Here is a 55,962-nt window from a genome sequence, read left to right as displayed (position 1 = left end):
GCGACAGTGGCGGGTGGTAGAGCAGCACGCAGTGGCTCACCGCGCTGCCACGGCCGACCCGGCCACGCAGCTGGTGCAACTGGGCCAGGCCCAGGCGCTCGGGGTTCTCGATGATCATCAGGCTGGCATTGGGCACGTCGACGCCGACCTCGATCACCGTAGTGGCCACCAGCAGTTGCAGGTCGCCGGCCTTGAACTCGGCCATCACCGCGGCCTTTTCCGCAGGCTTCATGCGCCCGTGGATCAGGCCCACGCGCAGCTCGCCCAGGGCGCTGCCCAGCTCCTCGAAGGTGCTCTCGGCGGCCTGGCAGGTGAGTTCCTCGGATTCTTCGATCAGGGTGCACACCCAATAGGCCTGGCGGCCTTCGGCGCAGGCGGCGCGGACCCGCTCGACCACCTCGAAGCGACGGCTGTCGGCGACCAGCACGGTGTTCACCGGGGTGCGCCCGGGCGGCAGCTCGTCGAGGATCGAGGTGTCCAGGTCGGCATAGGCGCTCATGGCCAGGGTGCGCGGGATCGGCGTGGCGGTCATGATCAGCTGGTGCGGGCACAGCTGGCCCATGACGCCCTTCTTGCGCAGGGCCAGGCGCTGCTGAACGCCGAAGCGGTGCTGTTCGTCGATGATCGCCAGGGCCAAGTGCTTGAACTGCACCTCGTCCTGGAACAGCGCGTGGGTGCCGACCACCATGGGCGCGCCATTGGCGATCTGCTCCAGGGCGCTGGCGCGGGCCTTGCCCTTGAGCTTGCCGGCCAGCCAGGCGACCTCGATGCCCAATGGCTCGAGCCAGCGCTTGAAGGTGATGAAATGCTGCTCGGCGAGGATCTCGGTGGGCGCCATCAACGCCACCTGGTAGCCGGCCTCCAGGGCCTGCAGCGCCGCCAGGGCGGCGACCACGGTCTTGCCGGCGCCGACGTCGCCCTGCACCAGGCGCATCATCGGCTCCGCCTGGCTGAGGTCGTAGGCGATCTCGTTGCCGACGCGCTGCTGGGCGCCGGTCGGGCTGAAACCGAGGTTGGCCAGGTACTGCGCCGGCAGGCGGCTGGCCTTGGGCAATACCGGCGCACGCAGGCTGCGCAGGCTCTCGCGCAGGCGTTGCTGCGAGAGCTGGTGGGTCAGCAGCTCTTCGAAGGCCAGACGATGCTGGGCCCAGTGATGGCCCTCGGCGAGTTCCTCGAGGTCGGCGTCGGCCGGCGGGTTATGCAGGTAGCGGATGGCGTCGCTGAGCGGCGCCAGCTGGTAGTCGCGGGCCAGTTCGTCGGGCAGCCAGTCGGGCAGGCTGCGCGGACCGAGCAGGCCGAGGCTCTGCTGGCACAGCAGGCGCAGGCGCTGTTGGGTCAGGCCTTCGGTGGTCGGGTAGATCGGTGTCAGCGTCTGTTCGACTGGCGGCGGTGCTTCGTCGCCGTTCAGCGCCCGGTATTCCGGGTGGTAGATCTCCAGCCCCGAGGCGCCGGGGCGGGCTTCACCATAGCAGCGCAGGTGGGTGCCACGCTTGAGACCCTCCTTCTGCGCATTGCTGAAATGGTAGAAGCGCAGGCTCAGCGTGCCGCTGCCGTCGCCCAGGCGCACCACCAGGCTGCGGCGCTTGCCCATGGTCACGTCGGCCCCGCTGACCACGCCCTCGATCACCGCGTCCTGGCCCGGACGCAGCTGGCCGATGGGCACCACGCGGGTGCGGTCCTGGTAGCGCAGCGGCAGGTGGAACAGCAGGTCCTGCAGGCTCTCCAGGCCGACCTTGGCGAGTTTTTCCGCCATGGCGTCGCCTACGCCCTTGAGCGTGGTGACCGGGACGTTCGACAGCTCGGTCATGGGTTCAGGCCGGTTGTTCCACCGGCGGCTTGGCCACCGAGCAGAGGCGGATCGAGTCGGCGAGGATCTCGATGGCCTTCGGCCGCGGGAAGCTGGCGCGCCAGGCGATGGCCACGGTACGGAACGGTGCGGGCGCAGTCAGCGGACGGACTTCGATGACGCCCGGCGCGTAATGATGGCTGTGCACCGCCGACAGCGGCAGGATCGACACGCCCAGGCCCGAGGCGACCATGTGGCGGATGGTTTCCAGCGAGCTGGACTCGACCGTGGTGTGCTTGGAGCCCTCGCCGCCCTTGTTCAGCGTCGGGCAGGCTTCGAGCACCTGGTCGCGGAAGCAGTGGCCCTCACCGAGCAGCAGCAGGCTCTTGTCGTTGAGCATGGCGGTGTCGATGGTGTCCTTGGCGGTCCACGGGTGGTCGGCCGGCATCAAGGCGCAGAACGGCTCGTCGTACAGCGGCAGGGTCAGCACGTCGGCCTCGTTGAACGGCAGGGCGATGATCACCGCGTCCAGTTCGCCGTTGCGCAGCTTTTCGCGCAGCACGTGGGTGAAGTTCTCTTCGATGTACAGCGGCATCTGCGGCGCCACGCGGTGCAGCTGCGGGATCAGGTGCGGGAATAGATAGGGGCCGACGGTGTAGATGGCGCCGACCTTGAGTGGCGCGGTCAGCTGGTTCTTGCCGGCCTGGGCCAGCTCGCGGATACCTTGGGCCTGCTCCAGTACCTTCTGCGCCTGGGCGACGATGCTCTCGCCGACCGGCGTGAGGCGTACCGCGCTCTTGCTGCGCTCGAAGATCAGCACGCCGAGTTCGTCCTCGAGCTTCTTCACGCCCACCGACAGGGTCGGCTGGCTGACGTGGCAACGCTCGGCCGCGTGGCCGAAGTGCTGCTCTTGCGCGAGGGTGACGATATAGCGAAGTTCGGTGAGGGTCATAACGTGCGTCCATGAAGTTGCGGCCCCAGCATAGCGGCTGCAATTGATAGACGCACGTTATCAGACTTGCCGTTTTGTGACAGAAACAAAAAACGTCAACGTCGGTCCAGCGAGTAGACGAACGGCGCGACGACTTCGATCGTGCCATTGTTCAGCAACTCCGCCGGAGGCTTGGGCACCGTGCCGGCACGGCGGATCATCTCCAGCGTGGCCCGGTCCAGCGCCGCGCTGCCTGAACCACCGGCCAGCGCGTACGAGACCACCTTGCCTTCGGCGTCGACCACGAAGCGCAGGCGGTTGATGCCCTGCAGCCCACGACGGCGAGCGTCCTCGGGGTACTTCTTGTACTTGGCCAGGTGGCGCAGCAGGTCGCTCTGCCAGCTCGGCAGGGCGTTGCTGTTGGACGCGATGCTCGGCTGCGGCGCCGCCGACTTCTGCGGTGGCGTGTTGCTCGGCGGGGTGTCCGCGACGTCGTCCTTGGCCGGTGGCTCGTCCTTCGGCGGCTCGAGCTTCTTCTCGGGCTTGGGCGGCTGTGGCTTGGCCTTGGGCTTGGGTGGCTTGGGGATGGCGATCTTCGGCTTCGGCGCCTCTGCCAGCTTCGGCAGCGGCGGTTCCTCGACCGGCGTCGGCGGCTTCGGGGCGGCCTTGGGTGGTGGCGGCGGCGCGGGCTCGGGCAGCGGTGCCAGCTCGACCATCATCGCTGCCGGCGGCAACTCGAGGGCCTGGGGCACCGACCAGTTGAGCGTCAGCAGCACGGCGACCGCGTGCACACCCAGCACGATCGCCAGGCTGCCACCGTAGCGCGCCATGTTTGAGCGCGTTTTCGTCATTTCTTGGCTGCCGTCTCGAGTCCGACCAGGCCGACCTTGAGGTAGCCGGCGGCGCGCATCGTGTTCATCACTTCCATCAGGTCGCCGTAATCGACGCCCTTGTCAGCCTGGAAGAAGATGGTGGTTTCCTTGTCGCCCTTGGTCTTGGCGTCGAGCATGGCGCCAAGCTGGTCGCGCTGGGCCACCTCGTCGTCGCCGAGGTAGAGCTTCTTGTCGGCCTTGACGCTGACGAACACCGGCTTCTCGGGCCTCGGCGCGGGCTTCGCGGTCGAGGCGGGCAGGTCGACCTTGATGTCGACCGTGGCCAGGGGCGCCGCGACCATGAAGATGATCAGCAGCACCAGCATCACGTCGATGAACGGCGTGACGTTGATTTCGTGGTTCTCGGCGAGGTCGTCGCCACCTTCGTTGAGATGCAGGCCCATGGCTTACCCCACTTTCACCATGTGCGGGGCGGCGCGCTCGCTGCCCTGGTGGTCCAGATCGCGGCTGACCAGCAGCAGCACCTGGGCGGAGGCGTCGGACACCTGTGCCTTGTAGCCGGCGATGGAGCGGGCGAAGACGTTGTAGATGACCACGGCCGGGATCGCGGCGACCAGGCCCAGGGCGGTGGCCAGCAGGGCTTCGGCGATGCCCGGGGCGACCACGGCGAGGTTGGTGGTCTGGGTCTTGGCGATGCCGATGAAGCTGTTCATGATGCCCCACACGGTGCCGAACAGACCGACGAAGGGTGCGGTGGAACCGATGGTGGCCAGCACGCCGGTGCCGCTGCTCATGGTCCGGCCACTGGCGGCTACCAGGCGCTCCAGGCGGAAGCTGACGCGTTCCTTGATGCCTTCCTTCTCGCGGGCGTTGGCCGACAGGCGCATCTCTTCGAGGGCGTCATGCACCAGGGTGTGGGCCAGGGTGCCTTCCTTGTTCGACACCTCGCTGGCCTCTTTCAGGCTTACCGAGCGCTTCAGGGCGGCGATCTCGCCACGCAGGCGGCGCTTGGCGCCCATCAGCTCGAAGCCCTTGGCGATCCAGATGGTCCAGGTGATGATCGAGGCGATGGCCAGGCCGATCATCACGGCCTTCACCACCACGTCGGCGTTCTTGTACATGCCCCACGGGGACAGGTCGTGGGCCATGCCCAGCGAGGTGTCTTCGACCATCGCCTGCACGTTCTCGTCGGCTGGAACCTGACCATCCACCGGAGCATTTGCGTCAGCAGGCGCGGCGATCGGCGCGGCAACCGGTGCCTGGCCTTCGGCGGCTGGCGTGGCCGGGGCGGCGGCAGCGGCGGGTGCCGGGGTAGCGGCGACAGGCTCATCGGCCATGGCTGCCGGGGCCAGTACCAGGCTGAACATCAGCGCGGCAATGGCGCGCCAGGCGCGCGACGGGGTTGGCGAAGCGGAAGGTTGAGTACGTGTCATGCTGGCCGGACCTGATGAAGAGAAATGGGTTGAGTTCTTCAAGGCCTCGAAGCAGGCCGAGAACAGACAGGGTCGCCATTATTGCAAGTAATTCTTGTTAACAAAAGTAATACTGTTGCTTTTTTTGACCTTGGTATAGCCGTTTATCGCGCTAACCCGATAGCCTGTGCCTTTCGCATTAGGAGGTTTGGTATGTCAGACGTTTCAGCTTTGATCGTGGGTTGCGGTGATGTAGGCAGCCGCCTGGCCCGCCAACTGCTTGCTCAAGGCTGGCAGGTCAGCGGCTTGCGCCGTTCGGTCGATCAGCTGCCCGAAGGGGTTCGGCCGATCGCCGCCGATCTGGCCGAGCCGCAGATACCGAGCGCCTGGCCTGAGCAGGGGCCTGATTACCTGGTGTATTGCGTGGCGGCCAGCCAGCACGATGAAGCCGGCTACCAGGCGGCCTATGTCGAAGGTTTGCGCCATGTGCTGGGATGGCTGGCGGCGAAAGGGCAGCGGCCGCGACGCCTGGTGTTCGTGTCCAGTAGCAGCGTGTATGCGCAGCAGGACGGTGAATGGATTGCCGAAGCGGCATCCACGCAGCCCGAGGGCTATTCCGGCAAGGTGATGCTCGAGGCCGAGCGACTGGCGCTGGACAGCGGCATTCCCGCGACGATCGTGCGCCTGACCGGCATCTATGGCCCGGGGCGCGAGTGGTTGCTGAGTCAGGTGCGCCAGGGTTATCGCGTGGCCGAGGAGCCACCGTTGTACGGCAATCGCATCCATGCCGAGGATGCCGCAGGCCTGATGGCGCACCTGTTGCGGGCCGATGCCCGGGGTGTTGCCCTGGATGACTGCTATATCGGCGTGGATGACGACCCGGCGCCGCTGGCCGAGGTGGTGGCCTGGTTGCGTGAGTACCTGGGCGTTACCCAGTGGTCGGATGAGCAGCGGGTGCGGCGTACCGGCAGCAAGCGTTGCAGCAATGCGCGGGCGCGGGCGTTGGGATGGGTGCCGCAGTACCCGAGCTATAAAGAGGGGTATGCGGCCATTCTCGAGGGAAGAAACTAACCTTCAAGGCTTGATGCGCCCCCCCCTGTAGGAGCGGCCTTGCGCCGCGAAAGGGCCGCGCAGCGGCCCCGGCAACTCTGAGATCCTGGGGCTGCTTCGCAGCCCTTTCGCGGCACAAGGCCGCTCCTACAGAGGGCGTGCGTGCTTCAGTCTTTCTCCAGCACCCACTGCCGCGCACCGGCGGCCAGTTGCGGCATTTCATCCGGCTGGGCGCGGTTCACCGCCTGGAAGATTTCCAGGGTGTCGCCGTCGCGCTTGAAGATCCACGGCGCGCCACGCTGGTTGCGCTCCAGCCACAGGCTGTCGTTGCCATCGCCCATGGTCGCGCAGTCACCCGCCAGGCACAGGGCGAAGCGGTCGGGGCCGGGCAGGCCGGTGACGTTGCCGGTGTCGCTGAAGCGCACCACGGCGCCCTTGCCTTGGCCTTCGACGATCTTCCAGTCGCCGCCCAGGTATTGCTGGTACAGCGCCTTCTCGAAGCTGCCGCCCAGCGGTGTGTTCTGTGGGCCTTCGCTGCGCACGAAGGTCTGCTGGTGACCGGACGGGTCAATTGCCAGCAACTCGTCGCCGTCGAGCTTGAGCTGTTCGACCAGGCCACCTTCGAAGCTGACCTGCCAGTCCTTCTCGTTGGCGCTCAGGCGCCCGTCGGCAGCCTCGAAGCCGTTGCTGAAGCTGGCCTGCTGGTTCTTGACGTCGATCTTCCACTCGAACACCGGGCCCTGGGCGTCGAGGGCCTGGCGCAGGCTGGTGCCTTTGCGGGCGGCGTCGATGGCGGCCTGGTTGATCCAGGTGCCGTTGAAGTCTTCGGGTTTGTGGCTGGCGCAGCCGCCCAGGAGCAGGGCTGCCAGCGCGAGAGGCAATGCGTGGCGCATGGAGGAAACCTTGGGGCAGGAGAGGGTGGTGACGGGCGTGGCGCCCGTCACCGGGGGTATTACTCGAGGACCAGGATGGCGTCCATCTCGACCTGGGCACCCTTCGGCAGAGCAGCTACGCCGATGGCGGCGCGGGCCGGGTAAGGCTGTTCGAAGTAACGGCCCATGATTTCGTTGACCTTGGCGAAGTGGCTCAGGTCGGTGAGGAAGATGTTCAGCTTGACGATGTCCTTGAACGAACCGCCAGCGGCTTCGGCCACCGACTTCAGGTTCTCGAACACCTGGACGGTCTGGGCCTCGAAGCCTTCGACCAGTTCCATGGTCTTCGGATCGAGCGGGATCTGGCCCGACATGTACACGGTGTTGCCAGCCTTGATCGCTTGCGAGTAGGTGCCGATGGCGGCAGGGGCCTTGTCGCTGGTGATGACGGTCTTGCTCATGATGACTCCTTGCGGTTGGCGGACTACGCACGCATCCGGGTGATGCGGACCACGCCGGTCAAGGTGCGCAGCTTCTTGATCACGCGGGCCAGGTGCACGCGGTCGTGCACGCTGACCACCAGTTGGACCACGCTGATACGGCCGTCGCGTTCGTCCATGCTGATTTTCTCGATGTTGCCGTCGGCGGCGTTGACGCTGCTGGCCAGCAGCGCGATCAGGCCGCGCTGGTGTTCCAGTTCGACGCGCAGTTCGACGTTGAACTCGCCGGTGATGTCCTTGGCCCAGGAGAGCTGCAGGCACTTCTCCGGGTTGTGGCGGACTTCACTGATATTGCGGCAGTCTTCCAGGTGCACGACCATGCCCTTGCCGGCCGACAGATGGCCAACGATCGGATCGCCGGGGATCGGGGTGCAGCACTTGGCGTAGCTGAGCACCAGGCCCTCGGTGCCGCGGATCGCCAGCGGGCCTTCCGGCGCCGGCAGTTGCTCGCCTTCGGCGGACAGCAGGCGGCGGGCGACCACGTAGGCCATGCGGTTGCCCAGGCCGATGTCCTCGAGCAGGTCCTCGAGCAGTTCCAGGCGGTACTCGGCAAGGATCGACTGGATGCGTTCCTGGGGGATCTTTTCCAGGCTGCTGTCGAAGCCGGTCAGCACCTTGTTCAGCAGGCGCTCGCCGAGGCTGATGGACTCGGAGCGGCGCTGTTGCTTGAGGGCGTGGCGGATGTGCGTGCGCGCCTTGCCGGTGACCACGAAGTTGAGCCAGGCCGGGTTCGGCCGGGCGCCCGGGGCGCTGACGATCTCGACGGTGGAGCCGCTCTGCAGCGGTTCGGACAACGGCGCCAGGCGGCGGTTGATACGGCAGGCGATGCAGCTGTTGCCGACGTCGGTGTGCACCGCGTAGGCGAAGTCGACGGCGGTGGAGCCCTTGGGCAGCTCCATGATCCGGCCTTTGGGGGTGAAGACGTAGACCTCGTCCGGGAACAGGTCGATCTTCACGCTCTCGATGAATTCCAGCGAGTTGCCGGCGCGCTGCTGCAGCTCGAGGATGCCCTTGACCCACTGACGGGCGCGGGCGTGGCTGCCCTTGGGCTGCTCTTCCTCGTTGGACTTGTACAGCCAGTGCGCGGCGATGCCGTTGTTGGCCATCTCTTCCATTTCGCGGGTGCGGATCTGGATCTCGATGGGCACGCCGTGCATGCCGAACAGCGTGGTGTGCAACGACTGGTAGCCGTTTGCCTTGGGGATCGCGATGTAGTCCTTGAACCGGCCCGGCAGCGGCTTGTACAGGTTGTGCACGGCGCCGAGCACGCGGTAGCAGGTGTCGACCTTGTCGACGATGATGCGGAAGGCGTACACGTCCATGATCTCGGTGAAGGCGCGGCGCTTGCCGCGCATCTTCTTGTAGATGCCATAGAGGTGTTTCTGCCGGCCGCTGACCTCGCCCTGGATGCCGTCGGCGGCCAGGCAGTTGGCCAGCGAGGTCTCGATCTTGGCGACGATTTCCTTGCGGTTGCCCCGCGCGCTCTTGACTGCCCGGTGGATCAGCGACGAGCGCATCGGGTGCATGGCCTTGAAGCCAAGGTCCTCGAACTCGACGCGCACGGTGTGCATCCCCAGGCGATTGGCGATGGGGGCGTAGATCTCGAGGGTTTCCTTGGCGATGCGCCGGCGTTTTTCGCCGGACAGCACTTCCAGAGTACGCATGTTGTGCAGGCGGTCGGCCAGCTTGACCAGGATCACGCGGATATCGCGGGCCATGGCCATGGCCATCTTCTGGAAGTTCTCGGCCTGTGCCTCGGCCTTGGTCTCGAAGTTCATCTGGGTCAGCTTGCTGACCCCGTCGACCAGCTCGGCGACGGTCTCGCCGAATTGCTGGCTCAAGGCTTCCTTGGCGATGCCGGTGTCTTCGATCACGTCGTGCAGCATGGCCGCCATCAGGCTTTGATGGTCCATGTGCATGTCGGCGAGGATGCTGGCGACCGCCAGCGGATGGGTCACGTAGGGCTCGCCGCTGCGGCGGCGCTGGCCATCGTGGGCCTGTTCGGCGTAGAAGTAGGCCCGACGAACCAGGTTGACCTGTTCGGGGCCCAGGTAAGTCGACAGCCGTTCGGCGAGGGCTTCTATACCCGGCATGGTTTCACCTCTTGCTGAAGAAGAGGGCCTTGCGCCGCACGGTGTCGACTGGGCATCAATCAGACGGCCTCGTTGTTCTCGTCCTCGAACGCGGCGAATACCGGATCCTCGGTGACGATCTCTTCGGCGGCGATGAACTCTGGAGTGACGATGCCTTCGGCGATTTCACGCAGGGCGACGACGGTTGGCTTGTCGTTTTCCCACGCAACGCGTGGCTCTTTGCCGCCGGTAGCCAGCTGGCGGGCGCGCTTGGTCGAGAGCATGACCAGCTCAAAGCGGTTATCCACGTGTTCCAGGCAGTCTTCAACAGTTACGCGGGCCATGGTCTTCCTCAGTAGCAAATGCGGTAGGCGTGCGCCCAGAATGGGCAGGCGGACTCGATAGTTTAAAAAATCACCAGCCAATAGGGAAGGGCTGTTTTGTCGGGTGTGCCTGTGGCGCTTCTATCGCGGGGCAAGCCCGCTCCCACCAATGTGTTCCCGAAACGGGCAGCGTGGGAGCGGGCTTGCCCCGCGATAGGGCCGATCCAGACAACTGGAGCCCACCGCCGATGCCCGACAATAGCCTGCCGTCCATCGCCGACACAACCGCCCCTGACGCGTTAACGCAACATTGCGTCGCGCAGGCGCGGGGTCAGCTCCTCGAACAGCGTCTGTACCGAGCGCAGGGCGCGGCAATCGGGTCGGGTCAGCAACCACAACTGGGTGTCGCAGCCGGGCAGCGGGCCGCTCAGCGCCTCGACGCCGGGCAGGTCGTGGACCATGTAGTCGGGCAGTGCCGCCACGCCCAGGCCGGTGGTCACCAGTTGCGCGATGGTCGACATGCCGCTGCACTGGTAGCGCGGAATCAGCCCCGGGTGATGCTGGTTGCGCCAGACCACCGTGGCGTGGTCCTGCATGGAGTCGTCGGGGGCAATCCAGGGCACGCTGGCGGCGGACTCCTGCAGGCGCTCGCGCAGCGCCGGCAGGCCGCAGACCACGTAGGAGGTCGAGCCCAGGCAGCGGCCCACGAGGTGTTCCGGCGGCGTGTTGGTCAGGCGCAGGGCGATGTCGGCATCGCGACGGCTGAGGTTGGCAAAGGTGTTGGAGGTGCCCATTTCCAGCGACAGCGCCGGGTAGTTGGGCATGAACTCGGCCAGTGCCGGCAGCAGCAGGCTGTGCAGCACCGCCTCGGTGCAGGTCAGGCGCACGGTGCCGCTGACCACCTGCTCGCCGCTGGTCAGGGCGATGCGCGCTGCGTCCAGCGCCTGTTCGGCGCGCTCGGCCTGCTCGGCCAGGGCCTGGGCGGTGTCGGTGGGCAGGTAGCCCTTGCGGCTCTTGACGAACAGCGCGGTGCCCAGCGCCGACTCCAGTCGGCGGATCGAACGGAAGACCGTGGAAACGTCGACCTTGAGCAGTTCGGCGGCCTTGGCCAGGGAGCGGCCGCGCTCCAGTGCCAGGACCAGGGCGAGGTCCGCATGGTTGATCTGATATTGCATCGATGCACGCTCTGCTTGCCGAAATGCCAATGTCTGTTGCGTTGGGGCCATTTTATAGTGAAACGGCCCCCGGGAATCAATGCAGCCGGTCGGCGATCAGCCCCCAACGATGGGCCAGTGAAAAGAACAACAGCAGCACCATCGTCGCCTTACGAGGCGTCATCCGCAGTTCCCCACATCGCCGCTCCGAATCAAAGGATGTACAGCCATGACGTCGGTCTCCCCGTGCGCCAGTTCTTCCCGCGAGATGAATGAGTTCCTGGATGCCCATCCGGATACCCAGTACGTCGACTTGCTGATCTCCGACATGAACGGGGTGGTGCGCGGCAAGCGCATCGAGCGCGCCAGCCTGCACAAGGTGTACGAGAAGGGCATCAACCTGCCGGCCTCGCTGTTCGCCCTGGACATCAACGGCTCGACCGTCGAAAGCACGGGCCTGGGCCTGGATATCGGCGACGCCGACCGCATCTGTTTCCCGATTCCCGGCACGCTCTGCGACGAGCCGTGGCAGAAGCGTCCGACCGCGCAGTTGCTGATGACCATGCACGAGCTGGACGGCGCGCCGTTCTTCGCCGACCCGCGCGAGGTGCTGCGCCAGGTGGTGAGCCGGTTCGACGACCTGGGCCTGGATATCTGCGCCGCGTTCGAGCTGGAGTTCTACCTGATCGACCAGGACAACCTCAACGGCCGTCCGCAGCCGCCGCGCTCGCCGATTTCGGGCAAGCGCCCGCAGTCGACCCAGGTGTACCTGATCGATGACCTCGACGAGTACGCCGACTGCCTGCAGGACATGCTCGAAGCCGCCAAGGAGCAGGGCCTGCCCGCCGACGCCATCGTCAAGGAAAGCGCCCCGGCGCAGTTCGAGGTCAACCTGCACCACGTCGCCGATCCTTTGAAGGCCTGCGACTACGCGATCCTGCTCAAGCGCCTGATCAAGAACGTCGCCTACGACCATGAGATGGACTCGACCTTCATGGCCAAGCCCTACCCGGGTCAGGCCGGCAACGGCCTGCACGTGCACATCTCGCTGCTGGACAAGAAGACCGGCAAGAACATCTTCGCTCACGACGACCCGCTGCAGAGCGAGACCCTGCGCCATGCCATCGGCGGCGTGCTGGAGACCATGCCGGCGTCGATGGCGTTCCTGTGCCCGAACATCAACTCCTACCGCCGTTTCGGCGCCCAGTTCTACGTGCCCAACGCGCCGAGCTGGGGCCTGGACAACCGCACCGTGGCGGTCCGCGTGCCGACCGACAGCAGCGAGAACGTGCGCATCGAGCACCGCGTGGCCGGTGCCGACGCCAACCCGTACCTGATGCTCGCGGCGATCCTTGCCGGCATCCACCATGGCCTGACCAACAAGGTCGAGCCGGACGCGCCGATCGAAGGCAACTCGTACGAACAGCTGGAACAGAGCCTGCCTAACAACCTGCGCGACGCCCTTCGCGCGCTGGACGACAGCGAAGTCCTCAACCAATACATCAGCCCGGACTACATCGACATCTTCGTGGCCTGCAAGGAGAGCGAGCTGGCCGAGTTCGAAGTGTCGATCTCCGACCTCGAGTACAACTGGTACCTGCACACGGTGTAAGCCCATGAGCGCATTTGCGGTCCCCTTGATCGGTGTCAGCGCCTGCCGTCAGCAGGTGGGGAAGAACTCGTCGCACACGGTGGGCGACAAGTATGTCGAGGCCGCGGGCTTTGCCGGGCTGCCGCTGATCCTGCCGGCGCGTGATGGCGGCAGCGACACCCAGGCGCTGCTGGCCCGGCTCGATGGCATTCTTTTTACCGGTTCGCCTTCAAATGTCGAGCCGCATCATTACAATGGCGCCCCCAGCGCGGAAGGTACCCGGCACGATCTTGCACGTGATCGCCTGACCTTGCCGCTGCTGCAGGCGGCCATTGCCGCCGGTGTGCCGGTGTTGTGCATCTGCCGTGGCTTCCAGGAACTAAACGTGGCCCTTGGCGGCAGCCTGCACCAGCGCGTGCAGGAACTGCCCGGCTACCTGGACCACCGCGAACCTGAGGACGCACCCCTGGAGGTGCAATACGGCCCTCGTCATCCCGTCGCGGTCACCGCGGGCGGGTTGTTCGAGCGCCTGGGCCTGGCTGCGCAGTTCGAGGTCAACTCGCTGCACAGCCAGGGCATCGACCGCCTGGCCCCGGGCCTGCGTGTCGAGGCACGGGCCCCGGATGGCCTGATCGAAGCGGTGTCGATGCCTGATGCGCCGGGCTTTGTAGTCGGCGTGCAGTGGCACCCTGAATGGCGTTTCGCCGAAAACCCGGTCTCGCTGCGCCTGTTCGAGGCGTTCCGCGAGGCTTGCATTGCCCATGCTGCTCGGGAGGGTGTGCGTCAGGAAACACGCTGACGTTAGCCGAAGGTCCAGGATGACCGTGCCCCCACCACGAGCTTTCAATGAGTGAAAGCGGGCCCTCTACGGCGGGCCTGTGAGAACAATTCCAATAGTTACGGCACAGACTCATGAATGAATACACAGAAGCCGGACGCCCACCCGACGCGGCGTCCGACTCGGGCAACACCCAGCGCAGCAAGGGCCTGGCCAAGGGCCGCCTCGGCCTGTTGGCCAGCGTCGTGCTGGGCATTTCCACCATCGCCCCGGTTTATACCCTGACCGGCGCGCTCGGCCCGACCGTGCGCGAAGTCGGCGCCCACCTGCCGGCGGTGTTCATCGTCGGCTTCCTGCCGATGCTGCTGGTAGCCCTGGGCTACCGCGAGCTGAACTCGGCCGAGCCCGACAGCGGCACCTCCTTCACCTGGTCGGCCCGGGCCTTCGGTCCGATGATCGGCTGGATCGGCGGCTGGGGGCTGGTGGTCGCCACCACCATTGTGCTGTCCAACCTGGCGGGCGTGGCGGTGGACTTCTTCTACCTGTTCCTGGCCCAGATCACCGGCAACCAGGAGCTGGCGGCGCTGGCGGACAACCTGTTGGTCAACGTTATCACCTGTTGCGTGTTCATCGCCCTGGCGGTGTGGATCTGCTGTCGCGGCATGGCCACTACCATGACCGTGCAGTACGGCCTGGTGGCCTTGCAGCTGCTGGTGCTGATCGGCTTCGCCTTCGCCGCCTTCGGCGAGACCACGGCGCCGCCACCGCTGGCATTCGATCTTGCCTGGTTCAACCCGTTCGGCGTCGAGTCGTTCTCGGCGTTCGCCGCGGGCCTGTCGTTGTCGATCTTCATCTTCTGGGGTTGGGATGTGTGCCTGACCGTCAGCGAGGAGTCGATCGGCAGTGAGGAAGTGCCGGGCAAGGCCGCCACCTGGACGGTGTTGCTGATCCTTGGCCTGTACCTGCTCACCGCCATCGCCACCCTGCAGTTCGCCGGGATCAGCGAGGATGGCCTGGGCCTGGGCAACCCGCGCATCCAGGAGAACGTGTTCGCCCACCTGGCCGGCCCGGTCATGGGGCCGCTGGCGATCCTGATGTCGATCGCGGTGCTGGCCAGCACCGCCGCCTCGCTGCAGTCGACCTTCGTCTCGCCGGCGCGCACCCTGCTCGCCATGGGTTACTACGGCGCCGTGCCGCAGCGCTTCGCCACGGTCTGCCCGCGTTCGCAGACGCCGCGCTACGCGACCATCTGTGCCGGTATCGCCGCGGGCCTGTTCTACGTGACCATGCGTACCTTGAGCGAGAACGTGCTGGCGGACACCATCACCGCTCTGGGCATGATGATCTGCTTCTATTACTCGCTGACCGCGTTCGCTTGCGTGTGGTACTTCCGCCGCAGCCTGTTCGACAGCGTGCGCCACTTCTTCATGCGCGGCGTCTGCCCGCTGGTGGGTGGGGTGATCCTGTCGGTGATCTTCGTGCGCACGGCGATCGACAGCGCTTCGCCGGACTTCGGCAGCGGCTCGCATGTGGGCGGTTTGGGCTTGGTATTCGTGATCGCGGCGATCATCTCGGCACTGGGGATCGTGCTGATGATGCTGTCGCGGTTGCGGGCGCCGGCGTATTTCCTGGGGGCGACCCTGCGTCAGCAGGCGACCATTCAGTTGCAGGAATGAAGCTGGGGGCGCTCTGCGCCCCTTTCGCGGCACAAGGCCGCTCCTACAGGTACAGCGCAGTTTCAGATTCTGCACCGTACCTGTAGGAGCGGCCTTGTGTCGCGATAGGGCCTCGCAGAGGCCCCGGCGGTCTTCAGCCGATCAGCTGCTTGAGCAACTCACCATGCCGCGCCTGCTGTTTCTTCAGCAACAGGCGATTCGAGGCGAACACCGCCTTCAATTCCTCCAGCGCCACGCCGAAGTCGTCATTGATGATGACGTACTCATACTCGTCGTAGTGCACCATCTCGCTGACCGCTTCCTTCATACGTCCGGCAATGATCTCCTCACTGTCCTGCCCACGACCATCCAGCCTTTGACGCAAGGCCTCCTGGCTTGGCGGCAGGATGAAGATCGAACGCGCCTCGGGCATCAGCTTGCGCACCTGCTGGGCACCTTGCCAGTCGATTTCCAGGATCAGGTCGTAGCCCTGGTCGAGGGTTTCCTGCAGGGCGCTGCGCGACGTGCCGTAGAAGTTGCCGAACACCTCGGCGTGCTCGAGGAAGTCGCCTTGGGCGATCAACGCCTTGAACTCCTCGTGGACGACGAAGTGGTAGTTCACCCCGTGTTCCTCGCCCGGGCGCATGGCGCGGGTGGTGTGGGAGACCGAGACGCGCACGTTGGCGTCGTCCTTGATCAGGGCCGTGACCAGGCTGGTCTTGCCGGCGCCGGACGGGGCCGAAACGATGTAGAGGGTGCCGCTGCTGTGATTCATGGTAGGGGTGGCCTTACTCGATATTCTGTACTTGTTCACGCATCTGTTCGATCAGCACCTTCAGGTTGACCGCCGCCTGCGTGCTGCGCGGGTCGAATGCCTTGGAGCCGAGGGTGTTGGCTTCGCGGTTGAGCTCCTGCATCAGGAAGTCCAGGCGCCGGCCGGCGGCGCCGCCGGACTTGAGCACCCGGCGCACCTCGGTGACGTGGGTGCTGAGGCGATCCAGCTCCTCGGCAACGTCGCTCTTCTGCGCCAGCAGGACCATTTCCTGCTCCAGGCGCTGCGGGTCGAGCTCGGCCTTCATATCGCCGAAGCGATCGAGGACCTTCTGTCGTTGCGCGGCCAGCATCTGCGGCACCAGGGTGCGCAGGGTGGCGACTTCGCCGGCCATGCTGTCCAGGCGCTCGTTGATCAGTCGGGCCAGTTCGGTACCTTCGCGCTCACGGCCCGCCTTGAGTTCGGCCAGCGCCTCGTCGAACAGAGCGATGGCTTCGGCGTTGAGCGCCTGCGGATCGCTGGCGTCGGCCACCAGCACGCCTGGCCAAGCCAGCACTTCCAGCGGGTTGAGCGGCGCCGGCTGCTTGATCAGGCCGGCGACGGTCTCGGCGGCGGCGACCAGTTGCGCGGCGCGCTCACGGTCGACCTGCAGCGGCTTGCCGGCGTTGTCCTCGCTCAGGCGCAGGGTGCACTCGACCTTGCCACGGGAAATGCCCTGGCGCAGGCCCTCGCGTACCGCGCCTTCGAGGTCGCGCAGCGCTTCGGGCAGGCGCAGGTGGGGTTCCAGATAGCGGTGGTTGACCGAACGCAGCTCCCAGACCAGGGTGCCTTGGCTGCCAGCGCGCTCGACACGAGCAAAAGCGGTCATGCTATGCACCATGGGGAGTACCTCGCGTATTCAGGTGAACGGGGAGCCTGTCGGCTGCAAGGCGCAGGATTGTAGCGCAGTGCGGCCCGGGCGCCCAATCCACCCATGCTACCGACCCTCCTCGGGCCTGTCGGAAAAGGCGACAGGCTGCGCGGGTACGACGACAGGCGTGCCTTCGGCGGGCGGCGGGCTCTATAATGCTCGGCAGATTCAAAGTCCCGGTACAGGTATCCCAGATGAAACGTCCAAGTGGTCGCGCCGCCGATCAGCTCCGCTCGATCCGCATTACCCGCAACTACACCAAGCACGCCGAGGGATCGGTACTGGTCGAGTTCGGTGACACCAAGGTCATCTGCACGGTCAGCGTCGAGAATGGTGTTCCCCGCTTCCTCAAAGGTCAGGGCCAAGGCTGGCTCACCGCCGAATACGGCATGCTGCCGCGTTCGACCGGCGAGCGTAACCAGCGCGAGGCCAGCCGCGGCAAGCAAGGTGGCCGCACCCTCGAAATCCAGCGCCTGATCGGCCGCTCCCTGCGCGCCGCGCTGGACATGAGCAAGCTCGGCGACATCACCCTGTACGTCGACTGCGACGTGATCCAGGCCGACGGCGGTACCCGCACCGCCTCGATCACCGGCGCCATGGTCGCCCTGTGCGACGCCCTGGCGGTGATCAAGAAGCGTGGCGGCCTCAAGGGCGGCAACCCGCTCAAGCACATGATCGCCGCGGTGTCGGTGGGCATGTACCAGGGCGAGGCCGTGCTCGACCTCGACTACCTCGAGGACTCCGCCGCCGAGACCGACCTGAACGTGGTCATGACCAGTGCCGGTGGCTTCATCGAAGTGCAGGGCACCGCCGAGGGCGCGCCGTTCCAGCCAGAGGACTTCAACGCCATGCTGGCGCTGGCGCAGAAGGGCATGACCGAGATCTTCGAACTGCAGCAGGCCGCGCTGGCCGACTGACGACACGCCAGGAAGGTGCGCAACATGAGCGATGTGGACTTGCCGATCACCCCACCCAGTGCCGAAGTCCGGCAGTGGGCGATGTTCTGCCACCTGTCCGCGCTGCTGGGCCTGGTGATGCCCCTTGGGCATCTGCTTGGCCCGTTGGTGTTGTGGCACCTCAAGCGCGAGCAGGATCCGTTCATCGATGCCCAGGGCAAGGAGGCGCTGAACTTCCAGATCAGCGTGACCCTCGCCGGGTTTGTCTGCTTCCTGCTGATGTTCGTGTTCATCGGCATCGTGCTGTTCGCCGCGCTGATGGTGGCGGTGCTGATCCTGATCATCCTGGCGGCGGTCAGGGCCAACGAAGGGAAGCCGTATCGCTATCCCTGGATCTGGCGACCAATCAGATAGGCACAAAAAAGCCGACCCATGGGTCGGCTTTTTTCTGCGCGCCATCCTCAGATGGTCAGCGTCCAATCGTAGTCCACGATCAGCGGCGCATGCTGTGAGAAGCGCGGCTGGCGTGGCAGACGGGCGTTGCGCACGAAGCGGCGCAGGCCTGGGGTGAGGATCTGGTAGTCGAACCGGTAACCCAGGTTGAGCATCTCGGCCTGCTCGTTGTCCGGCCACCAGCTGTACTGGTCGCCTTCGCGGCTGACTTCGCGCAGGGCGTCGACATAACCCATGTCGCCGACGATGGCGTCCATCCAGGCGCGTTCCGGCGGCAGGAAGCCGACCGACTGCTGGCTGTCGCGCCAGTTCTTGATGTCGAGCTTCTGCTGCGCCACGTAGAACGAGCCGCAGTAGATGTATTCGCGACGCTTGCGACGCTGCTTGTCCAGGTACTTGGCGAAGTCGTCCATCAACTTGAACTTCTGGTTCAAGTCTTCGTCGCCGTGCATGCCCGAAGGCAGCAGCAGGCTGGCAATACTGACTTTGTCGAAATCTGCTTGCAGATAACGCCCGTAGCGGTCGGCTGTCTCGAAGCCCAGGCCGGTGATGACTGCCTTGGGCTGCATGCGCGAGTACAGTGCCACGCCACCTTGGGTGGGCACCTCCGCGTCGCAGGCGTAAAGGAAATAGCCATCGAGCTGGAAAGCTGGGTCGTCGAGTTCAAAGGCCGAGGCGCGGGTATCCTGAAGGCAGATGACGTCGGCATTCTGGGCTTGCAGCCAGCTGAGCAATCCACGCTCGGCCGCAGCCTGAATGCCATTTACGTTCACACTGATGATCCGCATAAATGGCCCCAAAAATCTCGTGCGTGTATGATACCCGAGCTCAACACATTTAGCTAAATCCGTGGTGTCCGGGACCTTTCATGCAGCCGTATCAGCGCGACTTCATCCGTTTTGCCATCGATCGCGGCGTTCTGCGCTTCGGTGAGTTCACCTTGAAATCGGGGCGTACCAGCCCGTACTTCTTCAATGCCGGCCTGTTCAACACAGGTTCCGCGCTGGCCCAGCTGGGGCGTTGCTACGCGGCGGCCATCGTCGACAGCAAGATCCCCTTCGACGTGCTGTTCGGCCCGGCCTACAAGGGCATTCCCCTGGCGGCGGCCACCGCCGTGGCCCTGGCCGAGCAGCACCAGCTCGACGTGCCGTGGTGCTTCAACCGCAAAGAGGCCAAGGATCACGGCGAGGGCGGCAGCCTGGTCGGTGCCCCGCTGGCCGGTGACGTGCTGATCATCGACGACGTGATCACCGCCGGCACGGCCATCCGCGAGGTCATGCAGATCATCAACGCCCAGCAGGCCAAGGCCGCCGGCGTGCTGATCGCGCTGAACCGCGAAGAGCGCGGCAATGGCGAGCTGTCGGCGATCCAGGAAGTCGAGCGCGACTTCGGTATCCCGGTGGTCAGCATCGTCTCGCTGACCCAGGTGCTGGAATTCCTGGCTGACGATCCGCAGCTCAAGCAGCACCTGCCGGCGGTCGAGGCGTACCGCGCGCAGTACGGGATCTGATTCCGGCTTGTAAATGAAAAAGGGCGACCCGTGAGGTCGCCCTTTTTTGTGCTGTGTTTGCTGGCCTCATCGCGGGGCAAGCCCGCTCCCACGTCGGCGTTTGAGGGCCTTGTGGGAGCGGGCTTGCCCCGCGATGGGGTCAGGAGCCGATCAGCGTGGCTTGCGGTTGGTGATCAGGGTGCCCACGCCACTGTCGGTGAAGATCTCCAGCAGCACGGCATTCGGCACGCGACCGTCGATGATGTGCGAGCTGTTGACGCCGCCCTGGACTGCGTCCAGCGCGCATTTGATCTTCGGCAGCATGCCGCCGTAGATGGTGCCGTCGGCGATCAGCTCGTTGACCTGCTCGGTGGTCAGCCCGGTGAGGACCTCGCCCTGCTTGTCCATCAGGCCGGCGATGTTGGTCAGCAGCATCAGCTTCTCGGCCTTCAGCGCCTCGGCCACCTTGCCGGCCACCAGGTCGGCGTTGATGTTGTAGGACTCGCCGTTGGCGCCCACGCCGATCGGCGCGATCACCGGAATGAAGTCACCCTTGACCAGCATGTTCAGCAGGTCGGTGTTGACGCTCACGACCTCGCCGACATGGCCGATGTCGATGATTTCCGGGGTGGTCATCTCCGGAGTCTGGCGGGTGACGGTCAGCTTCTTGGCGCGGATCAGTTCCGCGTCCTTGCCGGTCAGGCCGATGGCGCTGCCACCGTGGCGGTTGATCAGGTTGACGATGTCCTTGTTCACCTGGCCGCCCAGGACCATCTCCACCACGTCCATGGTCGCCGCGTCGGTGACACGCATGCCGTCGATGAAGTGGCTGTCGATCGACAGGCGCTTGAGCAGGTCGCCGATCTGCGGCCCGCCACCGTGCACCACCACCGGGTTGATGCCCACGGCCTTCATCAGCACGATGTCACGGGCGAAGCCGGTCTTGAGCTCCTCGCTCTCCATCGCGTTGCCGCCGTACTTGATCACCAGGGTCTTGCCGACGAAGCGGCGGATGTAAGGCAGTGCTTCGGACAAAACCTCGGCTACATGGGAAGCGGCATCGCGATCGAGGGTCATGCAGGGCTCCAGGTAAGGAACGTAAAGTCGTCAGAACGGCAGTTGCAGGCCGGGTTGGACCCGCAGCAACTGCGTGCGGAATACAGCCTTGATTCGGTCGAGCTCTGCCGCGCTGTCGGCCTCGAAGCGCAGCACCAGCACCGGCGTGGTGTTGGAGGCACGGACCAGGCCCCAGCCGTGGGGATAGTCGACCCGCACACCGTCGATGGTGGTCAGGTTGGCTTCGCCCCAGTCGGCGTCGCGTTGCAGTGCATCAATGATGCTGAATTTACCCTCGTCGGTCACATCAATGTTGATTTCCGGCGTGGAAATATCATTGGGGAACGCGGCGAACAGGCTTTCGGCGTCCTGCCCGGCCTTGCTGAGGATCTCCAGCAGGCGCGCGGCGCTGTAGATGCCATCGTCGAAACCGTACCAGCGTTCCTTGATGAAGATGTGTCCGCTCATCTCGCCGGCCAGCAGCGAGCCGGTCTGCTTCATCTTCTTCTTGATCAGCGAGTGGCCGGTCTTCCACATCAGCGCACGGCCACCGTGCTGCTCGATCAGCGGGGTCAGGCGGCGGGTGCACTTGACGTCGAAGATGATCTCGGCGCCTGGATTGCGCGACAGCACGTCCTGGGCGAACAGCATCAGCAGGCGGTCGGGGTAGACGATGCTGCCGGTGTTGGTCACCACGCCGACACGGTCGCCGTCGCCGTCGAAGGCCAGGCCAATGTCGGCACCGGTCTCCTTCACCTTGGCGATCAGGTCTTCCAGGTTCTCGGGCTTGCCCGGGTCCGGGTGATGGTTGGGGAAGTTGCCGTCGACCTCGCAGAACAGCGGGATGACGTCGCAGCCCAGGGCCTCGATCAGTTGCGGGGCGACCACGCCGGCGGCGCCGTTGCCGCAGTCGACCACCACCTTCAGGCGCTTGGCCAGCTTGACGTCGGCGGTGATCTGCTGGAAGTAGCGATCAAGGATCTCGACCTTTTCCACACGGCCTTCGCCGCGGGTCAGGTCGTTGGTCTTCAGGCGCGTCAGTAGGGCTTGGATCTGTTCGTTGGCCAGGGTGTCGCCGGCGATGACGATCTTGAAACCGTTGTAATCCGACGGGTTGTGGCTGCCGGTGAGCATCACCCCCGACTTGCCGGCCAGCACATTGGCCGCGTAGTACAGCGCTGGAGTAGGTACCAGGCCGACATCGCTGACCTGGCAACCGGCGTCGGCCAGCCCCTTGATCAGTTGCTCGACCAGCATCGGGCCGGACAGGCGGCCATCACGGCCGACCGAAATCTGTGGCTCGCCCTGGGCGAGGGTTTGGGCGCCGATGGCGCGACCGATCCAGTAGGCGGTCTCGGCATGCAGGGTCTTGCCGACCACGCCGCGGATGTCATAGGCGCGGAAGATGCTGTCGGGCAGTGCGGGGACCAGCTGGGCCATGTCGTTCATCTCTGGGGACTCCATAAGTCAAAGGCTTCTGGGCAAGCGCAAACTGAACGCTTGGACGGCGGTTTCGCCAGAGAGTTCGCCATCCATGGCCCGAGCGGTCTGCTGTCGGCTCAGCGGGTGCCGGAGTGACCGAAGCCGCCGGCACCGCGCTGGGTTTCGTCGAACTGCTCGACGATGTCGAAGTGCGCCTGCACCACTGGCACCAGGATCAGCTGGGCGATGCGCTCGCCGACGGTGATGGTGAACGGGGTGTTGCCGCGGTTCCAGCAGGAGACCATCAGCTCGCCCTGGTAGTCCGAGTCGATCAGGCCGACCAGGTTGCCCAGCACGATGCCGTGCTTATGGCCCAGGCCCGAGCGCGGCAGGATCATGGCCGCCAGGCCCGGGTCGCCGATGTACACCGACAGGCCGGTGGGAATCAGCAGGGTCTGGCCCGGCTCGAGGACGGTGTCCTGCTTGAGCAGGGCGCGCAGGTCCAGGCCGGCGGAGCCGGGGGTGGCGTACTGTGGCAGGGGAAATTCGGTGCCCAGGCGTGGGTCGAGGATCTTGGCTTGAAGAGCGTGCATGTAACTTATTGAACCTGGTTGAGCCGTTCGGCGATGAAGGCAACCAGCTGGCGGGCAATCTTGCCCTTGCTGGTCTGCGCGAAGAGGGTCTGGTGCTGCTGGCGGTCGATCACGGTCAGGGCATTCTCCTCGCTGTTGAAGCCGATGCTGGGGTTGGCCACATCATTGGCGACGATCAGGTCGAGGTTCTTGTCCTTGAGCTTGCGCGTGGCGTAGTCGAGCAGGTGCTCGGTCTCGGCGGCGAAGCCCACGCTGAACGGGCGATCAGGCCGGCCGGCAATGGTCGCAAGGATATCGGGATTGCGCACCATCTGCAGCAGCATGCCGTCGCCTGTGGTGGGATCCTTCTTGAGCTTCTGTGGAGCGACGACCTCTGGACGGTAGTCCGCGACCGCGGCCGAGGCGATGAACAGGTCGCAGGGCATGGCCGCCTCGCAGGCCGCGAGCATGTCCCGCGCGCTGACCACGTCGATGCGGCTGACCCGGTCGGGCGTCTGCAGGTGCACGGGGCCGGTGACGAGGGTCACCCGGGCCCCGGCTTCGGCGGCGGCCTCGGCCAGGGCGAAGCCCATCTTCCCTGAACTATGGTTGGTGATGTAGCGCACCGGGTCGATGTTCTCTTGGGTCGGCCCGGCGGTGATCAGCACGTGCTTGCCGGTCAGGGCCTGGCGCTTGAAGCTCTCGGCGGCGCACCAGGCCAAGTCCGTGGCTTCGAGCATGCGGCCCAGGCCGACGTCGCCACAGGCCTGGCTGCCAGAAGCCGGGCCGAACACCTGGATGCCGCGACTTTTGAGCAGCTCGAGGTTGGCCTGGGTGGCCGGGTCGCGCCACATGGCCTGGTTCATCGCCGGGGCGACGGCCACGGTGGCGTCGGTGGCCAGTACCAGGGTGGTCAGCAGGTCGTCGGCCATGCCCTGGGCCATACGCGCCATCAGGTCGGCGGTGGCCGGGGCGATCAGCACCAGGTCGGCCCACTTGGCCAGCTCGATATGGCCCATGGCCGCTTCGGCGGCGGGGTCGAGCAGGTCCATGTGCACCGGGTGGCCGGACAGCGCCTGCAGCGTGAGCGGGGTGATGAACTCGGCGCCACCACGGGTCATGACCACGCGCACTTGCGCGCCGTGTTCCAGGAGTCGGCGAATCAGCTCGGCGCTCTTGTAGGCGGCGATGCCGCCACCCACGCCGAGAACGATGCGCTTGCGATACAACCGCTGCATAGGCCTTGCCTTATTCCAGTGAAAGCGGGCGGCGACGATAGCTGCCTGCGGCAGATCGTCGCATTTTCGAAGCGAACTAGATTAACACAGCGCCCAAATGGGCCGTAGTGGCAGGCGAGGAGGGGAAATGAACATCAGGGAGTGGCCGGCTGAGGAGCGGCCGAGGGAAAAACTGTTGCAGCGCGGGGCGTCGATCCTTTCGGACGCGGAATTGCTGGCCGTGCTGCTGGGCTCGGGGGTTGCCGGGCGCAATGTGCTCGATCTCGCCCGTGGCCTGCTGGCAAAGTTCGGCGGGCTTCGGCAGTTTCTCGAGGCGGACCGGACCAAGGTGCTGCGCGAGCCAGGCCTGGGGCCGGTGCGGTATGCGCAGTTGCAGGCATTGCTGGAGATCGGCAGGCGCTATCTGGACGAACACATCGAGCGTGCGTCGGTTCTGGAGAACCCGGCTTCTGTGAGGCGTTATCTCAAGTCCATGCTGCGGCACGAGTGCAGCGAGGTGTTCGGCTGCCTGTTTCTGGATACCAAGCACCGACCGTTGGCGTTCGAGATTCTGTTCCGCGGCACCATCGACCGCGCGAGCATCTATCCCCGCGAGGTCGTGCGCCGGTCCTTGCTGCACAACGCGGCGGCGCTGATCCTCTGTCATAACCATCCGTCGGGCAATTGCGAGCCGAGCCAGGATGACGTGCATCTGACGTTGATGCTCAAGCGCTCGCTGGCGCTAATCGATGTGCGGGTGATGGACCATGTCATCGTCGGCGATGGCGAGCCGTTGTCGATGCTCGAGCATGGGTGGTTGGCAGGTTAGTCATCGCGGGGCAAGTCGCATCGGTGCACCGCCGCTCCCACGAGCCCTTGTCGATTCGTGGGAGTGGCGGTGCGCCGATGCGACTTGGCAGCGATGCGGCCTCAACGGCTGACGGAGACCTTGCTGAAATCCTGCCGCCCGAACGGGCTCACCTGATAACCCTCGACCCCTTTGTGCAGCAGCGCCGCCGCCGTCGGATGCGCCAGTGGCAGCCACAGCGCCTGCTGCTGGATCAGCGTCTGCGCCTGCTGGTACAGGCGGCTGCGCACGCTCTGGTCGTTGGTGGTGCGCCCGGCATTGATCAACTGGTCCAGGCGACTGTCGCAGAAGCGTGCGAAGTTGGTCCCGGACTTGACCGCCGCGCAGGCAAATTGCGGGCTGAGGAAGTTGTCCGGGTCGCCGTTGTCGCCGGCCCAGCCCATGAACAGCAGGTCATGCTCGCCGGCCTTGGCGCGGCGGATCAGCTCGCCCCATTCGATGGTGCGGATCTCGGCCTTGATGCCGACCTTGGCCAGGTCCGCCTGGAGCATCTGCGCGCCGAGGCTGGGGTTGGGGTTGAGCAGGCTGCCCGCCGGTCGGGTCCAGATCGTGGTTTCGAAGCCCTTGGCCAGGCCAGCCTTGGCCAGCAGTGCCTTGGCCTTCTTCTGGTCCAGGGCATAGCCGGGCAGGTCCTTGGCGTAGCTCCAGGTGTTCGGTGGATAGGGGCCGTTGGCGGCGGTGGCGGTGTCTTCGAACACCGCCTTCAGGTAGGCGGCCTTGTCGAAGGCCAGGTTGATCGCCTGGCGCACCTCGGGTTTGTCCAGCGGCGGGTGCTGGCTGTTGATGGCGACGAAGGCGGTCATGAACGCCGGTGTGGTCACCACTTTCAGGTTGCCGTCCTTGCCGGCCTCGGCGATGTCCAGTGGCTTGGGCGACAGGGCCACCTGGCACTCGCTGCGCTTGAGCTTCTGCAGGCGTACATTGGCGTCCGGGGTGATGGCGTAGATCAGCGGGTCGACGGACGGCTTGCCGGCGAAGTAGTCGGGGTTGGCGCGGTAGCGCACCACGGCGTCCTTCTGGAAGCGCTGGAAGACGAACGGCCCGGTACCCACCGGCTGGCTGTTGAGCTTGTCCGGGGTGCCGGCCTTGAGCAGCTTGTCGGCGTACTCGGCGGAGTAGATCGAGGCGAAGCCCATGCTCAGGGTGGCCAGGAAGGTGGCGTCGGCGTGGGTCAGGGTGAAGCGCACGGTGTGCGGGTCGGGTGCGTCGATCGCCTTGATCAGGCTGCCCAGCTGCAGCGACTGGGCGTGCGGGTAGCCGCCCGGGGCGGTCTTGTGCCAGGCGTGGGCCGGGTAGAGCATGCGCTGGAAGCTGAACAGCACGTCGTCGGCGTCCAGCTCGCGGCTCGGCTTGAAGTACGCCGTGGTGTGGAACTGCACGCCCTGGCGCAGCTTGAAGTCGTAGATCAGGCCATCGGCCGACACCGTCCAGCTTTCGGCCAGGCTCGGCACCACCTTGCCGAGGCCGGCGTCGAACTCGACCAGGCGGTTCATCAGCACATCGGCCGAAGCATTGGTGGTGGTCAGCGAGTTGTACTGCACCACGTCGAAGCCCTCCGGGCTGGCTTCGGTGCACACCGACAGCGGTGCAGCCTGGGCCAGGCCGGCGGCGCACAGGGTGGTGAACAGGAGGGATAGGGCGGCGGCACGCATGGTGACTCCTTGGCTGGTCGGTGGCCCATCTGCCGGTGCAGTCTGGAAAATTCAGGAAATGTCCTACCCTAGTGCGGACATGGGCAAATGACCACACCCTTTCGCATTAATTCGGCGACGGGCGGTCGACAGCTTCCCGCCCCAGTCGTTATGCTGCCCGGGCGCGCTCGGCCCGACCGGAATACTCATCTTCTGTTGTTGTGGCAGAGTCTTTCTGGTATAAAGCAGCGCTCTTTTCTAGGGGCTCGGCCTGTCGCGTCAGCGGATACGGTCGATAAGACCTCCAGAATCACGGCGCCTGGCGCCAAAGACTGAGAGATTAAGCGGCCAACCCATGCCGGGTTGGGCATGTGGTTTTAGAGGGCTGAGTCATGTCGAGAGTCTGTCAAGTTACTGGTAAGGGTCCAGTAACCGGGAACAACATTTCCCACGCAAACAACAAAACCCGTCGTCGTTTCCTGCCGAACCTGCAGCACCACCGTTTCTGGGTTGAGTCCGAGAAGCGTTTCGTGCGTCTGCGCGTATCCGCCAAAGGCATGCGCGTCATTGACAAGCGTGGTATCGACGTAGTGCTGGCCGAGCTGCGTGCTCGCGGCGAAAAGTTCTAAGGAGAACGTCATGCGTGAATTGATCCGTCTGGTTTCGAGTGCCGGCACCGGCCACTTCTACACCACCGACAAGAACAAGCGCACCACTCCGGACAAGATCGAGATCAAGAAATACGATCCGGTCGTCCGCAAGCACGTGGTGTACAAGGAAGCCAAGATCAAGTAATTGATCGGCGACCTGAAAAAACCCGCTACCGAAAGGTGGCGGGTTTTTTTATGCCTGCGAATCGGCAATCGCGGGGCAAGCCCGCTCCCACAAGGTTACTTCTGTTCGAACAGCACATAGATCTTGCGGCACGGCTCCAGCACCTCCCAGGTACCCTTGAAGCCGGCCGGAATGACGAACCGATCACCGGCACGCAGGGTCTTGGCGTTGCCTTCCTGGTCGCGCAGCACCGACACGCCCTGGACGATCTCGCAGTACTCGTGTTCGGTATAGCTCACCGTCCACTGGCCCACCTCGCCCTCCCAGACGCCGGCGGCGAACTGGCCGCAAGGGCTGGAATAGTGGTTGTAGACAGCCTGGTCAGGCTCGCCCTTGAGGATTTTCTCCGCCGCCGGGCGGTAGCGTTCGGCCTCGGTGAGAACCTGGGCAAAGTCGACGATACTGGCGATGCTCATGGTGATTACCCTGTTGTTGTTTAATAAAATGCACATCAGTAGGCTTTTAGGCCATTCGTGTCAAATATATTGATAGTTTGTCCGCCCTGGTTTAGGGTGTCGGATGCCGGTGTGCGTTCGTCGCCCGGCCAGAATTTCTGACAGCGCCCGTGAGTCCTCAGTGCGGCGTTGCACCTTAACAAGAGAGGAGTTTCCTATGACCACCCTGACTCGTGCGGACTGGGAACAGCGTGCCCAGCAACTGAAGATCGAAGGCCGCGCCTTCATCAACGGCGAATACACCGATGCCGCATCCGGTGAAACCTTCGACTGCCTGAGCCCGGTGGACGGACGCTTCCTGGCCAAGGTCGCCAGTTGCGACCTGGCCGACGCCAACCGCGCCGTCGACAACGCCCGCGCCGTGTTCGAATCCGGCGTCTGGTCGCGCCTGGCCCCGGCCAAGCGCAAGGCCAAGCTGATCCGCTTCGCCGACCTGCTGCGCAAGCACGTCGAGGAACTGGCCCTGCTCGAAACCCTCGACATGGGCAAGCCGATCGGTGATTCCTCCTCCATCGACATTCCGGGTGCGGCCCAGGCCATCCACTGGACTGCCGAAGCCATCGACAAAGTCTACGACGAAGTCGCCCCGACCCCGCACGATCAGTTGGGCCTGGTGACCCGCGAGCCAGTGGGTGTGGTCGGTGCCATCGTACCGTGGAACTTCCCGCTGCTGATGGCCTGCTGGAAGCTGGGCCCGGCCCTGGCCACCGGTAACTCCATCGTCCTGAAACCGTCGGAAAAGTCGCCGCTGACCGCCATCCGCATCGCCCAGCTGGCCATCGAGGCCGGTATCCCGGCGGGCGTGCTGAACGTGCTGCCAGGCTACGGCCACACCGTGGGCAAGGCCCTGGCCCTGCACATGGACGTCGACACCCTGGTGTTCACCGGCTCCACCAAGATCGCCAAGCAACTGATGGTCTACGCGGGCGAGTCGAACATGAAGCGCGTCTGGCTGGAAGCCGGCGGCAAGAGCCCGAACATCGTCTTCGCCGACGCCCCTGACCTGCAGGCCGCCGCCGAGGCCGCCGCCAGCGCCATCGCCTTCAACCAGGGCGAGGTCTGCACCGCGGGTTCGCGCCTGCTGGTCGAGCGCTCGATCAAGGACAAGTTCCTGCCCATGGTGGTCGAGGCCCTCAATGCCTGGAAGCCGGGCAACCCGCTGGATCCGGCGACCACCGTCGGCGCGCTGGTCGACACCCAGCAGATGAACACGGTGCTGTCGTACATCGACGCCGGTCATCAGGACGGCGCCAAGCTGCTGGCCGGTGGCAAGCGCATCCTCGAAGAGACCGGTGGCACCTATGTCGAGCCGACCATCTTCGACGGCGTGACCAACGCCATGAAGATCGCCAAGGAAGAGATCTTCGGCCCGGTGCTGTCGGTGATCACCTTCGACACCGCCGAGGAAGCCATCGCCATCGCCAATGACACGCCGTATGGCCTGGCCGCTGGCATCTGGACCGCGGACATCTCCAAGGCCCACAAGACTGCCCGCGCCGTGCGCGCCGGCAGCGTCTGGGTCAACCAGTACGACGGCGGCGACATGACTGCGCCGTTCGGTGGCTTCAAGCAGTCGGGCAACGGCCGTGACAAGTCGCTGCACGCCCTGGAGAAGTACACCGAGCTGAAGGCGACCTGGATCAAGCTGTAATCAGGTAGCGCCTTTTCGCGGGGCAAGCCCGCTCCCACGTCAGTCGTGGGAGCGGGCTTGCCCCGCGATGCTTTTTGCCAGATTTATTACCCGGAGGCCACTATGCGTTGGGGAACCTACTTTGCCGTGCTGGCGTCGGTGCTCAGTGTCGGGCTCGCGCTCGGCGTGAGCATGCCGCTGGTGTCCTTGCGCCTGGAGGGCTGGGGCTACGGCGGGTTCGCCATCGGCGTGATGGCGGCGATGCCGGCGTTGGGCGTGCTGGTGGGGGCCGCGGTAGCCAGTCGTCTGGCCGGTTGGGTCGGCGTGCCTGCGGCCATGCGCCTGTGCTTGTGGGGCGGCGCGGCATCCATCGCCCTGGTGGCGCTGCTGCCCAGCTACCCCTTGTGGCTGCTGCTGCGCCTGATGATCGGCATGTCGCTGACGGTGGTGTTCATCCTCGGTGAAAGCTGGATCAACCAACTGGTGGTCGAGCAGTGGCGCGGACGGCTGGTGGCGCTGTATGGCAGCAGCTATGCCCTGAGCCAGCTGGCCGGTCCGCTGGTGCTGGGCTTCCTCGGTTCGGACGACGACTTCGGTTTCTGGGCGGCGACCGGCCTGCTGCTGGTTGCCCCTTTGATTTTGCTGGGCCGGGGAGGGGCGCCGACCACCGAGGCGTGCAGCGTGACCTTCAGCGACCTGTTCGGCTTCTGCCGACGCCTGCCGGTGATCGCCTGGGCCATTGCGCTGTTCGCGGCGTTCGAGGCGATGATCCTGACGTTGCTGCCGGTGTACTGCCTGCAGCAAGGGTTCACCACGGAGGTGGCGTTGTTCATGGTCAGCACCGTGGTGGTGGGCGATGCGGTGCTGCAATTGCCGATTGGTGCCCTGGCCGATCGCATGTCGCGGCGCACGCTGTTCAGTGGCTGCGCGCTGACCTTGCTGGTTTCCAGCCTGGCGATCCCCTTGCTGTTGCACACACCGGTGATCTGGCCGCTGTGGGTGTTGTTCGGTGCCAGTGCGGGTGGCTTGTTCACCCTGTCGCTGGTGCTGATTGGCGAACGCTACCGGGATGATGAGCTGGTGCGGGCCAATGCCCATGTGGCGCAGCTGTGGGGCATCGGTTGCCTGCTTGGGCCGTTGCTGGCCGGGGCGGGGAGCCAGTGGATCAGCGGGCACGCGCTGCCGCTGCTGATGGCGGTGGGGGCGGCGGGGTTGGTAGTGCTGACCCGGCGGCGGGATGCCTTCGAGCCGGCGTCGGCCTGAGCCATCCTGGGGCTGCTGCGCAGCCCATCGCGGCACAAGGCCGCTCCTACAGAAGATCGCGGTCCACTGTAGGAGCGGCCTTGTGCCGGGAAAGGGGCGCAAAGCGCCCCCGGAAATCCCAGCTACAACATCTTCTCCAGCCCGACCGCCTTGCTGATCCAGGCGTTGAAGCGTCGCCATATCCCCCCGGGCTCGGTCACCAGCATATGCCGCTGGCCATTGTCCTCGGTCGCCCAGGCCAGTTTCCCGTCCACCAGTTTCACCTGGTAGCTCAGCGCCGGCGCCATGCCCTGCACGGCCAGGTCACGGGTGTACTCGGCCAGCTCCGGGCTGTCCACCAGCACCCCGACCTCGGTGTTCCACAGTACCGAGCGCGGGTCGAAGTTGAACGAACCGATGAAGGTCTTGCGCCGGTCGAACACCATGGCCTTGCTGTGCAGGCTCGAATCGGAGCTGCCATGCAAGCCCAGGCGTGGCCGTGGTGCGCCGGGCTGGCGGCGCAGCTCGTAGATTTGCACACCATGCTCGAGCAGGGCGCGGCGGTAGGGCGCGTAGCCACCGTGCACGGCAGGTACGTCGGTGGCTTCGAGGGCGTTGGTCAGCAGCTTGACCGAGGTGCCGGCGTCGGCGCGGCTGGTCAGGTACAGCAGCCCTGGTTCGCCCGGAACAAAGTAGGCCGAGACCAGGATCAGTTCCTTGTGCACGCCGTTCAGCTCTGGGGCCAATTGCCGGCTCATCAGCAATCGTGGATCCGGCTCGTCGTCCGCCAGCACCTTGCTGGGCGCATCCCACAGGGCCTGACTGTGAGCCCAGATCAGTTCGTTGCGCCACACATCCAGACGCGGCTGCGACTGGTAGGCCATCAGGCGGTCGTACAGTGCCTTGCGTTCGACCCGCGCTTCGGCCAGCGACACCTCCAGGCGCTGGCGGCTGGCGAACAGATCATCGGCATCGGGCTGGCGCCAGAGGAAATCGCCGATGGGGCGGCTCAGGGCACTGTTCCAGTACTGGTCGAAGCTGTGGCCGAGCTGCTCGGCCACGGGGCCCACGCCCAGCAGGTCGATGTCGGTGAAGTTGAGGTTGGGCTCGGCGTCGAAATACTCGTCGCCCAGGTTGCGACCGCCGACGATGGCCATGCTGTTGTCCACCAGGAACAACTTGTTGTGCATCCGCCGGTGCTGGCGCGACAGGTTGAACAGCCGCCCCACGGCGCGGGTGACGCCGGTGCTGCGCCCCAGGTGCAGCGGGTTGAACACGCGGATATGGATGTTCGGGTGGGCGGCGAGGGTGCCCATCAGGTTGTCCAGGCCGTCGCTGGTGGTGTCGTCGAGCAGGATGCGCACGCGCACGCCGCGGTCGGCGGCGCGCAGCAGTTCGTGGACCAGGGCGCGGGTACTGAGGCCGTCGTGGACGATGTAGTACTGCAGGTCGATGCTTGTCCGGGCGTTACGGATCAGCTCGGCGCGGGCGCGGAACGCCTCGTTGCTGTTGGGCAGCAGACGAAAGCCCGAACGTCCCTCGTAGGGCGCGGCCTGGCGCTGTACCGAGCGACCGAACGCCGAGTCGCTGGCTGGCAGCGCCTGGCTGACCTCACGGGGCGTACCGACGCTGGCACAGCCCGTCAGGCCGAGCAGCAGCACCAACAGCAGAGGCAAGGCTCGCTGGAGTCTCAAGGGTGGATCGTCCTGTACAGCAAGGGCTTATGGGGTTGGACAACGGCATGCGGCGCAACGTTACCCGTCGCCGTGCTCGGCCTCCAGTAGACGAAGGGCGGTTTCACCGACCTTGCGCACGGCGGCTTCGATCTGCGCCGTGGGCCGGGCGGCGAAGTTCATGCGCAGGCAGTTCCGGTACTTGCCCGAGGCCGAGAAGATGCTGCCCACGGCAATCTGCACGCCTTGCTCCAGTAAAGCGCGGTTCAGGCGCAGCGTATCGAAACTTTCCGGCAATTCAATCCACAGCATGAAGCCACCCTGCGGGCGGCTGGCGCGGGTGCCCGGGGGGAAGTAGCGGGTGACCCAGTCGCACATCTGGTCGCGGCCACGCTGGTACTGGGTGCGCATGCGCCGCAGGTGCGGCTGGTAGTGGCCTTCGGCGATGAAGTCGGCGATTGCCAGCTGCGGTTGGCAGGCAGTGCTGCCGGTGCTGATGTATTTCATGTGCAGCACCCGCTCCAGGTAACGCCCCGGGGCTACCCAGCCGACCCGCAGGCCTGGGGCCAGGGTCTTGGAGAACGAACTGCAGAGCAGCACGCGGCCATCGTCGTCGAACGACTTGATGGTGCGCGGGCGTGGGTAGGTGTACGCCAGATCGCCATACACATCGTCTTCTAGGATCGCCACGTCGTAGCGCTGGGCGAGGGTCAGCAGGGCCTTCTTGCGCGCCTCGGGCATGATGTAGCCCATCGGGTTGTTGCAGCTGGGGGTGATCTGGATGAGCTTGATCGGCCACTGTTCAAGGGCCAGCTCCAGGGCCTCCAGGCTGATGCCGGTGATCGGGTCGGTGGGGATCTCCAGGGCTTTCATGCCCAGGCCCTTCAGTGTCTGCATGGCGCCGTGGAAGCTGGGCGAATCGACCGCGACGATGTCGCCGGGCTGGCACACCGCGCGAATGCTGCACGACAGCGCTTCGTGGCAGCCGGTGGTCACCACCAGGTCGGCCGGGCCCAGGCGGCAGCCGGAGTCGAGCATCAGCCGGGCGATCTGCTCGCGCAGCTGGGCGTTGCCATGGATGTTGTCGTAGTACAGGCCAGGCATGTCCATGCGTCGGCTGATTTGCGCCAGGCTGCGCAGCAGTGGCTTTAGCGTGGGGCTGTCGACGTCGGGCATCCCACGACCGAGCTGAATCACATCCGGGCGCGGGGTGGCGCGGACCAGCTCCAGCACCTGCTCCCACTGGGAGATGTCCACAGGCCTTTGGGCGGGGCGACTGATATCGGGCAGGGCGGGGAGCTGGCGGTCCTCGGCGACGAAATAGCCGGACTTGGGGCGTGGCGATACCAGACCGTTGTCCTCCAGCAGGCGGTAGGCCTGCTGTACGGTGCTCAGGCTGACACCGTGCTCGACGCTCAGGGCGCGCACCGAGGGCAGGCGCTGGCCGGGGCGGTAGAGGCCTTGCTCGATACGTGAGCCGAGCAGTTCGGCGAGGTTGAGGTAGAGCGTCACGGCATACTCCTACGCGTTTGCGGGTCGATGACCGATACAGATTGTTGGAAAATACTTCATTCAGCCGACTTTTCGCCAATTCTGTATGGGAATAATAAGTCTCTGTTGAGTCTGTATTGTCGAGGGCGCGTACGCGCATGCTTTCTGCACGGTATGACGTGATCTGGAGGGTGCGGTGATGGGTGGCATGAGCGATGTACGGTTGCAACTGTTGGCCACGGAGCTGGAGGCGGGGCAGCGGCCCAAGGTCTACAGCGCGCCGGCGGGGCTGGGGCGCTGGGGGCTCATGCTGCATCGCTGGCGCACCCGCAGGGCCTTGCTGCAGTTGGAGGACTACCAGCTGCGCGATATCGGGCTGACCTGGGAGCAGGCCTGCCGCGAGGCGCGCAAGCCGTTCTGGAAGGATTGAGCCGATCTCCTGTAGGAGCGGCCTTGTGCCGCGAAAGGGCTGCGAAGCAGCTCCGGCTATCTTCAGTCAGATTCGAGATCCTGGGGCCGCGCTGCGGCCCTTTCGCGGCACAAGGCCGCTCCTACAGGGGCGTGCTGAGTTCGACTCAAACCAGTTCTTTGAGCCGGTACCAAAGCATCCCCAGTGCCAGCAGCGGCGAGCGCAGCAGCTTGCCGCCGGGGAACGTGGTGTGCGGCACCTTGGCGAACAGATCGAAACGACCACTTTGCTGGCCGCTGATGGCCTCGCCGAGCAGGCGCCCGGCCAGGTGGGTGGCGTTGAGCCCATGGCCGGAATAGGCCTGGGCGTAGTAGACGTTGGGCTGGCTGGGCAGACGGCCGATCTGTGGCAAGCGGTTGGCACCGATGCCGATCATGCCGCCCCACTGGTAGTCGATGCGCACATCGGCCAGTTGCGGGAACACCTTGAGCATCTTTGGCCGCATGTAGGCGGCGATGTCCTGCGGGTCGCGCCCGGAGTAGTGGCAGGCGCCACCAAACAGCAAGCGGTGGTCAGCAGACAGGCGATAGTAGTCCAGCGCCACGCGCTGGTCGCACACCGCCATGTTCTGCGGCAGCAGTTGGCGGGCGCGTTCTTCGCCCAGGGGTTCGGTGGCGATGATGTAGCTGCCGGCGGGCAGCACCTTGCCGCCCAGCTCGCGGTTGAGGTCGTTGTGGTAGGCGTTGCAGCACAGCACCAGGGTCTTGGCGCGCACCCGGCCCTGGGCGGTGTGTACCTTCACCTCGGGGCCATACTCGATGCGGGTCACTTCAGACTGTTCGTACAGGCCGACGCCCAGGCGACTGGCCACGGCGGCTTCGCCGAGTGCCAGGTTGAGCGGGTGCAGGTGGCCCGAACCCATGTCGACCAGGCCACCGACATAGCGGTCTGAACCGACCACCGAGCGCATGTCGCCAGGCTGCACCAGGCGCAGTTCGTGGCGATAGCCCAGGCTGCGCAGTTCCTCGGCGTCCTCGGCGAAGCCTTCCAGTTCGGCGGGCTTGTTGGCCAGGTCGCAGTAGCCCCAGGTCAGGTCGCAGTCGATGCCATGGCGCTCGACGCGGTCGCGAACGATTTCCACGGCTTCCAAGCCCATCAGCTTCAGGCTGCGAACACCTTCTTCACCGAGCACCGGGAGAAACTGCTCGAGGCCGTGGCCGACGCCACGGATAAGTTGGCCACCGTTGCGGCCGCTGGCGCCCCAGCCCAGCTTGCGGGCTTCGAGAAGGATCACCGAGAAGCCGCGCTCGGCCAGTTCTATGGCGGTGTTCAGACCCGAGTAGCCGCCGCCGACGATGCATACGTCGGCGCTGTGCTCGCCTTGCAGGAACGGATGGTCGGGGTGTGGCGCGCTGCTGGCGGCGTAGTAGGAGGCGGCGTGCTGCGCGCTGTGGACCATGGGTCGATTCCTGGGTTGAGACGAAAGGAGGAGGATAGGCAGCTGGCCTCTCGCGGGGCAAGTCGCATCGGCGCTCCGCCGCTCCCACGATCAATCCTGCGTGGGAGCGGGCTTGCCCCGCGATTGGGCTTATAATTCAACCTCATTCATCGCACTGTCCTTGGTCATGTCCTGCAACCGCCACAAGATCCACTTCCTGCGCGAACTCATTCCCTCGTTCGAGTGCGAGCCCGGCTGTCACGATTGCTGCGGCCCGGTGACCACATCTGCCGAAGAGATGGCACGCCTGCCGCGCAAGACCCAGGCCGAGCAGGACGCCGCCCTGGAGCGCCTGGACTGCGTGCACCTGGGCCCGAACGGCTGCACGGTCTATGAAGAGCGCCCGATGATCTGCCGCCTGTTCGGCACCACCCCGCGCCTGGCCTGTCCTCGTGGCCGAGGGCCGGCGCACCCCGTCGAGCCGCAGGCCGAGCAACTGGTCCACCAGTTCATCGCCACGACCCGTCAGGTGCTGGTCTGAGGCGTCAGTCCGGGATCGGCAGGCACAGGCTCTCTTTTACCTCTTCCATCACGATGTAGCTCTTCGACTCGCGCACGTGGGGCAGCTTGAGCAGGATGTCGCCGAGCAGCTTGCGGTACGAGGCCATCTCCGAAATCCGCGCCTTCACCAGGTAGTCGAAGTCGCCAGACACCAGGTGGCATTCCAGCACGTGGGGCAGCTTGAGCACGGCGCGGCGGAATTCCTCGAAGGTGTCGCCGGACTTGTAGTCCAGGCTGATCTCGACGAACACCAGCAGGCTGCCCTTCAGGTGCTGCGGATTGAGCCGGGCGTTGTAGCCCATGATGATCCCCTCGCGCTCCAGGCGCCGCACGCGCTCGGTGCAAGGGGTGGTGGACAGCCCGACCTTCTCGCCCAGTTCGGTGAAGGAAATACGCCCGTCATTCTGCAGGATCCGCAGGATGTTGCGGTCGATCTTGTCCAGTTCACGTTTGCTCTGGTGCTGGGTTCTCATAGGGGATGCCCCTCCGTGAAAGGCGATTTTGCCGAGAATTCTCGCCAAATATAGCTGCTTATATAGTGAATAGCACTGGTCGGAGATTCATATACTGCGCGCATCCATGCCATTTCAACAAAAGACTGCGGCGAGCCGCGTGCGAGGGATACAACAATGCGAGTTCTGGTACTTGGTAGCGGTGTGATCGGTACCGCCAGTGCCTACTATCTGGCCCGGCAAGGTTTCGAGGTCACGGTGGTCGATCGCCAGCCGGCGGTGGCCATGGAAACCAGCTTCGCCAACGCAGGCCAGATCTCGCCCGGCTATGCCTCGCCCTGGGCCGCCCCGGGCGTGCCGCTCAAGGCCATCAAGTGGCTGCTGGAGCGTCACGCGCCCCTGGCTATCAAGCTGACCGGCGACGTCGACCAGTACCTGTGGATGGCGCAGATGCTGCGCAACTGCACTGCCAGCCGCTACGCGGTGAACAAGGAGCGCATGGTGCGCCTGTCCGAGTACAGCCGCGACTGCCTCGACGAGCTGCGCGCCGAAACCGGCATTGCCTACGAAAACCGCAGCCTGGGCACCACCCAGCTGTTCCGCACCCAGGCCCAGGTGGACGCCGCGGCCAAGGACATCGCCGTGCTGGAACAGTCCGGCGTGCCCTACGAGCTGCTCGACCGCGACGGCATCGCCCGCGTCGAACCGGCCCTGGCCGGGGTGAAGGATATCCTCGCTGGTGCCCTGCGCCTGCCCAACGACCAGACCGGCGACTGCCAGCTGTTCACCACCAAGCTCGCCGAGATGGCCATCAAGCTGGGCGTCGAGTTCCGCTTCGGCCAGGACATCCAGCGCCTGGACGTCGCCGGCGACCGCATCAACGGCGTGTGGATCGACGGCAAGCTGGAAACTGCCGACCGCTACGTGCTGGCCCTGGGCAGCTACTCGCCGCAACTGCTCAAGCCGCTGGGCATCAAGGCCCCGGTCTACCCGCTGAAGGGCTACTCGCTGACCGTGCCGATCACCAATGGCGACATGGCGCCGACTTCGACCATCCTGGACGAAACCTACAAGGTCGCCATCACCCGTTTCGACGACCGCATCCGTGTCGGCGGCATGGCTGAGATCGCCGGTTTTGACCTGTCGCTGAACCCGCGTCGACGCGAAACGCTGGAGATGATCGTCAACGACCTTTATCCTCGCGGCGGCGACCTGAGCCAGGCGAGCTTCTGGACCGGCCTGCGCCCGGCCACCCCGGACGGCACCCCGATCGTCGGGGCGACCAAGTTCCGTAACCTGTTCCTCAACACCGGTCACGGCACCCTGGGCTGGACCATGGCCTGCGGTTCCGGTCGCCTGCTGGCGGACCTGATCGCGCGCAAGAAGCCGCAGATCAGTGCCGAAGGCCTGGACATCTCGCGTTATGGCAACAGCCGCGAGACCGCCAAGCACGGCCAGCCGGCGCCTGCACACCAGTAAGCGGGTGACTGAGCCGGCCCTTTCGCGGGTAAACCCGCTCCCACAGGATTTGTGCAGTCCCCCTGTGGGAGCGGGTTTACCCGCGAAAAAGCCCACACCGATTGACCTGTTCCCTCACCCCGGCGCGGTGGGTACCTACCCCATCTGCCGCGCCGGGGCTTTATCGATAACCAGAACTGCCAGAAGGCTGCCGCCATGCGTCCCGCCCGTGCCCTGATCGACCTCCAAGCCCTCCGTCACAACTACCGCCTGGCCCGTGAGCTGACCGGCGCCAAGGCCCTGGCCGTGGTCAAGGCCGACGCCTACGGTCATGGCGCGGTGCGTTGCGCCCTGGCGCTCGAGACCGAGGCCGACGGTTTTGCCGTGGCCTGCATCGAGGAAGCCCTGGAGCTGCGCGCGGCGGGCATCAAGGCACCGGTGTTGCTGCTTGAAGGGTTCTTCGAGGCCAGCGAGCTGGCGCTGATCGCCGAGCACGACCTTTGGTGCGTGGTGCATTCGCTGTGGCAGCTGGAAGCGCTCGAGCAGACCTCGGTGCGCAAGCCGCTGACCATCTGGCTGAAGATGGACACCGGCATGCACCGCGTCGGCGTGCACCCCAAGGATTACCACAACGCCTACCAGCGCCTGCTGGCCAGCGGCAAGGTGTCGCGCATCGTGCTGATGAGCCACTTCGCCCGCGCCGACGAACTCGATGCCGCCGCCACCGAGCAGCAGGTCGCTGTGTTCGAGGCCGCGCGCCAGGGCCTGGCCGCCGAGTGCAGCCTGCGCAACTCCCCGGCGGTGCTGGGCTGGCCGCGCATCAAGAGCGACTGGGTGCGCCCGGGCATCATGCTCTATGGCGCCACGCCGTTCGAGGTGGCGCAGGCCGAAGCGGCCCGTCTGCAACCGGTGATGACCCTGCAATCGCGGATCATCAGCGTGCGCGAGCTGCCGGCCGGCGAGCCGGTGGGCTATGGCGCCAAGTTCGTCAGTCCGCGCCCGACCCGCGTGGGCGTGGTCGCCATGGGCTATGCCGACGGCTACCCACGCCAGGCGCCCACCGGCACCCCGGTGGTGGTGGCCGGCAAGCGCACCCAGCTGATCGGCCGGGTGTCGATGGACATGCTCTGCGTCGACCTCACCGAGGTGCCCGAGGCCACTGTCGGCAGCCCGGTGGAGCTGTGGGGCAAGCAGGTCCTGGCCAGCGACGTGGCGCTGCAGGCCGGGACCATTCCGTACCAGATCTTCTGCAATCTCAAGCGCGTGCCACTGGACTATATCGGCGAATAAGGCGCTGAAGCGGACAGGCTGCGGGGCTGTGTGTTGTAAATACTGAACGGCATTGCCATCATATCGTTCACACTACCCCCATCTCGACCGATTCAGGAGGCTCCAGCTTTGGACGTCGGTGAACGACTGCAAGCCATCCGCAAGCTCAAGGGCCTGTCCCAGCGCGAACTCGCCAAGCGCGCGGGGGTGACCAACAGCACCATCTCGATGATCGAGAAGAACAGCGTGAGCCCGTCGATCAGCTCCCTGCGCAAGGTGCTCAGCGGCATCCCCATGTCCATGGTCGAGTTCTTCTCGGTGGAGCTGGCGCCTGAGAGCCCGACCCAGATCGTCTACAAGGCCCACGAGCTGATCGACATCTCCGATGGTGCGGTGACCATGAAGCTGGTCGGCAAGTCGCACCCCAACCGGGCCATCGCCTTCCTCACCGAGGTCTACCCGCCGGGTGCCGACACCGGCGCGGAAATGCTCACCCACGACGGCGAAGAGACCGGCATCCTGCTCGAAGGGCGCCTGGAGCTGGTGGTCGGCACCGAGATCTTCATTCTCGAAGCCGGTGACAGCTACTACTTCGAAAGCACCCGTCCGCACCGCTTTCGCAACCCGTTCGAGGAGCCGGCGCGGCTGATCAGTGCGGCGACCCCGTCGAACTTTTGATCCAGCGCAGTGCATTGATTCGCCAATACCCTTTCCCTGAGTGTGGTCGTTTCACGCCTTCCGGGTTCCCGCTATACTTTTCAACGCTCGCAATTCCGTGGCCGCGGGCGTGATTAGCCACCATGAGGGTGTTCGCGTGAACCAAATCAAGAAGATGCTGGCCGTACCAGCAGCCGTATTCGCCCTTTGGGCAATGAGCGCAACCGCTGCAACCAACGACGACATCGCCAAGCGCCTCGAGCCGGTTGGCCAGGTTTGCGTCCAGGGCCAGGAATGCAAGGGCATGGAAGTGGCCGCCACTGCCGGCGGTGGCGGTGCCAAGACACCGGACGAGATCATCGCCAAGCACTGCAACGCCTGCCATGGCACTGGCCTGCTGAACGCGCCGAAGATCGGCGACACCGCAGCGTGGAAAGAGCGTGCCGATCACCAGGGCGGCCTTGATGGCATCCTGGCCAAGGCCATCACCGGGATCAACGCCATGCCGCCGAAGGGCACCTGCGCCGATTGCTCGGATGAAGACCTGAAGGGTGCGATCAAGAAGATGTCGGGGCTTTGAGCCTGACCTGACTTATGCAAAGCCCGCCTCTGATGGCGGGCTTTTGATTTTGTGTTGACTGCATCGGCCTCTTGCGGGCAACCAATGGGCTAAGGTTCATGTCCAACCTTGAACCCATGGATGTCCGAGGAGGCCCTGATGCAGTGCTGTCCCATCGACCAGGCAGTGGACAAGGTCCTGAGTAGCCTGCCCGCCCATATCCACATGGGCCTGCCGCTCGGCCTGGGCAAACCCAATGCCTTCGTCAACGCGTTGTACGCGCGGGTTCGCGATCTCCCCGAGCGTCGGCTGACGATCTACACCGCCCTTTCCCTCGGCCGGCCCGCGCTGGGCGACGGTCTGCAACGTCGTTTCCTCGAACCCTTCGTCGAGCGTGTGTTCGCCGACTACGAAGAGCTCACCTACCTGGCCGACCTGCGTGCCGACCGACTCCCGCCAAACATCCGTGTCGAGCAGTTCTTCATGCAGCCTGGCAGCCTGCTGCACAGCGAGGCGGCGCAGCAGGACTATGTCAGCAGCAACTACAGCCACGCGGCCCGCGACATCAACGCCAAGGGCCTGAACCTGGTCGCGCAACTGGTGGCGGCCACGCCTGAAAGGCCCGACCACCTGAGCCTGGCCTGCAATCCCGACATCACCCTCGACCTGTTGCCGATGATCGCCCGGCGCCGCGCCGCTGGTGAGACCATTCTGGTGCTCGGCCAGGTCCACGACGAACTGCCCTACATGCCCGGGGACGCGGAGCTGGACCTGACGCAGTTCGACCTGCTGATCGACCAGCCCGAGCGACGTCGGCTGTTCTCCACGCCGAACATGCCGGTGAACACCCAGGACCATTGCATCGGCCTGCATGCCAGCGCCCTGGTACGCGACGGCGGCACCCTGCAGATCGGCATCGGTGCCATGGGTGATGCGATCACGGCGGCGTTGCTGGCTCGCCAGGGCGACAACCAGGGCTATCGTGCGCTGCTCGATGAGCTGGACATCGGCCCATGGCAGGCGCTGATCGAGCGGGAAGGGGGCTTGGATACCTTCGCCCAGGGGCTGTACGGCTGCAGCGAGATGTTCGTCAATGGCCTGCTGGCATTGGCTGACGCCGGGGTGGTGCGCCGCCCTGCCGACGAGCAGGGGGTGCTGATCCATGGCGGGTTCTTCCTCGGGCCACGGGCGTTCTACCAGCGCCTGCGCGAGATGCCGTTGGAGCAGCGCGCACGGTTCGCCATGAGCGCCATCAGCTTCATCAACGAGCTTTACGGCCAGGAGGAGCGCAAGCGTCGCCAGCGCCGGGATGCGCGCTTCATCAACACAGTATTCGGCATGACCCTGCTGGGTGCGGGGATTGCCGACCAGCTCGAGGATGGCCGGGTGCTCAGCGGCGTGGGCGGGCAGTACAACTTCGTCGCCCAGGGACATGCGCTGGAGGGCGGTCGCTCGATCCTGTTGCTGCGCAGCTGGCGCGAGGCCGGTGGCGAAGTGACCTCGAACCTTTACTGGACCTACGGCCATTGCACCATCCCCCGGCACCTTCGGGACATCGTGATCACCGAGTACGGCATCGCTGACCTGCGTGGGCAGACCGACAGCGAAGTGATTGCGCGATTGCTGGCGATCAGTGATTCACGTTTTCAGCACGAGCTGATGGAGCAGGCCAAGGCGGCGGGCAAGCTGGCCAAGGACTTCGAGCTGGATGCGCGGTTCATGGACAACACGCCTGAGCGGCTCGAGGCCATTCGGGCACGGCATGCGCGGTTGTTCCCGGAGTATCCGCTGGGGACTGATTTCACGGCAGAGGAGCGGGATCTGTTGCGGGCGCTGAACTGGTTGAAGAGCAAGTTCAAGCTGAGCGAGGTATTGGAGCTGGGCAAGGCGGCGTTGGATGCGCCAGGGCCCGAGGGGTATGGGGCACAGTTGGCGCGGATGAAGCTGGATGACCCGCAGGGCTTGAAGGAGGAGCTGTATCAGCGGTTGCTGCTGGCGGGGTTACAGGCGACTGGCCCCCTGTAGGAGCGGCCTTGTGCCGCGAAAGGGCCGCAAAGCGGCCCCGGCGATCTGTGCATGAACGCTGAAGTCCTGGGGCCGCTACGCGCCCCTTTCGCGACACAAGGCCGCTCCTACAGGGTATGCGCAAGGCTTTACTCGATGAAGGTGACCACACCACCTTCCAGCGACTTGACCCGGGCCAGCGACTCGACGCGGTAACCCTGGCTGTCCAGTTCGGCACGGCCGCCCTGGAACGACTTCTCGATGACGATACCCAGGCCCGCCACGGTAGCGCCGGCCTGCTTGATGATCGAGATCAGTGCCTGGGACGCCTTGCCGTTGGCCAGGAAGTCGTCGATCACCAGCACGCGGTCGCTGCTGTTGAGATGGCGTGGCGAGATGGCCACGGTGTTCTCGGTCTGCTTGGTGAAGGAGTACACCGAGGCAGTCAGCAGGTTCTCGGTCAGGGTCAGCGACTGGTGCTTGCGGGCGAAGATCACCGGTACGCCGAGCTTCAGGCCGGTCATCACCGCCGGGGCAATGCCCGAGGCTTCGATGGTGACGATCTTGGTCACGCCCGAATCGGCGAACAGGCGGGCGAACTCGTCACCGATCAGCTGCATCAGCGCAGGGTCGATCTGGTGGTTGAGAAACGCATCGACTTTGAGTACCTGGTCGGAAAGCACGATGCCTTCTTCGCGAATCTTCTGCTGCAGTGCTTCCACTGTGTGTCTCCGATGTAACAAAGGTGGCCGCAAGAAGCGGCAATGTTAAAGAGTAATGGTTGATCAGCGTTTGAGCATTGCCCGGATATCGGCCAGGGCGTTGTTGCCGCGCGCGGCTTTCACTTCCACGGGCGCATCGTCCAGGCCTTCCCAGGCCAGGTCGTCCGGCGGCAGTTCGTCGAGGAACCGGCTCGGGGTGCAGTCGATGATCTCGCCGTACTGCTTGCGCTTGGCGGCGAAGGTGAAGGCCAGGGTCTGGCGCGCACGGGTGATGCCCACGTAGGCCAGGCGGCGTTCCTCTTCGATGGTGTCGGCCTCGATGCTCGAGCGGTGGGGGAGGATCTCCTCCTCCATGCCCATGATGAACACGTAGGGGAACTCCAGGCCCTTGGAGGCGTGCAGGGTCATCATCTGCACGCCCTCGGCGTTTTCTTCCTCTTCCTGCTGGCGCTCGAGCATGTCGCGCAGCACCAGCTTGCCGATGGCGTCCTCGATGGTCATGTCACCCTCTTCATCCTTCTCGAGAGTGTTCTTCAGCGCTTCGACCAGGAACCAGACGTTGCTGATACGGAACTCCGCAGCCTTGTCGCTGGCGGTCTGCTGGCGGATCCAGTTTTCGTAGTCGATGTCGCGGATCATCTCGTGCAGCGCGGCGATCGGGTCTTCCAGGGCGACCTTGTGGCGCACCCCGTCAAGCCAGTGCTTGAAGCGCTGCAGGCGCTCGGTGTAGCGGGCGTCCAGGTGCTCGCCCAAGCCCAGCTCCTCGCTGGCGGCGTACATCGAGATGCCGCGCTCGGTGGAATAGTTGCCGAGCTTTTCCAGGGTGGTCGAGCCGATCTCGCGGCGCGGCACGTTGATCACCCGCAGGTAGGCGTTGTCGTCGTCCGGGTTGACCAGCAGGCGCAGGTAGGCCATCAGGTCCTTGACCTCCTGGCGGCCGAAGAAGCTGTTGCCGCCGGACAGGCGGTACGGCACCTGGTGGTGCTGCAACTTCAGTTCGATCAGTTTGGCCTGGTAGTTGCCCCGGTAGAGGATGGCGAAGTCGCTGTACGGACGGTTGGTACGCAGGTGCAGGGTGAGGATTTCCATGGCCACGCGCTCGGCCTCGGCTTCCTCGTTCTTGCAGCGGATCACGCGGATCTCGTCACCGACGCCCATCTCGCTCCACAGCTCCTTCTCGAAGGCGTGGGGGTTGTTGGCGATCAGCACGTTGGCGCAGCGCAGGATGCGGCTGGTGGAGCGGTAGTTCTGCTCGAGCATGACGATCTTCAGGGAGGGGTAGTCCTCCTTGAGCAGCATCAGGTTCTCGGGGCGGGCGCCGCGCCAGGCGTAGATCGACTGGTCATCGTCGCCGACCACGGTGAACTGGTTGCGCATGCCGATCAGCATCTTCACCAGCAGGTACTGGCTGGCGTTGGTGTCCTGGTATTCGTCCACCAGCAGGTAGCGCACGCGGTTCTGCCAGCGTTCGAGCACGTCGGGGTGCTCCTGGAACAGCTTGACCGGTTGCAGGATCAGGTCGTCGAAGTCCACCGCGTTGAACGCCTTGAGCGTGCGCTGGTAGTGGGTGTAGACGATGGCCGCGGTCTGCTCGCGCGGGTTGCGCGCCTTTTCCAGGGCCTCGGGCGGCAGGATCAGGTCGTTCTTCCAGGCACCGATCATGTTCTTGATCTCGTCGATGCCGTCGTCGCCGGAGTATTCCTTCTGCATGATGTCCGACAGCAACGCCTTGATGTCGGACTCGTCGAAGATCGAGAAGCCCGGTTTGTAGCCCAGGCGCTCGTGCTCCCTGCGGATGATGTTCAGGCCCAGGTTGTGGAAGGTGCACACCGTCAGGCCCCGGCCTTCCCCCGGGCGCAGCAGGGTGCCGACCCGCTCCTTCATCTCGCGCGCGGCCTTGTTGGTGAAGGTCATCGCCACGATGTACTGGGCGCGGATGCCGCAGTTCTGGATCAGGTGGGCAATCTTGCGCGTGATCACGCTGGTCTTGCCGGAGCCTGCACCGGCGAGCACCAAAAGAGGGCCGCCGACGTAGTCTCGGGCTTCCTGTTGCCGGGGATTGAGTCGGGACATGCTAGAAACCGGGGGTAACCAGAAAATAGCCGCGCATTCTAGCAGGCATGGGGCTGTTAATGCGCGACCGTCTGACGTTGTGATGCAGGGCGCGAATCGGATTTGCCGCATCTGCTACTTTCGCGCAGGATGCACGTCAGATTGCGTCGGGATGGTGGCCAGGGATGGGCAATGACTAAAAGTGAAAATCATTTCCAATTAATCGGGTAGGATTGCCCGCGCTCGCCGTTCCACCGCCCACGTCTAAGGAGCCCGCTTGTCCACGCCTGTCGAACCCCTGCGTTTGCTGCTGTTGGCTGATGAGTCGGAATGGGCCGTGCATCTGCGCGAGTGCCTGCAGCCGATGGGCGGCAGCGTCGTGCTGCTGACCGCGCCGAACTGGGCAGCGGTGGACAGCCTGTTCGCCAACGACCGCCAGGCCGTGGTGCTGGCCACGCCCGAGCTGCAGCCGGCGCCGGGGCGTTGCGAGCTGCCGACCATCCTGCTGCTGGAGCAGGAGCCCGCCACCGCGCCGCTGGGCGCCAGCGACTGGCTGGTACTGGCGCAGTTGACCACCGACACCCTGCGTCGCTCCCTGCGCCATGTGCGCGAGCGCGGCGTGCTGGTGGCCACCCTGCAGCGCCTGGCCGAACAGGACCCGCTGACCGGCATCGCCAATCGCCAGGGCTTCCAGGCCCTGCTGACCGCGCGCCTGGCCGAGAATGAAGGCCGCGGCCTGGCCCTCGGCCACCTCGACCTGGACAACTTCCGCCACGTCAACGATGCCCTCGGCCACCAGGGGGGCGACCGCCTGATCCTGCAGGTGGTCGCCCGGCTCAAGCACCAACTGGAGGCGAGCGATCAACTGGCGCGCCTGGGCAGCGACGAGTTCGCCCTGTTGATCGACACCCGGCGCGACCCCAACCGCGCCGAGTGGATGGCCGAGCGCATCACCGAGGCGCTGACCGAGCCCTACTGGATCGACGGCGAGAGCCTGCTGCTCGGCTGCAGCCTGGGGATCGCCCATGCCCGCGCCCAGGCCGGTGCCGACCCGCTGATGTGGCACGCGCACATCGCCATGCGCCAGGCCAAGAGCAGCCAGGGCTGCACCTTCCATGTGTTCAACGAGCGCATCAACCGCAACGCCCGCAGCCTGGCCGATCTCGAAAGCGAGCTGCGTCGCGCCCTGCGCCGCGACGAACTGGAACTGCACTACCAGCCGCGGCTCAACCTCGCCGACGGCCGCATCGTCGGGCTCGAGGCGTTGGTGCGCTGGAACCATCCCGAGCGTGGCCTGCTGGCGCCCAGCGAGTTTGTGCCGTTGGCCGAGCAGAGCGGGCTGATCGTGCCGCTGGGCTACTGGGTGATCTCCCGGGCGTTGAGTGACATGCAGGCCCTGCGCGAGCGCGGCCTGGCGCCGCTGCACATGGCGGTGAACCTGAGCTTCCGCCAGTTCCAGGACAGCCAGTTGCTGGCCACCCTCAGCCGGCTGATCGTCGAGCACGGCGTCGATGCCCGCTGGCTGGAGTTCGAGCTGACCGAGACCGCCGTGATGCGGCGCAACGAGCTGGTGCGCCAGACCATGGACGCCCTGGGGCGCCTGGGGGTGCGTTTCTCGCTGGACGATTTCGGGACAGGCTTCTCGTCGTTCGTGCACCTGAACAGCCTGCCGATCACCCTGCTCAAGGTTGATCGCAGCTTCGTCGGCGGCATGGAGCAGCGCGAAGAGAACGCCAAGCTGGTGCACGCGATGATCAACCTGGCGCACAACCTCAACCTGGAGGTGGTGGCCGAAGGGGTTGAAAGCGAGGAGCAGCTGGCGCTGCTGCGGGCGTTTGGTTGCGACCAGGTGCAGGGGTTCCTGGTGAGCCGGCCGTTGCCGGTGGAGGCGTTGATCGAGTACCTGTTGCAGGTGCCGAGTCCGGGTCTGGTGCAGACCTTATAGATCTCATGCAGCCTTTTCGCGGCACAAGGCCGCTCCTACAGGGGATCGCGGTCTTCTGTAGGAGCGGCCTTGTGCCGCGAAAGGGCGCAAAGCGCCCCCGGCAATTTCAAGCCGTAAAGATGATCAACCGACCAACATCCGCCCGGTCTCTTCCAGGTTCTCATGCCAGCTCAAGGCTTCCCGCAGGATATGCGGGGTATGCCCGCCACGCTGGCAGGCGCGCTCGAAGTAATCGTTCAGCGCGGCACGGTAGTCCGGGTGCACGCAGTTGTCGATGATCACCCGGGCGCGTTCGCGCGGCGCCAGGCCACGCAGGTCGGCCAGGCCCACCTCGGTCACCAGGATGTCCACGTCGTGCTCGGTGTGGTCGACGTGGCTGACCATCGGCACCACGCTGGAAATCGCGCCGCCCTTGGCGATCGACTTGGTGACGAAGATCGCCAGGTGTGCGTTGCGGGCGAAGTCGCCCGAGCCACCGATGCCATTCATCATCTTCGTGCCGCAGACGTGGGTGGAGTTGACGTTGCCGTAGATGTCGAACTCCAGCGCCGTGTTGATGCCGATGATGCCTAAGCGACGCACCACTTCAGGGTGGTTGGAGATCTCCTGCGGACGCAGCACCAGCTTGTCCTTGTAGCGCTCCAGGTTGCCGAACACGTCGGCGTTGCGGCGGCTCGACAGGGTGATCGAGCTGCCCGAGGCGAAGCTCAGCTTGCCGGCGTCGATCAGGTCGAAGGTCGAGTCCTGCAGCACTTCGGAGTACATGGTCAGGTTTTCGAACGGCGACTCGATCAGGCCGCACATCACCGCGTTGGCGATGCTGCCGATGCCGGCCTGCAGTGGGCCGAGGTTGTTGCTCATGCGCCCAGCGTCCACCTCGCCCTTGAGGAAGGCGATCAGGTGATCGGCGATGCCCTGGGTCTCGTGGTCAGGCGGCAGCACGGTGGACGGCGAGTCCGGCTGGTCGCTGATGACGATGCCGACGATCTTGGCCGGATCGATCGGGATCGCGGTGCTGCCGATGCGGTCGTCGACCTTCACCAGCGGGATCGGCGTGCGGGTCGGGCGGTAGGTCGGGATATAGATGTCGTGCAGGCCTTCGAGGTTGGCGTGGTGCGACAGGTTGATCTCGACGATGACCTGCTTGGCGAAGATCGCGAAGCTGGCCGAGTTGCCGACGGAGGTGGTCGGCACGATATGGCCTTGCTCGGTGATCGCCACCGCCTCGATGACCGCGATGTCCGGCAGGGTGAGCTGTTTGTTGCGCAGTTGCTCGACGGTTTCCGACAGGTGCTGGTCGATGAACATCACCTTGCCGTCGTTGATGGCCTTGCGCAGGGTGCTGTCGACCTGGAACGGCATGCGCCGGGCCAGCACGCCGGCCTCGGTCAGTTGCTTGTCCAGGTCGTTGCCCAGGCTGGCGCCGGTCATCAGGCTGATCTTCAGCGGCGACTGTTTTGCACGCTCGGCCAGTGCGTGGGGCACGGCCTTGGCTTCGCCGGCGCGGGTGAAACCGCTCATGCCGACGGTCATGCCGTCCTGGATCAGGCCAGCGGCGTCAGCCGCACTCATAACCTTGCTGTGCAGGGAGGACAAGCGGATACGATCACGGTACATGGATTGTTATCTCAGGCTACTGAAGCTACTGGAAGCGCAGTCTAGAGATTTAGCCAGAAACCGTCCCGCGACCATGGTCGTAGGCGAAGGCCGGAAGTAGAGCCGTTGATCTGGATCAAGCAAATGAAAAGGCCCCTGGGAATATCTCCCCAGGGGCCTTATGCGCTTCTATATGGGTAAGACCAGGTCAGTCCACGGCCTTGACCATGTCCTCGATGACTTTCTTGGCGTCTCCGAACACCATCATGGTCTTGTCCAGGTAGAACAGTTCGTTGTCCAGGCCCGCGTAGCCGCTGGCCATGGAGCGCTTGTTGACGATGATGGTCTTGGCCTTGAAGGCCTCGAGGATCGGCATGCCGGCGATCGGCGACTTCGGATCGTTCTTCGCCGCCGGGTTGACCACGTCGTTGGCGCCCAGCACCAGCACCACGTCGGCCTGGCCGAACTCGGCGTTGATGTCCTCCATCTCGAACACCTGGTCGTAGGGCACCTCGGCCTCGGCCAGCAGCACGTTCATGTGCCCGGGCATGCGCCCCGCCACCGGGTGGATCGCGTACTTCACGGTCACGCCGTTGTGGCTCAGCTTCTCGGTCAGTTCCTTGAGCGCGTGCTGGGCGCGGGCCACCGCCAGGCCGTAGCCGGGGACGATGATCACGCTGTCGGCGTTGCTCAGCAGGAAGGTGGCGTCGTCGGCCGAGCCGGACTTCACCGGACGCTGCTCCTTTGAACCCGGCGCGGCGCCGACATCGGTATCGCCGCCGAAGCCGCCGAGGATGACGTTGAAGAACGAACGGTTCATCGCCTTGCACATGATGTACGAGAGGATCGCACCGCTGGAGCCCACCAGGGAACCGGCGATGATCAGCATCGAGTTGTTCAGCGAGAAGCCGATACCCGCCGCCGCCCAGCCCGAGTAGCTGTTGAGCATCGACACCACCACCGGCATGTCGGCGCCGCCGATCGGGATGATGATCAGCACGCCCATGACGAAGGCCAGGGCCAGCATCAGGGTGAAGGCGCTGTAGTGGCCGGTGAAGGTGAACAGCAGTCCCAGGGCGATGGTCGCCAGGCCCAGGATCAGGTTCAGCTTGTGCTGGCCGGCGAACTGTACCGGTGCGCCCTGGAACAGGCGGAACTTGTACTTGCCCGACAGCTTGCCGAAGGCGATCACCGAGCCCGAGAAGGTGATCGCACCGATGGCCGCGCCGAGGAACAGCTCCAGGCGGTTGCCAGTGGGGATCGGGTCGCTGATGCTGGCGACGATGCCCAGCGATTGCGGCTCGAGCACGGCGGCGATGGCGATGAACACCGCGGCCAGGCCGATCATGCTGTGCATGAAGGCGACCAGCTCGGGCATCTTGGTCATCTCGACACGCTTGGCCATGATCGAGCCGGCGCTGCCGCCGACCAGCAGGCCGACGATGACGTAGCCGATACCGGCAGTCGCCAGCTCCGCGCCAAGCTTGTAGATCAGGCCGACGGTGGTGAGGATGGCGATACCCATGCCGATCATGCCGAACAGGTTGCCGCGGCGTGAGGTGGTCGGGTGCGAGAGGCCCTTGAGCGCCTGGATGAAGCAGATCGAGGCGACCAGGTACAGAAGCGTTACCAGATTCATGCTCATGCTTACTTCTGCCCCTCGTTCTTGGTTTTCTTCTTGAACATTTCCAGCATGCGGCGGGTGACCAGGAAGCCACCGAACACGTTGACCGCGGCCAGCGCCACGGCCAGTGTGCCCATGACCTTGCCGGCCGGGGTGACGGTCAGCGCCGCGGCCAGCATGGCGCCGACGATGACGATCGCGGAAATGGCGTTGGTGACCGCCATCAGCGGCGTGTGCAGGGCCGGGGTGACGTTCCATACCACGTGGTAGCCCACGTAGATGGCCAGCACGAAGATGATCAGGTTGTAGATGCCGTGGGAAATCAGCATGTCTTCCATTGTCGTGCTCCTCAGCCGTTCTTGCGCACGACCTGGCCGTCGCGGCACATCAGGCACGCGGCGACGATGTCGTCTTCGAGGTTGATGACCAGGTTGCCGTCCTTGTCGAACAGCAGCTTCATGAAGTCCAGCAGGTTGCGCGCGTACAGCGCCGAGGCATCGGCGCCGACCTGGGCCGGCAGGTTGGTCGGGCCGACAATGGTTACGCCGTTGTGCATGACGACCTGATCGGCCACGGTCAGCGGGCAGTTGCCGCCCTGGGCCGCGGCGAGGTCGATGACCACCGAGCCGGGTTTCATCTGTGCCACGGTCTCGGCGCTGAGCAGGGTTGGCGCCTTGCGCCCGGGAATCAGCGCGGTGGTGATGACGATATCGGCCTGCTTGGCGCGTTCGTGCACGGCCTGGGCCTGGCGCTGCATCCAGCTGGCCGGCATAGGTCGGGCATAGCCGCCGACGCCTTCGGCGCATTCGCGTTCTTCATCGGTCTCGTAGGGCACGTCGATGAACTTGGCCCCCAGCGACTCGATCTGCTCCTTCACCGCCGGGCGCACGTCCGACGCTTCGATCACCGCCCCCAGGCGCTTGGCCGTGGCGATGGCCTGCAGGCCGGCGACGCCGGCGCCGAGGATCAGCACGCGGGCGGCTTTCACCGTGCCTGCGGCGGTCATCAGCATGGGCATGAAGCGTGGGTAGTGGTGGGCCGCCAGCAGCACGGCCTTGTAGCCGGCGATGTTGGCCTGGGACGACAGCACGTCGAGGCTCTGGGCCCGCGAGGTGCGTGGTGCGGCTTCCAGGGCGAAGGCGGTGATGCCGCGTTCGGCCATTTTGCCGATCAGTTCGTTGTTGAAGGGGTTGAGCATGCCCGCCAGCAGGCTGCCGCTATTGATCAGCGCCAGTTCCTGGTCATTGGGCGCGACCACCTTGAGCACCAGCTGCGCGCCAAAGGCGTCAGTGGCTTCGCCCAGGGTGGCGCCCACGGCTTCATAGGCACTGTCCGGAATGCTGGCGTTGAGCCCTGCTCCCCGTTGCACGGTGACCTGATGGCCCTGGCCTACCAGTTTCTTGATGGTTTCCGGGGTCGCGGCGACCCTTGTCTCACCCGTCTGCGTCTCGAGAGGAACACCAATGTGCACGACTATGTCTCCTGCGGTGACCTTTATTGTCTTTATGGAAACCAGCGCACTTCGGGTGGTGCGGCTGGGTGGCCGTAGAGCACGACTCCACCTGGTTCGAGGCGGGAGAGGCATTTTGCAGACGAACCCAGGGGCCTTCAACAGGTTCTGAAGCGAAACGAACTTAAAACTACAAGTCACCCTGTGACCGTATGTCGCAACGATTCCGAGCCAGCCCGTCAAGTACGCGCTATTCGCAGCTTAGGGGAAAAAATGAAAAAATTTAGGTCGTTTTCGTTCGCGGCGTTGTGAATGTCGCAAAATAAGCCGCAAACCCGCGCAGTTATTAGGGTTGCTACGGTTTTTCCGGTATACGGAACAGATTACGAATTTGCGACAAATCCATATATCTGTAGGTGTTAAAAATAATTGACTACGGAGTCAGTTATTTGGTTTTTGCCTTCAGTTGGCGGCGGTGTACTGCTGTGCCTGCACCACCAGCCAGTCGCGAAACGCCCGCAGCGAAGCGGATTCCACCTTTCGCTCGGGGATCATCAGATGGTAGGCCTTGTCGCTGGAGAGGGCATGCCTGTTAGCGACCAGCAGTCGGCCTTCTTGCAACTCGCGCTGGATCAGGAAGGGTGGGATCAGCGCGATGCCCATGTCGTGCATGGCGGCCTGGGCCAGCATGGAGAACAGTTCGTAGCGCGGGCCGGTCATGTCGCGTTCGACGCTCAGGCCCTGGCCGTCGAACCACTGCCGCCAGGCATAGGGGCGCGTGGTCTGCTGCAGCAGGGGCAACTCGGCGATGCGCCGGGCGTCGAGGCTGGCTTGCCCTTCCAGCAGCGCGGGGCTGCACACCGGCACGGGGTTCTCGCCCATCAGGCGGTGGGACTGGGTGCCGGACCAGTCGGCGTCGCCGAAGTAGATGGCGGCGTCGAAGGGCGTGTCGGCGAACAGGAAGGGGCGGGTGCGGTTGGTCAGGTTGACCGTGACCTCGGGGTGGCGCTGCTGGAAGTCCTTCAGGCGCGGCAGCAGCCATTGCGTGCCGAAGGTCGGCACCACCGCCAGTTCGATCACATTGGCGCCCTGCTGGCGCATCACCGAAAGCGTGTCGCGCTCCACCGCATCCAGCTGCGTGGCCACCTGGCGGCTGTAGGAGAGCCCGGCTTCGGTCAGTTTCACGCCCCGGCGCGAGCGGCGAAACAGTTCGACATTGAGGAAGGCCTCCAGGCCACCGATCTGCCGACAGACGGCGCCCTGGGTCAGGGCCAGCTCCTGGGCGGCCTTGGTGAAGCTCTCGTGGCGCGCGGCCGCCTCGAAGCAGACCAGGGCGGTGGTGCTGGGGATCTTGCGGCGCATGTACGTCAACCTCACTTGTAGGGCGTTGAACAGGGCATTTCGATGATTACGAAGTGAGAAAATATCACTAAACCGTGCGCAATCCTCGTTTGTCCCGCAGGCCGATCAGGCCTAGGATCAATCCAGCACAACAATTCGTTCCCATCTTTCGAGGAATCCGCACATGGCTGGCAAGGCAAGCTTCAACTGGATCGACCCGCTGCTGCTGGATCAGCAGCTCACTGAAGAAGAGCGCATGGTTCGCGACAGCGCCTATCAGTTCGCCCAGGACAAGCTGGCACCCCGCGTGCTGGAAGCGTTCCGCCATGAGCAGACAGACCCGGCGATCTTCCGCGAGATGGGCGAAGTCGGCCTGCTCGGCGCGACCATCCCCGAGCAGTACGGCGGCAGCGGCCTGAACTACGTGTGCTACGGCCTGATCGCCCGCGAGGTGGAGCGCATCGACTCCGGCTACCGCTCGATGATGAGCGTGCAGTCGTCGCTGGTCATGGTGCCGATCAACGAGTTCGGTACCGAGGCGCAGAAGCAGAAGTACCTGCCGAAGCTGGCCAGTGGCGAGTGGATCGGCTGCTTCGGCCTGACCGAGCCCAACCATGGTTCCGACCCGGGCTCGATGATCACCCGCGCCCGCAAGGTCGACGGTGGCTATCGCCTGACCGGCAGCAAGATGTGGATCACCAACAGCCCGATCGCCGATGTGTTCGTGGTCTGGGCCAAGGACGATGCCGGCGATATCCGCGGCTTCGTGCTGGAGAAAGGCTGGGACGGCCTCAGCGCTCCGGCTATCCATGGCAAGGTCGGCCTGCGCGCCTCGATCACCGGCGAGATCGTCATGGACAACGTATTCGTGCCGGAAGAGAACATCTTCCCGGACGTGCGTGGCCTCAAAGGTCCGTTCACCTGCCTGAACTCGGCTCGCTATGGCATCTCCTGGGGCGCCCTGGGCGCCGCCGAGGCCTGCTGGCACACCGCGCGCCAGTACACCCTGGACCGCCAGCAGTTCGGCCGCCCGCTGGCTGCCAACCAGCTGATCCAGAAGAAGCTGGCCGACATGCAGACCGAGATCACCCTGGCCTTGCAAGGTTGCCTGCGCCTGGGGCGGATGAAGGACGAAGGCACCGCGGCGGTCGAGATCACCTCGATCATGAAGCGCAACTCCTGCGGCAAGGCCCTGGATATCGCCCGCCTGGCCCGCGACATGCTGGGCGGCAATGGCATCTCCGACGAGTTCGGCGTGGCCCGCCACCTGGTCAACCTCGAGGTGGTCAACACCTACGAAGGGACCCATGACGTGCACGCGCTGATCCTCGGGCGTGCGCAGACCGGCATCCAGGCGTTCTATTAATAGAGGACCAGGCCATGGGCGCGCTTTCCCATCTACGGGTGCTGGATCTTTCCCGAGTGCTGGCCGGCCCCTGGTCCGGCCAGATCCTGGCTGACCTTGGCGCCGATGTGATCAAGGTCGAACGTCCGGGGGCGGGTGACGACACCCGCTCCTGGGGGCCGCCTTTCCTGCGCGATGTTCAGGGCGAGAACACCAGCGAGGCGGCCTACTACCTGTCGGCCAACCGCAACAAGCGCTCGGTGACCATCGACTTCACCCAGCCGGAAGGCCAGCGCCTGGTGCGTGAGCTGGCGGCGAAGTCGGATATCGTCATCGAGAACTTCAAGGTAGGCGGGTTGGCGGCCTATGGGCTGGATTATCAAAGCCTGAAGGCGGTCAACCCGAAGCTCATCTACTGCTCGATCACCGGCTTCGGCCAGACCGGGCCGTATGCCAAGCGTGCCGGCTACGACTTCATGATCCAGGGGCTGGGTGGGCTGATGAGCCTGACCGGCCGCCCGGAGGGGGAGGAGGGTGCCGGGCCGATGAAGGTCGGGGTGGCGCTGACCGACATCCTCACCGGGCTGTATTCCACGGTGGCGATCCTGGCGGCCCTGGCGCACCGTGACCAGGCCGGTATCGGCCAGCACATCGACATGGCGTTGCTGGATGTCCAGGTGGCCTGCCTGGCCAACCAGGCAATGAACTATCTCACTACCGGAACCGCGCCTCGTCGGCTGGGCAATGCGCACCCGAACATCGTGCCGTACCAGGATTTCCCGACGGCCGATGGCAACTTCATTCTTACCGTGGGTAACGACGGGCAGTTCCGCAAGTTCGCGGAAGTGGCCGGGCAGGCGCACTGGGCGGATGACCCGCGCTTTGCCACCAATAAACAGCGGGTGGCCAATCGCGCCGAGCTGATTCCGCTGATTCGCCAGGCCACGGTGTTCAAGACCACGGCCGAGTGGGTGAGCGAACTGGAGAAGGCAGGCGTGCCGTGCGGGCCGATCAACGACCTGGCGCAGATGTTCCAGGACCCGCAGGTGCTGGCCCGTGGGCTGGCAGTGAATGTTCCTCATCCGTTGGCGGGGAGCGTGCCGCAGGTAGCCAGCCCGATCCGGTTGTCGGAGACGCCGGTGGAGTATCGGCAGGCGCCGCCGTTGCTGGGGGAGCATACCGAGGCGGTGCTTGGCGATGTGCTGGGGTTGGATGAGGCAGCAGTGCAGCGACTTCGGGCTGCCGGGGTGCTGTGACGCGCTACCTATATAGGAAGGGGCGGGGAGGCCGATAGGCCTCCCTGCTTTTGTTTTGGGGCTGCTTATATAGGTACCAGGGCTCCTGACGCGATCTTTTTGATTTTTATGAAATTAACGGTTGACGCCCTCTCAGATCCCCTTATAATGCGCCCCACTTCCAGCGACATCGGAACGAAAAATTCCTTGAATATCAATGAGTTGATTGTTGAAGAGGGTTGCGGAGGTGCTTCGGTCATCTGATCGGCAGCGGTGA

52 protein-coding genes and 1 pseudogene (1 of these 53 only partly in view) are annotated in these 55,962 nt (G+C 65.0%); 22 read left to right on the top strand and 31 right to left on the bottom strand.

Annotation, left to right across the window (positions count from 1 at the left end; all coding sequences use genetic code 11):
- From recG to exbB, 5 genes are all read right to left on the bottom strand, one after another.
- Positions 1-1,807, bottom strand: partial view of an ATP-dependent DNA helicase RecG gene (gene recG, locus V0R62_RS07375; protein ID WP_330103295.1) — the 5' portion only. 272 nt of this gene lie to the left of the window's left edge; the window shows 1,807 of its 2,079 coding nt (coding positions 1-1,807); the start codon lies at positions 1,805-1,807; its stop codon lies off the left edge, out of view.
- 4 nt (positions 1,808-1,811) lie between these two features.
- Complete coding sequence (locus tag V0R62_RS07370; RefSeq protein ID WP_028689956.1) at positions 1,812-2,738, bottom strand: hydrogen peroxide-inducible genes activator; 927 nt, start codon at positions 2,736-2,738, stop codon at positions 1,812-1,814.
- Positions 2,739-2,833: 95 nt separating this feature from the next.
- Positions 2,834-3,568 (bottom strand): energy transducer TonB, encoded by a 735-nt coding sequence (locus V0R62_RS07365; protein ID WP_028689955.1) that lies wholly within the window; start codon positions 3,566-3,568, stop codon positions 2,834-2,836.
- Positions 3,565-3,993, bottom strand: a complete 429-nt coding sequence (gene exbD / locus V0R62_RS07360) for a TonB system transport protein ExbD (protein ID WP_023632733.1) — start codon at positions 3,991-3,993, stop codon at positions 3,565-3,567. The genes V0R62_RS07365 and exbD overlap by 4 nt, the downstream gene beginning before the upstream one ends.
- A 3-nt stretch (positions 3,994-3,996) precedes the next feature.
- Positions 3,997-4,983 carry a tonB-system energizer ExbB gene (gene exbB / locus V0R62_RS07355; RefSeq protein WP_330103294.1) on the bottom strand — a complete coding sequence of 329 codons (987 nt, stop codon included), beginning with the start codon at positions 4,981-4,983 and terminating at the stop codon, positions 3,997-3,999.
- 192 nt (positions 4,984-5,175) lie between these two features.
- On the opposite strand from exbB, the gene V0R62_RS07350 reads away from it, so the two are divergent.
- Complete coding sequence (locus tag V0R62_RS07350; protein ID WP_330103293.1) at positions 5,176-6,033, top strand: SDR family oxidoreductase; 858 nt, start codon at positions 5,176-5,178, stop codon at positions 6,031-6,033.
- A gap of 146 nt (positions 6,034-6,179) precedes the next feature.
- Here V0R62_RS07350 and V0R62_RS07345 read toward each other — a convergent pair whose 3' ends face one another.
- The 5 genes from V0R62_RS07345 to V0R62_RS07325 all read right to left on the bottom strand — a co-directional run bounded on the left by V0R62_RS07345 (position 6,180) and on the right by V0R62_RS07325 (position 10,954).
- Positions 6,180-6,905 (bottom strand): hypothetical protein, encoded by a 726-nt coding sequence (locus tag V0R62_RS07345; RefSeq protein ID WP_062575608.1) that lies wholly within the window; start codon positions 6,903-6,905, stop codon positions 6,180-6,182.
- A gap of 59 nt (positions 6,906-6,964) precedes the next feature.
- On the bottom strand, positions 6,965-7,345 hold the full coding sequence (locus tag V0R62_RS07340) for a RidA family protein (RefSeq protein WP_028689951.1): 381 nt from the start codon (positions 7,343-7,345) through the stop codon (positions 6,965-6,967).
- Between the two features lie 23 nt (positions 7,346-7,368).
- Positions 7,369-9,477, bottom strand: a complete 2,109-nt coding sequence (gene spoT / locus V0R62_RS07335) for a bifunctional GTP diphosphokinase/guanosine-3',5'-bis pyrophosphate 3'-pyrophosphohydrolase (protein ID WP_028689950.1) — start codon at positions 9,475-9,477, stop codon at positions 7,369-7,371.
- 59 nt (positions 9,478-9,536) lie between these two features.
- Positions 9,537-9,800 (bottom strand): DNA-directed RNA polymerase subunit omega, encoded by a 264-nt coding sequence (gene rpoZ, locus V0R62_RS07330; protein ID WP_008091595.1) that lies wholly within the window; start codon positions 9,798-9,800, stop codon positions 9,537-9,539.
- A gap of 278 nt (positions 9,801-10,078) precedes the next feature.
- Entirely contained in the window at positions 10,079-10,954 is an 876-nt protein-coding gene (locus V0R62_RS07325) for a LysR family transcriptional regulator (RefSeq protein WP_186712296.1), read from the bottom strand.
- Between the two features lie 208 nt (positions 10,955-11,162).
- Here V0R62_RS07325 and V0R62_RS07320 point away from each other — a divergent pair, with 208 nt between their 5' ends.
- From V0R62_RS07320 to V0R62_RS07310, 3 genes are all read left to right on the top strand, one after another.
- Positions 11,163-12,545, top strand: a complete 1,383-nt coding sequence (locus V0R62_RS07320) for a glutamine synthetase family protein (RefSeq protein WP_050707534.1) — start codon at positions 11,163-11,165, stop codon at positions 12,543-12,545.
- A gap of 4 nt (positions 12,546-12,549) precedes the next feature.
- A complete protein-coding gene (locus tag V0R62_RS07315) occupies positions 12,550-13,323 on the top strand; it encodes a gamma-glutamyl-gamma-aminobutyrate hydrolase family protein (protein WP_330103292.1) in 774 nt (257 codons plus the stop codon).
- Between the two features lie 113 nt (positions 13,324-13,436).
- A complete protein-coding gene (locus V0R62_RS07310; protein WP_330103291.1) occupies positions 13,437-14,978 on the top strand; it encodes an APC family permease in 1,542 nt (513 codons plus the stop codon).
- A 133-nt stretch (positions 14,979-15,111) separates the two neighbouring features.
- Here V0R62_RS07310 and gmk read toward each other — a convergent pair whose 3' ends face one another.
- A complete protein-coding gene (gene gmk, locus V0R62_RS07305) occupies positions 15,112-15,732 on the bottom strand; it encodes a guanylate kinase (protein WP_028689945.1) in 621 nt (206 codons plus the stop codon).
- A 13-nt stretch (positions 15,733-15,745) separates the two neighbouring features.
- Complete coding sequence (locus tag V0R62_RS07300; RefSeq protein ID WP_330103290.1) at positions 15,746-16,609, bottom strand: YicC/YloC family endoribonuclease; 864 nt, start codon at positions 16,607-16,609, stop codon at positions 15,746-15,748.
- 224 nt (positions 16,610-16,833) lie between these two features.
- Between V0R62_RS07300 and rph the strand changes: the two genes are divergently transcribed.
- Positions 16,834-17,556, top strand: coding sequence for a ribonuclease PH (gene rph, locus V0R62_RS07295; protein ID WP_009681991.1), 723 nt, complete (start codon positions 16,834-16,836; stop codon positions 17,554-17,556).
- A 24-nt stretch (positions 17,557-17,580) separates the two neighbouring features.
- On the top strand, positions 17,581-17,949 hold the full coding sequence (locus V0R62_RS07290) for a DUF4870 domain-containing protein (protein ID WP_280082373.1): 369 nt from the start codon (positions 17,581-17,583) through the stop codon (positions 17,947-17,949).
- Positions 17,950-17,996: 47 nt separating this feature from the next.
- Here V0R62_RS07290 and V0R62_RS07285 read toward each other — a convergent pair whose 3' ends face one another.
- Complete coding sequence (locus V0R62_RS07285) at positions 17,997-18,776, bottom strand: exodeoxyribonuclease III (RefSeq protein WP_028689942.1); 780 nt, start codon at positions 18,774-18,776, stop codon at positions 17,997-17,999.
- An 80-nt stretch (positions 18,777-18,856) separates the two neighbouring features.
- Between V0R62_RS07285 and pyrE the strand changes: the two genes are divergently transcribed.
- A complete protein-coding gene (gene pyrE / locus V0R62_RS07280; protein ID WP_011536401.1) occupies positions 18,857-19,498 on the top strand; it encodes an orotate phosphoribosyltransferase in 642 nt (213 codons plus the stop codon).
- Positions 19,499-19,648: 150 nt separating this feature from the next.
- Here the strand turns inward: pyrE and argB are convergent, their stop codons facing one another.
- The 4 genes and pseudogenes from argB to coaBC all read right to left on the bottom strand — a co-directional run bounded on the left by argB (position 19,649) and on the right by coaBC (position 23,765).
- A complete protein-coding gene (gene argB / locus V0R62_RS07275) occupies positions 19,649-20,554 on the bottom strand; it encodes an acetylglutamate kinase (protein WP_028689938.1) in 906 nt (301 codons plus the stop codon).
- Between the two features lie 30 nt (positions 20,555-20,584).
- Positions 20,585-21,958: pseudogene (locus V0R62_RS07270) on the bottom strand (phosphomannomutase/phosphoglucomutase); the annotation flags it as partial.
- A 134-nt stretch (positions 21,959-22,092) separates the two neighbouring features.
- Positions 22,093-22,548 (bottom strand): dUTP diphosphatase, encoded by a 456-nt coding sequence (gene dut, locus V0R62_RS07265; RefSeq protein WP_330103289.1) that lies wholly within the window; start codon positions 22,546-22,548, stop codon positions 22,093-22,095.
- A gap of 5 nt (positions 22,549-22,553) precedes the next feature.
- Entirely contained in the window at positions 22,554-23,765 is a 1,212-nt protein-coding gene (gene coaBC / locus V0R62_RS07260; RefSeq protein WP_050707524.1) for a bifunctional phosphopantothenoylcysteine decarboxylase/phosphopantothenate--cysteine ligase CoaBC, read from the bottom strand.
- 127 nt (positions 23,766-23,892) lie between these two features.
- Here coaBC and radC point away from each other — a divergent pair, with 127 nt between their 5' ends.
- The gene (radC, locus tag V0R62_RS07255) at positions 23,893-24,573 is read left to right on the top strand and encodes a RadC family protein (RefSeq protein ID WP_330103288.1); all 681 of its coding nucleotides are present in this window, start codon (positions 23,893-23,895) and stop codon (positions 24,571-24,573) included.
- A gap of 101 nt (positions 24,574-24,674) precedes the next feature.
- Here the strand turns inward: radC and V0R62_RS07250 are convergent, their stop codons facing one another.
- The gene (locus V0R62_RS07250) at positions 24,675-26,264 is read right to left on the bottom strand and encodes an ABC transporter substrate-binding protein (RefSeq protein WP_330103287.1); all 1,590 of its coding nucleotides are present in this window, start codon (positions 26,262-26,264) and stop codon (positions 24,675-24,677) included.
- A gap of 371 nt (positions 26,265-26,635) precedes the next feature.
- On the opposite strand from V0R62_RS07250, the gene rpmB reads away from it, so the two are divergent.
- Together rpmB and rpmG are read left to right on the top strand one after the other, a co-directional pair.
- Complete coding sequence (gene rpmB / locus V0R62_RS07245; protein WP_003258972.1) at positions 26,636-26,872, top strand: 50S ribosomal protein L28; 237 nt, start codon at positions 26,636-26,638, stop codon at positions 26,870-26,872.
- A gap of 10 nt (positions 26,873-26,882) precedes the next feature.
- Positions 26,883-27,038, top strand: a complete 156-nt coding sequence (rpmG, locus tag V0R62_RS07240) for a 50S ribosomal protein L33 (RefSeq protein WP_003253507.1) — start codon at positions 26,883-26,885, stop codon at positions 27,036-27,038.
- 95 nt (positions 27,039-27,133) lie between these two features.
- Here the strand turns inward: rpmG and V0R62_RS07235 are convergent, their stop codons facing one another.
- A complete protein-coding gene (locus V0R62_RS07235) occupies positions 27,134-27,493 on the bottom strand; it encodes a cupin domain-containing protein (protein WP_050707521.1) in 360 nt (119 codons plus the stop codon).
- A gap of 196 nt (positions 27,494-27,689) precedes the next feature.
- On the opposite strand from V0R62_RS07235, the gene V0R62_RS07230 reads away from it, so the two are divergent.
- Positions 27,690-29,183 (top strand): aldehyde dehydrogenase, encoded by a 1,494-nt coding sequence (locus tag V0R62_RS07230; protein WP_330103286.1) that lies wholly within the window; start codon positions 27,690-27,692, stop codon positions 29,181-29,183.
- Positions 29,184-29,285: 102 nt separating this feature from the next.
- Positions 29,286-30,425: an MFS transporter gene (locus tag V0R62_RS07225; RefSeq protein WP_069015975.1), complete on the top strand. Its 1,140-nt coding sequence runs from the start codon at positions 29,286-29,288 to the stop codon at positions 30,423-30,425.
- Between the two features lie 122 nt (positions 30,426-30,547).
- On the opposite strand, the gene V0R62_RS07220 is transcribed toward V0R62_RS07225, so the two are convergent.
- Both V0R62_RS07220 and V0R62_RS07215 read right to left on the bottom strand, forming a co-directional pair.
- Entirely contained in the window at positions 30,548-32,098 is a 1,551-nt protein-coding gene (locus V0R62_RS07220) for a phospholipase D family protein (RefSeq protein ID WP_330103285.1), read from the bottom strand.
- Positions 32,099-32,158: 60 nt separating this feature from the next.
- Positions 32,159-33,589 carry an aminotransferase-like domain-containing protein gene (locus V0R62_RS07215; protein WP_330103284.1) on the bottom strand — a complete coding sequence of 477 codons (1,431 nt, stop codon included), beginning with the start codon at positions 33,587-33,589 and terminating at the stop codon, positions 32,159-32,161.
- Positions 33,590-33,767: 178 nt separating this feature from the next.
- Here V0R62_RS07215 and V0R62_RS07210 point away from each other — a divergent pair, with 178 nt between their 5' ends.
- The gene (locus V0R62_RS07210; protein ID WP_153786728.1) at positions 33,768-33,998 is read left to right on the top strand and encodes a DUF1127 domain-containing protein; all 231 of its coding nucleotides are present in this window, start codon (positions 33,768-33,770) and stop codon (positions 33,996-33,998) included.
- 145 nt (positions 33,999-34,143) lie between these two features.
- Here V0R62_RS07210 and V0R62_RS07205 read toward each other — a convergent pair whose 3' ends face one another.
- A complete protein-coding gene (locus V0R62_RS07205; RefSeq protein WP_330103283.1) occupies positions 34,144-35,436 on the bottom strand; it encodes an NAD(P)/FAD-dependent oxidoreductase in 1,293 nt (430 codons plus the stop codon).
- Between the two features lie 166 nt (positions 35,437-35,602).
- Between V0R62_RS07205 and V0R62_RS07200 the strand changes: the two genes are divergently transcribed.
- Positions 35,603-35,956 (top strand): YkgJ family cysteine cluster protein, encoded by a 354-nt coding sequence (locus V0R62_RS07200; RefSeq protein WP_330103282.1) that lies wholly within the window; start codon positions 35,603-35,605, stop codon positions 35,954-35,956.
- Positions 35,957-35,960: 4 nt separating this feature from the next.
- Here the strand turns inward: V0R62_RS07200 and dadR are convergent, their stop codons facing one another.
- Positions 35,961-36,449 carry a transcriptional regulator DadR gene (gene dadR / locus V0R62_RS07195; RefSeq protein ID WP_003258963.1) on the bottom strand — a complete coding sequence of 163 codons (489 nt, stop codon included), beginning with the start codon at positions 36,447-36,449 and terminating at the stop codon, positions 35,961-35,963.
- 156 nt (positions 36,450-36,605) lie between these two features.
- On the opposite strand from dadR, the gene dadA reads away from it, so the two are divergent.
- The 5 genes from dadA to V0R62_RS07170 all read left to right on the top strand — a co-directional run bounded on the left by dadA (position 36,606) and on the right by V0R62_RS07170 (position 42,396).
- Entirely contained in the window at positions 36,606-37,907 is a 1,302-nt protein-coding gene (dadA, locus tag V0R62_RS07190; RefSeq protein ID WP_330103281.1) for a D-amino acid dehydrogenase, read from the top strand.
- A 195-nt stretch (positions 37,908-38,102) separates the two neighbouring features.
- Complete coding sequence (gene alr / locus V0R62_RS07185) at positions 38,103-39,176, top strand: alanine racemase (protein WP_330103280.1); 1,074 nt, start codon at positions 38,103-38,105, stop codon at positions 39,174-39,176.
- Between the two features lie 108 nt (positions 39,177-39,284).
- Positions 39,285-39,833, top strand: coding sequence for a cupin domain-containing protein (locus V0R62_RS07180; protein WP_023629132.1), 549 nt, complete (start codon positions 39,285-39,287; stop codon positions 39,831-39,833).
- 154 nt (positions 39,834-39,987) lie between these two features.
- Entirely contained in the window at positions 39,988-40,392 is a 405-nt protein-coding gene (locus V0R62_RS07175) for a c-type cytochrome (protein WP_036985953.1), read from the top strand.
- A gap of 138 nt (positions 40,393-40,530) precedes the next feature.
- Positions 40,531-42,396: an acetyl-CoA hydrolase/transferase C-terminal domain-containing protein gene (locus V0R62_RS07170; RefSeq protein ID WP_330103279.1), complete on the top strand. Its 1,866-nt coding sequence runs from the start codon at positions 40,531-40,533 to the stop codon at positions 42,394-42,396.
- A 128-nt stretch (positions 42,397-42,524) separates the two neighbouring features.
- Here V0R62_RS07170 and V0R62_RS07165 read toward each other — a convergent pair whose 3' ends face one another.
- Together V0R62_RS07165 and rep are read right to left on the bottom strand one after the other, a co-directional pair.
- Positions 42,525-43,097, bottom strand: a complete 573-nt coding sequence (locus tag V0R62_RS07165) for a xanthine phosphoribosyltransferase (RefSeq protein ID WP_011536381.1) — start codon at positions 43,095-43,097, stop codon at positions 42,525-42,527.
- 63 nt (positions 43,098-43,160) lie between these two features.
- A complete protein-coding gene (gene rep, locus V0R62_RS07160; protein ID WP_186712312.1) occupies positions 43,161-45,170 on the bottom strand; it encodes a DNA helicase Rep in 2,010 nt (669 codons plus the stop codon).
- A gap of 256 nt (positions 45,171-45,426) precedes the next feature.
- Between rep and V0R62_RS07155 the strand changes: the two genes are divergently transcribed.
- Positions 45,427-47,094 carry a putative bifunctional diguanylate cyclase/phosphodiesterase gene (locus V0R62_RS07155; RefSeq protein WP_330103278.1) on the top strand — a complete coding sequence of 556 codons (1,668 nt, stop codon included), beginning with the start codon at positions 45,427-45,429 and terminating at the stop codon, positions 47,092-47,094.
- A gap of 123 nt (positions 47,095-47,217) precedes the next feature.
- Here the strand turns inward: V0R62_RS07155 and V0R62_RS07150 are convergent, their stop codons facing one another.
- From V0R62_RS07150 to V0R62_RS07130, 5 genes are all read right to left on the bottom strand, one after another.
- Positions 47,218-48,711: an acetyl-CoA hydrolase/transferase family protein gene (locus V0R62_RS07150; protein ID WP_050707507.1), complete on the bottom strand. Its 1,494-nt coding sequence runs from the start codon at positions 48,709-48,711 to the stop codon at positions 47,218-47,220.
- A gap of 187 nt (positions 48,712-48,898) precedes the next feature.
- Positions 48,899-50,335 carry an NAD(P)(+) transhydrogenase (Re/Si-specific) subunit beta gene (locus V0R62_RS07145; RefSeq protein ID WP_330103277.1) on the bottom strand — a complete coding sequence of 479 codons (1,437 nt, stop codon included), beginning with the start codon at positions 50,333-50,335 and terminating at the stop codon, positions 48,899-48,901.
- 2 nt (positions 50,336-50,337) lie between these two features.
- On the bottom strand, positions 50,338-50,652 hold the full coding sequence (locus V0R62_RS07140) for an NAD(P) transhydrogenase subunit alpha (protein WP_023631272.1): 315 nt from the start codon (positions 50,650-50,652) through the stop codon (positions 50,338-50,340).
- 11 nt (positions 50,653-50,663) lie between these two features.
- On the bottom strand, positions 50,664-51,785 hold the full coding sequence (locus V0R62_RS07135; RefSeq protein ID WP_330103276.1) for a Re/Si-specific NAD(P)(+) transhydrogenase subunit alpha: 1,122 nt from the start codon (positions 51,783-51,785) through the stop codon (positions 50,664-50,666).
- A 441-nt stretch (positions 51,786-52,226) separates the two neighbouring features.
- Positions 52,227-53,126 (bottom strand): LysR family transcriptional regulator, encoded by a 900-nt coding sequence (locus V0R62_RS07130; RefSeq protein ID WP_330103275.1) that lies wholly within the window; start codon positions 53,124-53,126, stop codon positions 52,227-52,229.
- 163 nt (positions 53,127-53,289) lie between these two features.
- Between V0R62_RS07130 and V0R62_RS07125 the strand changes: the two genes are divergently transcribed.
- Both V0R62_RS07125 and V0R62_RS07120 read left to right on the top strand, forming a co-directional pair.
- Positions 53,290-54,471, top strand: coding sequence for an acyl-CoA dehydrogenase (locus tag V0R62_RS07125; RefSeq protein WP_028689912.1), 1,182 nt, complete (start codon positions 53,290-53,292; stop codon positions 54,469-54,471).
- A gap of 14 nt (positions 54,472-54,485) precedes the next feature.
- Entirely contained in the window at positions 54,486-55,706 is a 1,221-nt protein-coding gene (locus V0R62_RS07120; RefSeq protein ID WP_330103274.1) for a CaiB/BaiF CoA transferase family protein, read from the top strand.
- A 65-nt stretch (positions 55,707-55,771) separates the two neighbouring features.
- Here the strand turns inward: V0R62_RS07120 and V0R62_RS07115 are convergent.
- On the bottom strand, positions 55,772-55,962 hold a 191-nt coding region (locus V0R62_RS07115; RefSeq protein WP_330103273.1), incomplete at its 5' end, for a hypothetical protein.

Source organism: Pseudomonas carassii, assembly GCF_036324045.1.
In the GTDB taxonomy this organism is placed as follows: Bacteria; Pseudomonadota; Gammaproteobacteria; order Pseudomonadales; family Pseudomonadaceae; genus Aquipseudomonas; species Aquipseudomonas peradeniyensis.
The sequence above is the reverse complement of the archived record's forward strand: the minus strand, read 5'-3'. Positions and strand labels throughout refer to the sequence as shown.

Excerpts from the sequence above, each read along its gene's own strand:
- V0R62_RS07370 (WP_028689956.1), bottom strand. The coding sequence starts at position 2,738 with ATGACCCTCACCGAACTTCGCTATATCGTCACCCTCGCGCAAGAGCAG.
- V0R62_RS07365 (WP_028689955.1), bottom strand. The coding sequence starts at position 3,568 with ATGACGAAAACGCGCTCAAACATGGCGCGCTACGGTGGCAGCCTGGCG.
- exbD (WP_023632733.1), bottom strand. The coding sequence starts at position 3,993 with ATGGGCCTGCATCTCAACGAAGGTGGCGACGACCTCGCCGAGAACCAC.
- exbB (WP_330103294.1), bottom strand. The coding sequence starts at position 4,983 with ATGACACGTACTCAACCTTCCGCTTCGCCAACCCCGTCGCGCGCCTGG.
- V0R62_RS07350 (WP_330103293.1), top strand. The coding sequence starts at position 5,176 with ATGTCAGACGTTTCAGCTTTGATCGTGGGTTGCGGTGATGTAGGCAGC.
- V0R62_RS07345 (WP_062575608.1), bottom strand. The coding sequence starts at position 6,905 with ATGCGCCACGCATTGCCTCTCGCGCTGGCAGCCCTGCTCCTGGGCGGC.
- V0R62_RS07340 (WP_028689951.1), bottom strand. The coding sequence starts at position 7,345 with ATGAGCAAGACCGTCATCACCAGCGACAAGGCCCCTGCCGCCATCGGC.
- spoT (WP_028689950.1), bottom strand. The coding sequence starts at position 9,477 with ATGCCGGGTATAGAAGCCCTCGCCGAACGGCTGTCGACTTACCTGGGC.
- rpoZ (WP_008091595.1), bottom strand. The coding sequence starts at position 9,800 with ATGGCCCGCGTAACTGTTGAAGACTGCCTGGAACACGTGGATAACCGC.
- V0R62_RS07325 (WP_186712296.1), bottom strand. The coding sequence starts at position 10,954 with ATGCAATATCAGATCAACCATGCGGACCTCGCCCTGGTCCTGGCACTG.
- V0R62_RS07320 (WP_050707534.1), top strand. The coding sequence starts at position 11,163 with ATGACGTCGGTCTCCCCGTGCGCCAGTTCTTCCCGCGAGATGAATGAG.
- V0R62_RS07315 (WP_330103292.1), top strand. The coding sequence starts at position 12,550 with ATGAGCGCATTTGCGGTCCCCTTGATCGGTGTCAGCGCCTGCCGTCAG.
- V0R62_RS07310 (WP_330103291.1), top strand. The coding sequence starts at position 13,437 with ATGAATGAATACACAGAAGCCGGACGCCCACCCGACGCGGCGTCCGAC.
- gmk (WP_028689945.1), bottom strand. The coding sequence starts at position 15,732 with ATGAATCACAGCAGCGGCACCCTCTACATCGTTTCGGCCCCGTCCGGC.
- V0R62_RS07300 (WP_330103290.1), bottom strand. The coding sequence starts at position 16,609 with ATGGTGCATAGCATGACCGCTTTTGCTCGTGTCGAGCGCGCTGGCAGC.
- rph (WP_009681991.1), top strand. The coding sequence starts at position 16,834 with ATGAAACGTCCAAGTGGTCGCGCCGCCGATCAGCTCCGCTCGATCCGC.
- V0R62_RS07290 (WP_280082373.1), top strand. The coding sequence starts at position 17,581 with ATGAGCGATGTGGACTTGCCGATCACCCCACCCAGTGCCGAAGTCCGG.
- V0R62_RS07285 (WP_028689942.1), bottom strand. The coding sequence starts at position 18,776 with ATGCGGATCATCAGTGTGAACGTAAATGGCATTCAGGCTGCGGCCGAG.
- pyrE (WP_011536401.1), top strand. The coding sequence starts at position 18,857 with ATGCAGCCGTATCAGCGCGACTTCATCCGTTTTGCCATCGATCGCGGC.
- argB (WP_028689938.1), bottom strand. The coding sequence starts at position 20,554 with ATGACCCTCGATCGCGATGCCGCTTCCCATGTAGCCGAGGTTTTGTCC.
- dut (WP_330103289.1), bottom strand. The coding sequence starts at position 22,548 with ATGCACGCTCTTCAAGCCAAGATCCTCGACCCACGCCTGGGCACCGAA.
- coaBC (WP_050707524.1), bottom strand. The coding sequence starts at position 23,765 with ATGCAGCGGTTGTATCGCAAGCGCATCGTTCTCGGCGTGGGTGGCGGC.
- radC (WP_330103288.1), top strand. The coding sequence starts at position 23,893 with ATGAACATCAGGGAGTGGCCGGCTGAGGAGCGGCCGAGGGAAAAACTG.
- V0R62_RS07250 (WP_330103287.1), bottom strand. The coding sequence starts at position 26,264 with ATGCGTGCCGCCGCCCTATCCCTCCTGTTCACCACCCTGTGCGCCGCC.
- rpmB (WP_003258972.1), top strand. The coding sequence starts at position 26,636 with ATGTCGAGAGTCTGTCAAGTTACTGGTAAGGGTCCAGTAACCGGGAAC.
- rpmG (WP_003253507.1), top strand. The coding sequence starts at position 26,883 with ATGCGTGAATTGATCCGTCTGGTTTCGAGTGCCGGCACCGGCCACTTC.
- V0R62_RS07235 (WP_050707521.1), bottom strand. The coding sequence starts at position 27,493 with ATGAGCATCGCCAGTATCGTCGACTTTGCCCAGGTTCTCACCGAGGCC.
- V0R62_RS07230 (WP_330103286.1), top strand. The coding sequence starts at position 27,690 with ATGACCACCCTGACTCGTGCGGACTGGGAACAGCGTGCCCAGCAACTG.
- V0R62_RS07225 (WP_069015975.1), top strand. The coding sequence starts at position 29,286 with ATGCGTTGGGGAACCTACTTTGCCGTGCTGGCGTCGGTGCTCAGTGTC.
- V0R62_RS07210 (WP_153786728.1), top strand. The coding sequence starts at position 33,768 with ATGGGTGGCATGAGCGATGTACGGTTGCAACTGTTGGCCACGGAGCTG.
- V0R62_RS07205 (WP_330103283.1), bottom strand. The coding sequence starts at position 35,436 with ATGGTCCACAGCGCGCAGCACGCCGCCTCCTACTACGCCGCCAGCAGC.
- V0R62_RS07200 (WP_330103282.1), top strand. The coding sequence starts at position 35,603 with ATGTCCTGCAACCGCCACAAGATCCACTTCCTGCGCGAACTCATTCCC.
- dadR (WP_003258963.1), bottom strand. The coding sequence starts at position 36,449 with ATGAGAACCCAGCACCAGAGCAAACGTGAACTGGACAAGATCGACCGC.
- dadA (WP_330103281.1), top strand. The coding sequence starts at position 36,606 with ATGCGAGTTCTGGTACTTGGTAGCGGTGTGATCGGTACCGCCAGTGCC.
- alr (WP_330103280.1), top strand. The coding sequence starts at position 38,103 with ATGCGTCCCGCCCGTGCCCTGATCGACCTCCAAGCCCTCCGTCACAAC.
- V0R62_RS07175 (WP_036985953.1), top strand. The coding sequence starts at position 39,988 with ATGCTGGCCGTACCAGCAGCCGTATTCGCCCTTTGGGCAATGAGCGCA.
- V0R62_RS07170 (WP_330103279.1), top strand. The coding sequence starts at position 40,531 with ATGCAGTGCTGTCCCATCGACCAGGCAGTGGACAAGGTCCTGAGTAGC.
- rep (WP_186712312.1), bottom strand. The coding sequence starts at position 45,170 with ATGTCCCGACTCAATCCCCGGCAACAGGAAGCCCGAGACTACGTCGGC.
- V0R62_RS07150 (WP_050707507.1), bottom strand. The coding sequence starts at position 48,711 with ATGTACCGTGATCGTATCCGCTTGTCCTCCCTGCACAGCAAGGTTATG.
- V0R62_RS07145 (WP_330103277.1), bottom strand. The coding sequence starts at position 50,335 with ATGAGCATGAATCTGGTAACGCTTCTGTACCTGGTCGCCTCGATCTGC.
- V0R62_RS07140 (WP_023631272.1), bottom strand. The coding sequence starts at position 50,652 with ATGGAAGACATGCTGATTTCCCACGGCATCTACAACCTGATCATCTTC.
- V0R62_RS07130 (WP_330103275.1), bottom strand. The coding sequence starts at position 53,126 with ATGCGCCGCAAGATCCCCAGCACCACCGCCCTGGTCTGCTTCGAGGCG.
- V0R62_RS07125 (WP_028689912.1), top strand. The coding sequence starts at position 53,290 with ATGGCTGGCAAGGCAAGCTTCAACTGGATCGACCCGCTGCTGCTGGAT.
- V0R62_RS07120 (WP_330103274.1), top strand. The coding sequence starts at position 54,486 with ATGGGCGCGCTTTCCCATCTACGGGTGCTGGATCTTTCCCGAGTGCTG.